This window comes from Escherichia whittamii, assembly GCF_014836715.1.
Lineage (GTDB): Bacteria > Pseudomonadota > Gammaproteobacteria > Enterobacterales > Enterobacteriaceae > Escherichia > Escherichia whittamii.
Genome location: NZ_JACSQI010000006.1, coordinates 115,344 through 173,014, shown reverse-complemented (window position 1 = coordinate 173,014; position 57,671 = coordinate 115,344). Strand labels below are relative to the sequence as shown.

The 57,671-nt window shown below is 48.8% G+C and carries 51 protein-coding genes, 1 tRNA gene and 1 pseudogene (2 of these 53 cut by a window edge); 29 read left to right on the top strand and 24 right to left on the bottom strand.

The window, feature by feature from the left end; all coding sequences use genetic code 11:
• Together uhpC and uhpT are read left to right on the top strand one after the other, a co-directional pair.
• A protein-coding gene (uhpC, locus tag H9644_RS11760) for an MFS transporter family glucose-6-phosphate receptor UhpC (protein WP_191774704.1) crosses the window boundary here: on the top strand, positions 1-1,187 show its 3' portion. 133 nt of this gene lie to the left of the window's left edge; only the last 1,187 of its 1,320 coding nucleotides appear in the window; its start codon lies beyond the left edge, outside the window; the stop codon is at positions 1,185-1,187.
• Between the two features lie 202 nt (positions 1,188-1,389).
• On the top strand, positions 1,390-2,781 hold the full coding sequence (gene uhpT / locus H9644_RS11755; RefSeq protein WP_064526015.1) for a hexose-6-phosphate:phosphate antiporter: 1,392 nt from the start codon (positions 1,390-1,392) through the stop codon (positions 2,779-2,781).
• Between the two features lie 46 nt (positions 2,782-2,827).
• On the opposite strand, the gene adeD is transcribed toward uhpT, so the two are convergent.
• A complete protein-coding gene (gene adeD / locus H9644_RS11750) occupies positions 2,828-4,594 on the bottom strand; it encodes an adenine deaminase (RefSeq protein ID WP_191774672.1) in 1,767 nt (588 codons plus the stop codon).
• Between the two features lie 175 nt (positions 4,595-4,769).
• Here adeD and adeQ point away from each other — a divergent pair, with 175 nt between their 5' ends.
• The 3 genes from adeQ to nepI all read left to right on the top strand — a co-directional run bounded on the left by adeQ (position 4,770) and on the right by nepI (position 8,022).
• A complete protein-coding gene (gene adeQ, locus H9644_RS11745) occupies positions 4,770-6,104 on the top strand; it encodes an adenine permease AdeQ (RefSeq protein ID WP_191774670.1) in 1,335 nt (444 codons plus the stop codon).
• A 52-nt stretch (positions 6,105-6,156) separates the two neighbouring features.
• The gene (locus H9644_RS11740) at positions 6,157-6,609 is read left to right on the top strand and encodes a DUF1198 domain-containing protein (RefSeq protein ID WP_064526019.1); all 453 of its coding nucleotides are present in this window, start codon (positions 6,157-6,159) and stop codon (positions 6,607-6,609) included.
• A gap of 222 nt (positions 6,610-6,831) precedes the next feature.
• Positions 6,832-8,022: a purine ribonucleoside efflux pump NepI gene (gene nepI / locus H9644_RS11735; protein ID WP_064526108.1), complete on the top strand. Its 1,191-nt coding sequence runs from the start codon at positions 6,832-6,834 to the stop codon at positions 8,020-8,022.
• Positions 8,023-8,062: 40 nt separating this feature from the next.
• On the opposite strand, the gene yicS is transcribed toward nepI, so the two are convergent.
• Positions 8,063-8,356 carry a protein YicS gene (yicS, locus tag H9644_RS11730; RefSeq protein ID WP_064526021.1) on the bottom strand — a complete coding sequence of 98 codons (294 nt, stop codon included), beginning with the start codon at positions 8,354-8,356 and terminating at the stop codon, positions 8,063-8,065.
• 221 nt (positions 8,357-8,577) lie between these two features.
• Between yicS and nlpA the strand changes: the two genes are divergently transcribed.
• The gene (gene nlpA / locus H9644_RS11725; RefSeq protein WP_191774669.1) at positions 8,578-9,396 is read left to right on the top strand and encodes a lipoprotein NlpA; all 819 of its coding nucleotides are present in this window, start codon (positions 8,578-8,580) and stop codon (positions 9,394-9,396) included.
• Positions 9,397-9,399: 3 nt separating this feature from the next.
• Here nlpA and H9644_RS11720 read toward each other — a convergent pair.
• Positions 9,400-10,324: pseudogene (locus tag H9644_RS11720) on the bottom strand (carboxylate/amino acid/amine transporter).
• A 204-nt stretch (positions 10,325-10,528) separates the two neighbouring features.
• Between H9644_RS11720 and fliB the strand changes: the two are divergent.
• Positions 10,529-11,746, top strand: coding sequence for a flagellin lysine-N-methylase (gene fliB, locus H9644_RS11715; protein ID WP_105289495.1), 1,218 nt, complete (start codon positions 10,529-10,531; stop codon positions 11,744-11,746).
• Between the two features lie 162 nt (positions 11,747-11,908).
• On the opposite strand, the gene H9644_RS11710 is transcribed toward fliB, so the two are convergent.
• Positions 11,909-12,003, bottom strand: a tRNA-Sec gene (locus tag H9644_RS11710).
• A gap of 319 nt (positions 12,004-12,322) precedes the next feature.
• Here H9644_RS11710 and yicI point away from each other — a divergent pair.
• A complete protein-coding gene (gene yicI, locus H9644_RS11705) occupies positions 12,323-14,641 on the top strand; it encodes an alpha-xylosidase (RefSeq protein ID WP_064526032.1) in 2,319 nt (772 codons plus the stop codon).
• Positions 14,642-14,693: 52 nt separating this feature from the next.
• Here yicI and H9644_RS11700 read toward each other — a convergent pair whose 3' ends face one another.
• Both H9644_RS11700 and xanP read right to left on the bottom strand, forming a co-directional pair.
• A complete protein-coding gene (locus H9644_RS11700) occupies positions 14,694-16,403 on the bottom strand; it encodes an AsmA family protein (RefSeq protein ID WP_191774667.1) in 1,710 nt (569 codons plus the stop codon).
• 121 nt (positions 16,404-16,524) lie between these two features.
• Positions 16,525-17,916, bottom strand: coding sequence for a xanthine/proton symporter XanP (gene xanP / locus H9644_RS11695; RefSeq protein ID WP_064526036.1), 1,392 nt, complete (start codon positions 17,914-17,916; stop codon positions 16,525-16,527).
• Positions 17,917-18,195: 279 nt separating this feature from the next.
• Between xanP and gltS the strand changes: the two genes are divergently transcribed.
• Positions 18,196-19,401, top strand: a complete 1,206-nt coding sequence (gene gltS, locus H9644_RS11690; protein WP_064526038.1) for a sodium/glutamate symporter — start codon at positions 18,196-18,198, stop codon at positions 19,399-19,401.
• Between the two features lie 200 nt (positions 19,402-19,601).
• Here the strand turns inward: gltS and recG are convergent, their stop codons facing one another.
• From recG to gmk, 5 genes are read right to left on the bottom strand one after another with little or no spacing between them, the layout of a single operon-like run.
• A complete protein-coding gene (gene recG, locus H9644_RS11685) occupies positions 19,602-21,683 on the bottom strand; it encodes an ATP-dependent DNA helicase RecG (RefSeq protein WP_191774665.1) in 2,082 nt (693 codons plus the stop codon).
• A 5-nt stretch (positions 21,684-21,688) separates the two neighbouring features.
• Positions 21,689-22,378: a tRNA (guanosine(18)-2'-O)-methyltransferase TrmH gene (trmH, locus tag H9644_RS11680; protein WP_064526042.1), complete on the bottom strand. Its 690-nt coding sequence runs from the start codon at positions 22,376-22,378 to the stop codon at positions 21,689-21,691.
• A gap of 6 nt (positions 22,379-22,384) precedes the next feature.
• Positions 22,385-24,493, bottom strand: coding sequence for a bifunctional GTP diphosphokinase/guanosine-3',5'-bis pyrophosphate 3'-pyrophosphohydrolase (gene spoT / locus H9644_RS11675; RefSeq protein ID WP_064526044.1), 2,109 nt, complete (start codon positions 24,491-24,493; stop codon positions 22,385-22,387).
• 18 nt (positions 24,494-24,511) lie between these two features.
• Entirely contained in the window at positions 24,512-24,787 is a 276-nt protein-coding gene (gene rpoZ, locus H9644_RS11670) for a DNA-directed RNA polymerase subunit omega (protein ID WP_000135058.1), read from the bottom strand.
• A gap of 54 nt (positions 24,788-24,841) precedes the next feature.
• On the bottom strand, positions 24,842-25,465 hold the full coding sequence (gmk, locus tag H9644_RS11665; protein WP_010344504.1) for a guanylate kinase: 624 nt from the start codon (positions 25,463-25,465) through the stop codon (positions 24,842-24,844).
• Between the two features lie 258 nt (positions 25,466-25,723).
• Here gmk and ligB point away from each other — a divergent pair, with 258 nt between their 5' ends.
• Positions 25,724-27,409, top strand: coding sequence for an NAD-dependent DNA ligase LigB (ligB, locus tag H9644_RS11660; protein ID WP_191774662.1), 1,686 nt, complete (start codon positions 25,724-25,726; stop codon positions 27,407-27,409).
• Here the strand turns inward: ligB and H9644_RS11655 are convergent.
• Together H9644_RS11655 and H9644_RS11650 are read right to left on the bottom strand one after the other, a co-directional pair.
• Positions 27,406-28,023: a trimeric intracellular cation channel family protein gene (locus H9644_RS11655; protein WP_064526048.1), complete on the bottom strand. Its 618-nt coding sequence runs from the start codon at positions 28,021-28,023 to the stop codon at positions 27,406-27,408. The genes ligB and H9644_RS11655 overlap by 4 nt on opposite strands.
• Before the next feature lie 249 nt (positions 28,024-28,272).
• On the bottom strand, positions 28,273-29,136 hold the full coding sequence (locus H9644_RS11650) for a YicC/YloC family endoribonuclease (protein ID WP_000621336.1): 864 nt from the start codon (positions 29,134-29,136) through the stop codon (positions 28,273-28,275).
• A 126-nt stretch (positions 29,137-29,262) separates the two neighbouring features.
• On the opposite strand from H9644_RS11650, the gene rph reads away from it, so the two are divergent.
• Positions 29,263-29,979: a ribonuclease PH gene (gene rph, locus H9644_RS11645; protein WP_001247086.1), complete on the top strand. Its 717-nt coding sequence runs from the start codon at positions 29,263-29,265 to the stop codon at positions 29,977-29,979.
• A 65-nt stretch (positions 29,980-30,044) separates the two neighbouring features.
• Complete coding sequence (gene pyrE, locus H9644_RS11640; protein WP_000806155.1) at positions 30,045-30,686, top strand: orotate phosphoribosyltransferase; 642 nt, start codon at positions 30,045-30,047, stop codon at positions 30,684-30,686.
• A gap of 36 nt (positions 30,687-30,722) precedes the next feature.
• Here pyrE and slmA read toward each other — a convergent pair whose 3' ends face one another.
• From slmA to coaBC, 3 genes are all read right to left on the bottom strand, one after another.
• Complete coding sequence (gene slmA, locus H9644_RS11635; protein WP_000818603.1) at positions 30,723-31,319, bottom strand: nucleoid occlusion factor SlmA; 597 nt, start codon at positions 31,317-31,319, stop codon at positions 30,723-30,725.
• Positions 31,320-31,425: 106 nt separating this feature from the next.
• Entirely contained in the window at positions 31,426-31,884 is a 459-nt protein-coding gene (gene dut, locus H9644_RS11630) for a dUTP diphosphatase (protein ID WP_000976070.1), read from the bottom strand.
• A complete protein-coding gene (gene coaBC, locus H9644_RS11625) occupies positions 31,862-33,082 on the bottom strand; it encodes a bifunctional phosphopantothenoylcysteine decarboxylase/phosphopantothenate--cysteine ligase CoaBC (RefSeq protein WP_191774659.1) in 1,221 nt (406 codons plus the stop codon). The genes dut and coaBC overlap by 23 nt, the downstream gene beginning before the upstream one ends.
• 171 nt (positions 33,083-33,253) lie before the next feature.
• Between coaBC and radC the strand changes: the two genes are divergently transcribed.
• From radC to mutM, 4 genes are all read left to right on the top strand, one after another.
• Positions 33,254-33,922: a RadC family protein gene (radC, locus tag H9644_RS11620; protein WP_191774657.1), complete on the top strand. Its 669-nt coding sequence runs from the start codon at positions 33,254-33,256 to the stop codon at positions 33,920-33,922.
• A 216-nt stretch (positions 33,923-34,138) separates the two neighbouring features.
• A complete protein-coding gene (gene rpmB, locus H9644_RS11615) occupies positions 34,139-34,375 on the top strand; it encodes a 50S ribosomal protein L28 (protein WP_000091955.1) in 237 nt (78 codons plus the stop codon).
• 20 nt (positions 34,376-34,395) lie between these two features.
• A complete protein-coding gene (gene rpmG, locus H9644_RS11610; protein ID WP_001051798.1) occupies positions 34,396-34,563 on the top strand; it encodes a 50S ribosomal protein L33 in 168 nt (55 codons plus the stop codon).
• Between the two features lie 97 nt (positions 34,564-34,660).
• Complete coding sequence (gene mutM, locus H9644_RS11605) at positions 34,661-35,470, top strand: bifunctional DNA-formamidopyrimidine glycosylase/DNA-(apurinic or apyrimidinic site) lyase (RefSeq protein WP_130235732.1); 810 nt, start codon at positions 34,661-34,663, stop codon at positions 35,468-35,470.
• A 38-nt stretch (positions 35,471-35,508) separates the two neighbouring features.
• Here the strand turns inward: mutM and coaD are convergent, their stop codons facing one another.
• Both coaD and waaA read right to left on the bottom strand, forming a co-directional pair.
• Positions 35,509-35,988, bottom strand: a complete 480-nt coding sequence (gene coaD, locus H9644_RS11600) for a pantetheine-phosphate adenylyltransferase (protein WP_001171866.1) — start codon at positions 35,986-35,988, stop codon at positions 35,509-35,511.
• A 7-nt stretch (positions 35,989-35,995) separates the two neighbouring features.
• The gene (gene waaA, locus H9644_RS11595; protein ID WP_191774655.1) at positions 35,996-37,273 is read right to left on the bottom strand and encodes a lipid IV(A) 3-deoxy-D-manno-octulosonic acid transferase; all 1,278 of its coding nucleotides are present in this window, start codon (positions 37,271-37,273) and stop codon (positions 35,996-35,998) included.
• Between the two features lie 405 nt (positions 37,274-37,678).
• On the opposite strand from waaA, the gene rfaQ reads away from it, so the two are divergent.
• The 10 genes from rfaQ to H9644_RS11545 all read left to right on the top strand — a co-directional run bounded on the left by rfaQ (position 37,679) and on the right by H9644_RS11545 (position 47,617).
• Positions 37,679-38,749 carry a lipopolysaccharide core heptosyltransferase RfaQ gene (rfaQ, locus tag H9644_RS11590; protein WP_191774653.1) on the top strand — a complete coding sequence of 357 codons (1,071 nt, stop codon included), beginning with the start codon at positions 37,679-37,681 and terminating at the stop codon, positions 38,747-38,749.
• Positions 38,746-39,870, top strand: a complete 1,125-nt coding sequence (gene rfaG, locus H9644_RS11585) for a lipopolysaccharide glucosyltransferase I (protein WP_191774651.1) — start codon at positions 38,746-38,748, stop codon at positions 39,868-39,870. The genes rfaQ and rfaG overlap by 4 nt, the downstream gene beginning before the upstream one ends.
• Positions 39,863-40,660, top strand: coding sequence for a lipopolysaccharide core heptose(I) kinase RfaP (gene rfaP, locus H9644_RS11580; protein ID WP_064526063.1), 798 nt, complete (start codon positions 39,863-39,865; stop codon positions 40,658-40,660). Before rfaG ends, rfaP begins: the two co-directional genes overlap by 8 nt.
• 36 nt (positions 40,661-40,696) lie before the next feature.
• Positions 40,697-41,632 carry an LPS core biosynthesis protein RfaS gene (gene rfaS, locus H9644_RS11575; protein WP_191774649.1) on the top strand — a complete coding sequence of 312 codons (936 nt, stop codon included), beginning with the start codon at positions 40,697-40,699 and terminating at the stop codon, positions 41,630-41,632.
• Positions 41,633-41,674: 42 nt separating this feature from the next.
• On the top strand, positions 41,675-42,754 hold the full coding sequence (gene waaB / locus H9644_RS11570; protein WP_064526067.1) for a lipopolysaccharide 1,6-galactosyltransferase: 1,080 nt from the start codon (positions 41,675-41,677) through the stop codon (positions 42,752-42,754).
• On the top strand, positions 42,754-43,773 hold the full coding sequence (gene waaO, locus H9644_RS11565; RefSeq protein ID WP_064526070.1) for a lipopolysaccharide 3-alpha-galactosyltransferase: 1,020 nt from the start codon (positions 42,754-42,756) through the stop codon (positions 43,771-43,773). The genes waaB and waaO overlap by 1 nt, the downstream gene beginning before the upstream one ends.
• A gap of 39 nt (positions 43,774-43,812) precedes the next feature.
• Positions 43,813-44,829: a lipopolysaccharide 1,2-glucosyltransferase RfaJ gene (gene rfaJ, locus H9644_RS11560; protein ID WP_064526072.1), complete on the top strand. Its 1,017-nt coding sequence runs from the start codon at positions 43,813-43,815 to the stop codon at positions 44,827-44,829.
• A gap of 17 nt (positions 44,830-44,846) precedes the next feature.
• Positions 44,847-45,545 (top strand): lipopolysaccharide core heptose(II) kinase RfaY, encoded by a 699-nt coding sequence (gene rfaY / locus H9644_RS11555; protein ID WP_064526074.1) that lies wholly within the window; start codon positions 44,847-44,849, stop codon positions 45,543-45,545.
• 69 nt (positions 45,546-45,614) lie between these two features.
• A complete protein-coding gene (gene waaZ / locus H9644_RS11550; RefSeq protein ID WP_191774647.1) occupies positions 45,615-46,418 on the top strand; it encodes a 3-deoxy-D-manno-oct-2-ulosonate III transferase WaaZ in 804 nt (267 codons plus the stop codon).
• A 56-nt stretch (positions 46,419-46,474) separates the two neighbouring features.
• Complete coding sequence (locus H9644_RS11545) at positions 46,475-47,617, top strand: lipopolysaccharide N-acetylglucosaminyltransferase (protein WP_191774645.1); 1,143 nt, start codon at positions 46,475-46,477, stop codon at positions 47,615-47,617.
• Between the two features lie 53 nt (positions 47,618-47,670).
• Here the strand turns inward: H9644_RS11545 and rfaL are convergent, their stop codons facing one another.
• The 4 genes from rfaL to rfaD form a co-directional block, all read right to left on the bottom strand.
• Positions 47,671-48,888, bottom strand: coding sequence for an O-antigen ligase RfaL (rfaL, locus tag H9644_RS11540; protein ID WP_191774643.1), 1,218 nt, complete (start codon positions 48,886-48,888; stop codon positions 47,671-47,673).
• Positions 48,889-48,926: 38 nt separating this feature from the next.
• A complete protein-coding gene (gene rfaC, locus H9644_RS11535) occupies positions 48,927-49,883 on the bottom strand; it encodes a lipopolysaccharide heptosyltransferase RfaC (RefSeq protein WP_064526082.1) in 957 nt (318 codons plus the stop codon).
• A gap of 3 nt (positions 49,884-49,886) precedes the next feature.
• On the bottom strand, positions 49,887-50,933 hold the full coding sequence (gene rfaF / locus H9644_RS11530) for an ADP-heptose--LPS heptosyltransferase RfaF (protein ID WP_105289413.1): 1,047 nt from the start codon (positions 50,931-50,933) through the stop codon (positions 49,887-49,889).
• Between the two features lie 148 nt (positions 50,934-51,081).
• Complete coding sequence (gene rfaD, locus H9644_RS11525; RefSeq protein ID WP_000587766.1) at positions 51,082-52,062, bottom strand: ADP-glyceromanno-heptose 6-epimerase; 981 nt, start codon at positions 52,060-52,062, stop codon at positions 51,082-51,084.
• A 213-nt stretch (positions 52,063-52,275) separates the two neighbouring features.
• Between rfaD and kbl the strand changes: the two genes are divergently transcribed.
• From kbl to waaH, 3 genes are all read left to right on the top strand, one after another.
• Complete coding sequence (gene kbl, locus H9644_RS11520; protein WP_064526086.1) at positions 52,276-53,472, top strand: glycine C-acetyltransferase; 1,197 nt, start codon at positions 52,276-52,278, stop codon at positions 53,470-53,472.
• 13 nt (positions 53,473-53,485) lie between these two features.
• The gene (gene tdh / locus H9644_RS11515; RefSeq protein ID WP_135490512.1) at positions 53,486-54,511 is read left to right on the top strand and encodes an L-threonine 3-dehydrogenase; all 1,026 of its coding nucleotides are present in this window, start codon (positions 53,486-53,488) and stop codon (positions 54,509-54,511) included.
• Between the two features lie 302 nt (positions 54,512-54,813).
• Positions 54,814-55,848, top strand: a complete 1,035-nt coding sequence (waaH, locus tag H9644_RS11510) for a UDP-glucuronate:LPS(HepIII) glycosyltransferase (protein ID WP_191774641.1) — start codon at positions 54,814-54,816, stop codon at positions 55,846-55,848.
• On the opposite strand, the gene H9644_RS11505 is transcribed toward waaH, so the two are convergent.
• Together H9644_RS11505 and envC are read right to left on the bottom strand one after the other, a co-directional pair.
• Positions 55,835-56,794 (bottom strand): divergent polysaccharide deacetylase family protein, encoded by a 960-nt coding sequence (locus H9644_RS11505; protein WP_191774639.1) that lies wholly within the window; start codon positions 56,792-56,794, stop codon positions 55,835-55,837. The genes waaH and H9644_RS11505 overlap by 14 nt on opposite strands.
• A 3-nt stretch (positions 56,795-56,797) precedes the next feature.
• Positions 56,798-57,671, bottom strand: the 3' portion of a protein-coding gene (gene envC, locus H9644_RS11500; protein ID WP_001626259.1) for a murein hydrolase activator EnvC. 386 nt of this gene lie beyond the right edge of the window; the window shows 874 of its 1,260 coding nt (coding positions 387-1,260); its start codon lies beyond the right edge, outside the window; its stop codon occupies positions 56,798-56,800.

The window sequence follows — 57,671 nt, the reverse complement described above, 5'->3', positions numbered from 1 at the left end:
CCCGTAAAAGTTTTAATGCCGCCGTGCCGGAAATCCTCGCCAACGGCGTACTCAGCCGTAGCGATATCGGCCTGTTAGCAACGCTGTTTTACATTACCTACGGCGTATCGAAATTTGTCTCCGGCATTGTCAGTGACCGCTCGAATGCCCGTTATTTTATGGGGATTGGGCTTATCGCCACGGGCATTATCAACATTCTGTTTGGTTTCTCGACGTCGCTATGGGCGTTTGCCGTGCTGTGGGTGCTGAACGCCTTTTTCCAGGGCTGGGGGTCGCCAGTTTGTGCGCGGCTGTTAACCGCCTGGTATTCACGTACCGAGCGCGGCGGTTGGTGGGCGCTATGGAACACGGCGCACAACGTTGGTGGCGCGTTGATTCCCATTGTGATGGCGGCAGTCGCGCTGCATTACAGCTGGCGTATCGGGATGATGATTGCCGGGAGTTTAGCCATTATGGCGGGGGGTTTTCTCTGCTGGCGGCTGCGCGATCGCCCACAGGCGTTAGGTTTACCGGCGGTCGGAGAATGGCGGCACGATGCGCTGGAAATCGCCCAGCAACAGGAAGGGGCAGGGCTGACGCGTAAAGAGATCCTCACCAAATATGTGTTGTTGAATCCGTATATCTGGCTGCTTTCGTTTTGTTATGTGCTGGTCTATGTGGTTCGCGCGGCGATTAATGACTGGGGCAACCTGTATATGTCCGAGACGCTGGGCGTCGATCTGGTCACGGCGAATACGGCGGTGACGATGTTTGAACTGGGCGGATTTATCGGCGCGCTGGTTGCAGGTTGGGGCTCGGACAAACTGTTTAACGGCAACCGTGGGCCGATGAATTTGATTTTTGCTGCGGGGATTTTGCTTTCCGTCGGTTCGCTGTGGTTGATGCCATTTGCCAGCTACGTAATGCAGGCGACCTGCTTTTTCACTATTGGTTTTTTTGTTTTTGGTCCGCAGATGTTAATTGGTATGGCAGCAGCAGAGTGTTCTCACAAAGAAGCGGCAGGTGCGGCGACGGGGTTTGTCGGCTTGTTTGCTTATCTGGGAGCGTCGCTTGCCGGTTGGCCGCTGGCGAAAGTGCTGGATACCTGGCACTGGAGTGGTTTTTTCGTGGTTATCGCCATTGCTGCCGGGGTTTCGGCACTGTTGTTACTGCCCTTTTTGAACGCCCAGGCACCGCGCGAAGCGTGATGCATCTCACTTTTCTACCTCATATCCGGCAAAACTAAGAAATTTTCCTGGTTTTGCCTGGACGCTATCTCAAGCCTGATTTGCTGCTGGTTTTTACAATGCCATCATTCGTTAATTCTTTCCCAAAATAACTCAAGTTGCAGGAATGCGTGCAGTTAAGGCACCTGCGGCCTGAAGTATGAAGGGAAATCAGGAGTAACCCATGCTGGCTTTCTTAAACCAGGTTCGCAAGCCGACCCTGGACCTTCCGCTCGAAGTGCGGCGCAAAATGTGGTTCAAACCGTTCATGCAATCGTACCTGGTGGTCTTTATTGGCTACCTGACGATGTACCTGATTCGCAAGAACTTTAATATTGCGCAGAACGACATGATCTCCACCTACGGGTTGAGCATGACGCAGCTGGGGATGATTGGCCTGGGCTTCTCCATTACTTACGGCGTGGGTAAAACGCTGGTTTCCTACTACGCCGACGGCAAAAACACCAAACAGTTCCTGCCGTTCATGCTGATCCTCTCCGCCATTTGTATGCTGGGCTTCAGCGCCAGTATGGGTAGCGGATCGGTTAGCCTGTTCCTGATGATTGCTTTTTACGCCTTAAGCGGCTTTTTCCAGAGCACTGGCGGTTCATGCAGTTACTCCACTATTACCAAATGGACGCCGCGTCGTAAGCGCGGGACGTTCCTCGGTTTCTGGAACATTTCCCACAACCTCGGCGGCGCGGGTGCGGCGGGTGTGGCACTGTTCGGCGCAAATTACCTGTTCGACGGTCACGTGATCGGCATGTTTATCTTCCCGTCGATTATCGCGCTGATTGTCGGTTTTATCGGTCTGCGTTACGGCAGCGACTCCCCTGAAGCGTATGGTCTTGGCAAAGCTGAAGAACTGTTCGGCGAAGAGATCAGCGAAGAGGACAAAGAGACGGAATCCACCGATATGAGCAAGTGGCAGATCTTTGTCGAATATGTTTTGAAAAACAAAGTGATCTGGCTGCTGTGCTTCGCCAACATCTTCCTGTACGTGGTGCGCATTGGTATCGACCAGTGGTCAACCGTGTACGCTTTTCAGGAGTTGAAACTCTCTAAAGCGGTGGCGATTCAGGGCTTTACGCTGTTTGAAGCAGGTGCTCTGGTCGGTACCCTGCTGTGGGGCTGGCTCTCTGACCTGGCGAATGGGCGCCGTGGCCTGGTGGCGTGTATTGCACTGGCGCTGATTATCGCCACGCTTGGTGTGTATCAACACGCCAGCAACCAATATATCTATTTGGCTTCTCTCTTTGCATTAGGTTTCCTGGTATTTGGTCCGCAACTGTTGATTGGCGTGGCGGCTGTTGGCTTCGTACCGAAAAAAGCGATCGGCGCTGCCGATGGGATTAAAGGCACTTTCGCCTACCTGATTGGTGACAGCTTTGCCAAATTAGGTCTGGGGATGATTGCCGATGGTACGCCAGTGTTCGGCCTCACCGGCTGGGCTGGAACCTTCGCCGCGCTGGATATTGCCGCTATTGGCTGTATCTGCCTGATGGCGATAGTCGCGGTGATGGAAGAACGAAAAATCCGCCGTGAGAAAAAAATTCAGCAGTTGACAGTGGCATAAACGTAACTGGTGACTTTTGCCCGGCATGACGCCGGGCTTTTTTTTATTATTCAGCAAGTTCCAGCGTGGTGAAGGCAAACTTATCGCCATCAAACAGCCCCTGACTGGTCAGTTTCAACGCGGGGATCACCGGCAGGGAAAGAAATGCCATCTGAATAAATGGTTCATCCGGTAACGGACCACATTCACGGGCGGCGACTTTCAACGCGTCAATTTGCTCTGCCAGCGACTGCGCCGTGTCGGTGCTCATTAACCCGGCAATGGGCAACGGCAGATGACTTTGAACTTGACCATTACGAACCACGCACAGTCCACCACCGTCCTGAATCACCTGATTCACCGCCAGTGCCATCTCTTCTGCGCTACGACCGATCACCACAATATTATGGCTGTCATGGCTGACTGTCGCCGCCAGCGCGCTTTCATTCAGGCCAAAGCCGCCGAGCAAACCACAGGCCGGAGCCAGTCGTTGTCCGTAACGCTCAAGTACGGCAATAAAACACACATCATCGCGATCAAAACCGTTTTCGCTGTAGACGCTGGAGCGGGAGTGCGTAATCAATTCGTTATGGATGACGTCAATGACGCGATAGCGTTTGCCGGGGGTAAGTTGCAGGGCAAAGTCGCTGGCGGAAACTGGCTGGCGATCAATGGTATTGCCATATGGCGGGGCGGATTGCGCCAGTCTCGCCGACTCTTCTGCTTGCAAGGTTTGTGCGTCAATCGGTTCGCCTTTCACCAGTACCTGTTGCACCGTGACCTTACGCGCGTCACTTAACAGAACAATGTCGGCCTGCTTGCCAGGAGCCAGTAAACCGAGATGATTCAGACCAAAATGGCGCGCCGTCGACCAGCTGGCTACGCGATATGCCACATGTAGCGGCACATGATGTTGTTCAATCAGGCGGCGGATTAAGGCGTCGATATGCCCTTCGTGAGCGATTTCCCACGGATTACGGTCATCAGTACAAAGCATGCATTGCGGGCTGTTAAATTCGGTTATCAACGGTGCCAGCGCGTTGAGATTGCGGGCAGCGGACCCTTCGCGGATCATCAACGACATGCCGAGTTGTAATTTCCGGCGTCCTTCTTCCAGCTGATAACTTTCGTGGCAGTTTTCAATGCCCGCGGCAATATAGGCGTTAAGTTCTTTACCGCCCAAACCGGGGCAGTGACCATCCAGTGTCAGATGGCGAAAGGCGTCCAGTTTATCGAGTAGCGCATTTTGTCCGCTAATTACGCCAGGGTAGTCCATCATTTCGGCAAGGCCGGTAACCTGCGGATGGTCGCGCCAGGCGAGCATCTGTTCGAGGGTAAAACTGGCACCGTTAACATCGCAGCCTTCCAGGGCGGGTACGCAAGAGCTGACCTGCAAATATTGGTTTTGCCTTGCCTGTTCGGCACAGCGGGCAAACCAGGCCAACCCGGCTTCGCCCATCACGTTGACGATTTCATGAGGGTCGCAAATAACAGTCGTCAGGCCGCGCGGCAGGGTGGCGGTTTCAAAGGTGACTGGGGTCATCATGCTGGATTCAATATGCAGGTGTGCATCAATAAATCCCGGTACTGCTGTTGCACCGTGGGCATCAATTCGGTGCGAAGCCGGAGCGTCGGCGTATTCTGCGCCGACACCAGCAATGTAACGTCCTTTAATCACGATTGGGCCGGGAATTTCTCCGCCATTGATCAGATCCAGAATAGAGACATTATCAATAATATAATCGGCCGTGGCTTCGCCACGGGAAACGGCTAACAATTCCTGGTATTCTACCCGACTAATGTGATGAAATTTATGGCTAATAGAATCGTTCATATTCTTTCTCATTTTGATTTTATCAATTTGATTATTATTTATCATAAAGAAACGTCGCGAGATTATTAAAGAATATCCATTAATGTGCAATTGAAATGTGATAATTATCACTGAACCGTTGTTGTCATTTGTTTTACAAAAGCAAGGGATTAAATCTCCTCCAATGGACAAAAAAATGAATAATGACAATACCGATTACGTGAGTAATGAATCAGGGACGCTTTCGCGATTATTTAAACTACCGCAACACGGGACAACCGTTCGCACAGAATTGATTGCGGGGATGACCACTTTTTTAACCATGGTGTACATCGTTTTTGTTAACCCACAAATTCTTGGTGCAGCGCAAATGGACCCGAAGGTGGTGTTTGTTACTACCTGTTTGATTGCGGGCATTGGCAGTATAGCGATGGGCGTTTTTGCTAATCTTCCCGTCGCGCTGGCGCCTGCGATGGGGCTTAATGCGTTTTTCGCCTTCGTGGTGGTAGGGGCGATGGGTATCACCTGGCAGACGGGAATGGGCGCTATTTTCTGGGGCGCAATTGGGCTATTTTTGCTGACTCTTTTTCGTATCCGTTACTGGATGATCTCCAACATTCCGCTAAGTTTACGTATTGGTATCACCAGTGGTATCGGGCTATTTATTGCCTTAATGGGATTAAAAAATACCGGTGTTATTGTCGCCAATAAAGACACGCTGGTGATGATTGGTGATTTAAGTTCTCACGGCGTGTTGTTAGGTATTTTGGGCTTTTTTATTATAACCGTGTTGTCATCACGTAATTTTCATGCGGCGGTATTGGTTTCCATCATCGTCACTTCCTGCTGTGGATTATTTTTCGGAGATGTTCATTTCAGCGGAATCTATTCTATTCCACCTGATATTAGCGGTGTTATTGGCGAAGTTGATTTGAGCGGGGCGTTATCGCTTGATCTTGCCGGTATCATTTTCTCCTTTATGCTGATCAACCTATTTGATTCATCAGGGACATTAATTGGTGTAACTGATAAAGCTGGCTTAATAGATAGTAACGGTAAATTCCCTAACATGAATAAGGCGCTATATGTTGATAGCGTGAGTTCGGTAGCTGGCGCGTTTATCGGAACTTCCTCTGTTACCGCCTATATTGAAAGTACTTCTGGCGTGGCGGTCGGTGGTCGCACGGGGCTGACTGCGGTTGTTGTTGGCGTTATGTTCCTGCTGGTTATGTTCTTCTCACCGCTGGTGGCGATGGTTCCGCCTTACGCTACCGCCGGGGCCTTAATCTTCGTTGGTGTATTGATGACATCAAGCCTGGCGCGCGTTAACTGGGATGATTTTACCGAATCGGTACCCGCATTTATCACTACGGTGATGATGCCCTTTACTTTCTCGATCACCGAAGGGATTGCACTCGGCTTTATGTCGTACTGCATCATGAAAGTGTGTACTGGTCGCTGGCGCGATCTGAATCTGTGCGTGGTGGTTGTAGCGGCATTGTTTGCGCTGAAAATCATCCTGGTGGATTAGTATCTGATAAGCGTTTCCAGATATCATGAGTGCCGGTTACGCAGGAGAACTCATGATCTGGATAATGCTCGCTACGCTGGCGGTGGTATTTGTTATTGGTTTTCGGGTGCTGACATCCGGGGCCAGAAAAGCGATTCGCCGCCTCAGCGATCGGCTGAATATTGATGTTGTACCCGTTGAGTCGATGGTCGATCAAATGGGAAAGTCAGCCGGTGACGAATTTTTACGTTACCTGCATCGCCCTGATGAGTCGCACCTGCAAAACGCCGCGCAGGTGTTGCTTATCTGGCAGGTTGTCATTGTCGATGGCAGCGAACAGAACCTGCAACAGTGGCATCGGATCTTGCAAAAAGCCCGCCTCGCCGCCCCCATTACTGACGCACAGGTCAGGCTGGCGCTGGGTTTTCTGCGAGAAATAGAGCCTGAAATGCAGGAGATTAATGCATTCCAGATGCGCTACAACGCGTTCTTTCAGCCTGCTGAGGGCGTTTACTGGTTGCATTAAAACCGCTTTGCTTGATACAACGCTGGCGCGTCTTATCATGCCTACATACCCACGTCTAACCTGTAGGGCAAATAAGGCGTTCACGCCATATCCGGCAATCTTTGCTTCGATCTTACCCCCATGCCATGCAACATCGTAAAAGTTGCAAAAACGTTAAATGCATCACACATTTCAATGTTAAACTGGTCGGCTTTTCCCCTGAAACATGCCACGGGTAACACCATGAGTGAATATATCGAAGAAAACCGCGGCGCGGACGCCATTACCCGACCGAACTGGTCAGCCGTTTTCTCGGTGGCGTTTTGCGTCGCCTGCCTGATTATCGTTGAATTTTTGCCCGTCAGTTTGTTGACGCCGATGGCGCAGGATTTAGGCATTTCGGAAGGAGTTGCCGGGCAATCGGTGACCGTTACCGCTTTTGTGGCGATGTTTGCCAGTTTGTTTATTACCCAGACCATTCAGGCCACCGACCGTCGCTACGTTGTCATTCTGTTCGCCGTTTTGCTGACGCTCTCCTGCTTGCTGGTTTCCTTTGCCAACTCATTCAGTCTGTTGTTAATTGGTCGCGCCTGTCTGGGGCTGGCGCTGGGCGGGTTCTGGGCGATGTCGGCATCGCTCACCATGCGCCTGGTGCCGCCTCGTACGGTGCCGAAGGCGCTGTCGGTGATCTTCGGCGCGGTGTCCATTGCGCTGGTAATTGCCGCACCACTGGGCAGTTTTTTAGGCGAGCTTATCGGTTGGCGCAATGTCTTTAATGCGGCGGCGGTGATGGGCGTACTGTGTATTATCTGGATTATCAAATCATTGCCTTCGCTGCCTGGCGAACCGTCACATCAGAAACAAAATACCTTTCGCTTGTTGCAGCGTCCGGGGGTGATAGCCGGGATGATCGCCATCTTTATGTCCTTCGCCGGGCAGTTTGCTTTTTTCACTTATATTCGCCCGGTGTATATGAATCTGGCGGGATTCGGCGTTGATGGCTTAACGCTGGTGCTGTTGAGTTTTGGTATCGCCAGCTTTGTCGGTACGTCGCTTTCGTCGTTCATTCTCAAACGTTCGGTGAAACTGGCCTTAGCGGGCGCACCGTTTGTGCTCGCCCTGAGCGCGCTGGTACTGACGCTGTGGGGAAGCGATAAAATTGTTGCTACCGGTGTGGCGATTATCTGGGGGCTGACCTTTGCTTTAATTCCCGTTGGCTGGTCAACGTGGATCACTCGCTCATTAGCTGATCAGGCAGAAAAGGCTGGGTCTATTCAGGTGGCCGTTATTCAGCTTGCCAATACTTGCGGCGCGGCAATCGGCGGTTATGCATTGGATAACATTGGCCTGACTTCGCCGCTGATATTGTCCGGCACATTGATGTTGCTGACTGCATTGTTGGTTACTGCAAAGGTGAAAATGAAGAAATCCTGATATCAGGCAAAGAAGCGTTGGTCAGTGGTCGTTGCCGCTCTTACATATCCGGGCATTCTACCTTACCCAACGCTTCCCAATAATTGCTCTGATTATTACGCTCCATCGCCACGATGGCTTCGCGTATGTGTTGTTTATTGTTTTCATCCGACAACATTAGTTTTTCCCACGCTTCATCTGACAACGATGCCTTCGGGGTACAAATCTTTCGCAAATCCTCTAATACCGTATTTTTCTCTTTTGCGGACTGCAGTGAGCTAAAAGGCGACTCGGCGTATACGATGCCAGGCATAGCGAAAAAAGTGAAAATAAGCAGTAGTGTCGTTGGTTTCATGGATTCAACCTTTTACAAATGTGTATCGAATGAAGCATAAGTGTAGTTTGCTTTCATCGCTCTCATCATGCTGTACGAAACGCGCTTGCGCGGTCAGTAAGAAGTGCCAGACCTTATATTCCACTTTTATTCCTTTTTATTCTTATCGATAGCGTTTCGTTTTTTATACCGCAGCGACCTTACCGCTATATTCAGGTAATCATTAATAAAAGGATAAAAAAATGAAACTGACAACACATCATCTACGGACAGGGGCCGCATTATTTCTGGCAGGGATCCTGCTGGCAGGCTGCGACCAGCGAAACAGTGATGCAAAACACATTAAAGTTGGCGTCATTAACGGTGCCGAACAGGATGTGGCAGAAGTCGCTAAAAAAGTGGCCAAAGAGAAGTATGGCCTTGAAGTTGAATTGGTTGGATTTAGTGGTTCGTTGTTGCCGAACGATGCAACCAATCAGGGTGAACTGGATGCCAATGTCTTCCAGCATCGTCCTTTCCTTGAACAGGATAATCAGGCGCACGGTTACAAACTGGTGGCAGTGGGAAATACCTTTGTCTTTCCCATGGCTGGCTATTCGAAAAAAATTAAAACAGTCGATCAGCTAAAAGAAGGAGCGACAGTCGCGATTCCGAATGATCCGACCAATCTGGGTCGTGCGCTGTTACTGCTACAAAAAGAGAAACTTATTACCTTAAAAGAGGGGAAAGGTTTACTGCCAACGGCGTTGGATATTACTGAGAATCCACGCCATTTGCAGATAATGGAGCTGGAAGGGGCTCAGTTGCCACGTGTACTGGACGACCCGAAAGTGGATGTAGCGATTATCAGCACCACTTACATCCAGCAAACAGGACTTTCTCCGGTGCACGATAGCGTATTTATTGAAGATAAAAATTCACCGTATGTGAACATTCTGGTGGCGCGGGAAGATAATAAGGATGCAGAAAACGTGAAGGAGTTTCTGCAATCTTATCAGTCACCAGAAGTTGCTAAAGCGGCAGAAACCCTCTTTAACGGTGGCGCGGTGCCGGGCTGGTAATGATCAACCGTGCCGCGCCGGACGATTACATTTTTCTGGCGCGGCGGCGTGAATCCATTGAAATCAAAATCACCGATGACAGAATCAGCAGCGTTCCCAGCCAGTCAGGTAATGTGAAGGTGATCCCCAGCAGCAGCAAAGAGAGCAGCGCGCTACTTAATGGTTCTGCACAGCTCAAAATACTGGCTTTCGGCCCGCCAATTAACTGTGCACCTTTCAGATACAGACTAAAGGTTAGCGAAGTTCCAATTACCACCAGATAGAAAAACGCCAGAATCAGGCTGCCATTAACCACGAAATTTGTTCCTTGCCCGGCATAAAAGGGCAGCAGAACTAGCCCACCAATGAGCATACTCCAGCCGACGACTGGCAGCGTGCCGTAACGGGCAATGAGCGTTGACGGGTATGTCGTATAGAATGCGGCAGCAAAGGCTGAAGCAACTCCCCAGAACAGCGCAGCAGGAGAGATCGACAACGATGTTGGATTACCGTGGGTGACCAGCAAAAAGGTGCCTATAAGGGAGGTCAAAATCGCGGTAAATACCAGAATACCGGGGCGCGATTTTCGTACCAGTGAGAACCAGGCCACGATAATCGTTGGAGATAAAAATTGCAGCACCGTTGCTGTAGCTGCATTAGATTTTTCAATCGTCAGTAAGAAAGTCAGCTGGACGGTCAGAGCGCCGACAATGGAAAAAATAAGCAGGCCGATGGCATCTTTATGATTCTTAATGATCGAGAAGACTTTATCGCCATGGACAAAAGAGAGCGTCAGCAGAATAAATCCGGCAAATATCAGTCGCGTCATAGTCAGAAACTGCGATGACATCTGACTTTGTTCCATGATGTATTGCGCGCAAACGCCTGAACTTCCCCATAATACAGCGGCAATCAGAACGTTCATCATCCCCTTTCTGGTGGAACCCATTTTTCCCTCTGCATACTGTTTTGTCGTTTATGTATGCAGGCATGATAGCAAAAATGGTGAGAATGACCCCTTCCGGTTAACCAGTCATTTGATGGGGCGAGCATTTATGAAACGAGTGAAATACTTGTTAAATCGTCAGGTTATGACGTTATCATTTTGTTCTGACAGCGTGCTACTGTTCGCTTTTTAAACGCGAAGAATGTTATGCGAATCCATAAAGTAATAACCCCCGAGTTTGTGAAGAAGTTTGCCTGCGTCGGCCCTAACTGCCTGATTTCCTGCTGTCAGGGATGGAAAATAGACATCGATAAGAAAACTCATCATGATTACCTCAACGCACTCCATCCGGAAATCTCCAGGCTGGCGAAAGAGAATTTGATGCTGGTGCGAAAAGGTAAACAAAGATACTCGAGAATTAAGCTGGACGCGCAAGGGCAGTGTCCGTTTCTCGATGAAAATAAACTCTGCCTGGTCCATCGCGAGCTGGGAGACAAAGCGCTTTCAGCTACCTGTTCTACTTATCCACGTTGTAAAAAACACTACGCGGATACGACTCGTTATTCGATGACGCTTTCATGTCCAGAAGTAGCCCGGCTGGTATTGTTCGATGCCGACAGCATGTTAGTGCATGAACAAGATGAGCTGTTGGCGAAGGCGAAAAATAATCTCATCGCCCGGCAGCAGCCGGTTAATCAGAACCACCAGATTGTGCATCTCTTTGCCTGGCACCTCCTGCAGGCGCCATCGTTGAACGTAGAAGAGAACTTGATGGCGCTGGCTCAGTTTATGGTTTACCTGCAGCGCATTGAGTTCGATCTGCATCGCCATTTTGCGCAGGCTGAACAGTACCATCAGGAGCTATTAGGCGAGCTGGCAGCAGGTATAAGTTTGATTCATTGCTCAACGTCAACGGAGTCGGTTGGATTGAAGGTGCGCGCGCTGTCGGCATTGGGGGCACTTATCGCGAATGAAAGCAGCAGGGATAACATTATCGCAGGGGCGCATCGGAAGATGGCGGCATATTTAAACATTACAGCCAGCACGGATAAGCAAGCTCAGGTCGACAAGTTTGCAGTTCTGGACAAGCAATGGCAACAACTTTGCCAGGATTCTATCCTCAGCGCCCCGCATGTCTTGCGCAATTTACTGACCTACAAAATTTACCACAGCCATTTTCCGGAGGCTGATTTCTCAACGGCCATGCGCCAGGTTTACCGTTTAATCCTCGACTATTTCTACACAAAGCATTTGTTGAGTGTGATATCGCTGGAAGTCACTCCAGATGAGGCAATGGTGCTGAAGATAGTGGCGAGCCTTGCCGAGAAAACCTTGCATTCGCCAGTTATCAATCAGCGTATGGATAAAGCGATTGATATGATCAATGCCGGGGACGATCTCTCCTGCCTGCTGTTAATTTGTTAAATTCGCCTGTGGGGGACTGGGTTAAGCGTTTGTCTGACATGTCGCTTCCGTTGTAATAAATATTAAGAACAACTCCGGTAAAGCAGATTGAATCATGAACAGAAGAAAATGTCTGGCTTTAATCGTATAACAAGGGATTGGTGAACATCAGAAGAGGCATTTTGGCGGAAGATCACAGGAGTCGAACCTGCCCGGGACCGCTGGCGGCCCCAACTGGATTTGAAGTCCAGCCGCCTCACCGGAGACGACGATCTTCCGCGCCTCGATTGCTACATGGAGGCGGGGCGCATTATAGCTAGTTCCTCGCCTTATCACATCCCCCATCACACTTTTTTCCGCTTCGTTTCGTCTTGCCATGATCCCCTTCACAGAAACCTTCAGCAAATCCATAAGTTACATTTTGGTGTTACCACGATCACAGAAAACAAGAAACGTAAGTTGATAACAAAAAATAGCAATATCCCCACTCTTTCGGATGGTTTACAAAGCAAATCTGGGTATCGGGCTGCCTGACTGGTGTTTTCTTCTCTTGTCATGCCTGAAGTAACAAAACTTTCAGAGCGAAAGGAACGAATTATGAAAATCAGCGATGGAAACTGGCTCATTCAACCTGGTCTTAATTTGATTCACCCCATCCAGGTTTTTGATGTTGAGCAACTGGAAAATGAGATGGTGGTTTACGCCGCGCCGCGTGATGTGCGCGAACGTACCTGGCAGCTGGATACTCCACTGTTTACGCTGCGCTTTTTCTCGCCGCAGGAAGGCATAGTTGGTGTAAGAATTGAGCATTTTCAGGGAGCGCTGGATAACGGCCCGCATTACCCGCTTAATGTGTTGCATGACGTTCCGGTGGAGATGCAAAACACCAGTGAATATGCCGAGCTGAAGAGCGGAAATTTGAGCGTTCGTGTGACCAAAGGGGAATTCTGGTCGCTCGATTTTTTGCGCAACGGCGTGCGTATCACGGGTAGCCAGTTGAAAAACAGCGGCTATGTGCAGGATACCAACACCCATCGTAACTACATGTTTGAGCGACTGGATCTCGGTGTCGGTGAAACTGTTTACGGTCTGGGGGAACGTTTCACCGCGCTGGTGCGTAACGGGCAGACGGTAGAAACCTGGAACCGCGACGGCGGCACCAGCACCGAACAGGCATACAAAAACATCCCGTTCTATATCACTAATCGTGGTTACGGCGTGCTGGTCAATCATCCCCAATGCGTCTCTTTTGAAGTGGGATCGGAGAAAGTCTCCAAAGTGCAGTTCAGCGTTGAGAGTGAATATCTCGAATATTTTGTTATCGACGGTCCGACGCCGAAAGCGGTACTTGATCGCTATACCCATTTTACAGGGCGTCCGGCGCTGCCGCCCGCATGGTCCTTCGGTCTGTGGTTGACGACCTCATTTACCACCAACTACGACGAAGCCACGGTAAATAGCTTTATCGACGGTATGGCAGAGCGCAATTTGCCGCTGCATGTTTTCCACTTCGACTGTTTCTGGATGAAAGCCTTCCAGTGGTGCGATTTTGAGTGGGATCCGATGACCTTCCCGGACCCGGAAGGGATGATCCGCCGCCTGAAAGCGAAAGGGCTGAAAATCTGCGTCTGGATTAACCCCTATATCGGGCAAAAATCACCCGTCTTTAAAGAGTTACAAGAGAAAGGCTATTTACTCAAACGCCCGGACGGTTCGCTATGGCAGTGGGATAAATGGCAGCCAGGTCTGGCGATTTATGACTTTACCAATCCGGATGCCTGTAAATGGTACGCCGATAAACTGAAAGGTCTGGTCGCGATGGGCGTTGATTGCTTCAAGACTGACTTTGGCGAACGTATTCCGACTGATGTTCAGTGGTTCGATGGTTCCGATCCGCAGAAAATGCATAACCATTATGCTTACATCTACAACGAACTGGTATGGAACGTGTTGAAAGACACCGTCGGCGAGGAAGAGGCCGTACTGTTTGCCCGTTCCGCTTCTGTCGGCGGGCAGCAATTTCCGGTGCACTGGGGCGGCGACTGCTACGCCAATTATGAATCGATGGCGGAAAGTCTGCGCGGTGGTTTATCTATTGGCCTTTCCGGTTTTGGCTTCTGGAGTCATGATATAGGCGGCTTTGAAAATACTGCACCGGCACACGTTTACAAACGCTGGTGCGCATTTGGCTTGCTCTCCAGCCATAGTCGTCTGCATGGCAGCAAATCCTACCGAGTGCCTTGGGCCTATGATGATGAATCCTGCGATGTTGTGCGCCACTTTACGCAGCTGAAATGCCGTATGATGCCGTATCTGTATCGCGAAGCCGCTCGCGCTAACGCGCTGGGTACGCCGATGATGCGCGCAATGGTGATGGAGTTCCCGGACGATCCGGCTTGTGATTACCTTGACCGTCAGTATATGTTGGGCGACAGCGTGATGGTCGCGCCGGTGTTCTCTGAAGCGGGCGAGGTACAGTTTTATCTGCCGGAAGGTCGCTGGACGCACCTGTGGCACAACGATGAAATCGACGGTAATCGCTGGCATAAACAGCAGCACAATTTTATGAGTTTGCCGGTTTACGTGCGTGATAATACCTTACTGGCGCTGGGCAACAACGTTCAACGTCCCGACTACGCATGGCATGACGGCACGGCTTTCCAGCTCTTTAATCTGCAAGACGGGCGTGAAGCCGTCTGTGAAGTGCCGGCCGCTGATGGCTCTGTTCTTTTCACCCTGAAAGCGGCGCGTACTGGCAACATGATTACCGTGACAGGCGCGGGAGAAGCGAATAACTGGACGCTGTGCTTGCGCAATATTGCGAAAGTAAACGGGCTGCAAGGCGGTTCGCAGGCTGAAAGTGAGTCAGGTGTAGTGGTGACGCCAGCGGCTAACTTGCTGACAATTACGTTGTAATCTATTGAAGAAATGCCGGGTACGGCTATGTCGTACCCGGAGAGATTGATTTTTACTGCTCAGGTTCTGTTGATGTGACTTCACCGCTGGAAACGACGCCAGCATTCATGGTCTGGGTCACTTGCTGTTTTTCGGCGTTCACGGCATGGAGTTGCCCGTTAACCGTGGGTTTTAGCGGTGCATCGGCCTGAATATTGCCGTTGGCGGTGAGCTGAATATTGCCATCGCCAGTAATCGGTAGTTCTGGCCATCCCCACTGTTGCAGAATATTTACCGGCACACCGCGTCCGTTCAGGCTGATATGAGTCTGGCGCTGCGGCGTTTGTGAAACGCTGGCAGTGGCTTCCAGAATACCTTTCTCAGTAAACGCGCTAAGTTCGCTGATATTCACCGTGCTGCTGTTAGCGGCCAGCGCCAGCGACGGACGGCGAACATCAACACGATTGAACGTCGCGGCGGCGGCATTCAGATTCGCCGTGCCGCTCCAGACGCCCCACTTATGATCGGCTACCAGCGTCAGATTCGCGCCATAGCCATCGAGCGCGGTGAGTTGCCACGGGAAGTCAGGGTCGATATCAATGATCAGGTTGCGGCTGGCGCTAAATCTCTTCAGTTGCAGACTGTTTAACCAGCCTGGTGTCGTTTCCATCCATAACTGTTGCCAGTTTTTTGGCAGGGTATATTCCAGCCCGACAATTGCCGCATCATCGAGGATTAGCGTTTTCCCGTCGCGTTGCCAGTTTCCTGACGTTCTCACCATGCCACCTTCCCAACGGCTGGTAAACTGGCGCAGCGCCACGCCCTGCGGGGAAAATTCTGCGTTCATAATCGGGTCAAACAAATGCAGCGAACCATAAATAAACTCGCTGGCGTTCATCGACAGCTTGCCTTCCTGTGTCTGCCAGTCATCTTTACTGAAGGTCATGTTGCGCAAGCTGAGATCGAGATCGGTCACCGCCCAGTCCGGGCCTTGCAGGCGAGCATCTATCACTTCCAGGCGACCAATCTGTAACGAAGGCACAGAGCGCAATGGCGCAAAGAAATCAGTCAGCGATTTTTCGCTTTGCAGACGGATATCCGCCATGCGCAGGTTTTCCACCTGCCAGCTACCGTCGGCGTTACGCTGCGCATTTCCGGTTAATGTACCGCGCGCAATATCGGCGCCCAGATTGGTCAGCGTAACGCGATCGTTATCAATACTGCCTTCAACCAACACATTGGTGGCAGGAACATCATTGAGCGACAGGGAGCCAGCACTGAACTGAATCTGCGCTTTCGTTCCCAACACTTTACCAGCTTCTGGCGACCACGGAATGACGCCGCCATTTATCCTCTGTGCACTCAACTTCCACTCGCTATTTGGGCTATTAAATGCCATATCGCGCAGTTGCAGGCGATCGGCTTTGAACGGTAGCGGCGCGGTCTGGTCAGTGAGATTCAGCGTCCCGTTATCCAGCAAAATGGTATCGACATGGCGCGGTTCGGTCAGTTGCCGACTACTCAAGGCGATATCAACACTTTTTGCCACCAGGGTTGCAGGCTGTCCATCACGACCAAACGTGACGTCCTCCAGTATGATATGAGATGGCGCGGAAAAGCGGTGATCTATTGCCCTGAAGGCCAAATGGTAGTCGCTATTTTCGGAAATCCATGCGCTGATATGCTCCGCACCCCAACGGGTTTGCAGAAGAAAATAGAGGCCAGTTATCACTACGAGTAGCGCGACGAAAATGTAGAGAAGCAGCTTCCCAATAAATTTCATAGTCTTCCATCCCGCGAAATACACATAAGGGAGTTATGCACGATTTACGCGCATTCCTCAAGGCGGGAATGGTGAAAGAGGGTCGCTGCGGCGGTAAAGAAACTTACCGCCGCTAAGTGAATTACGGTTTTTCCGGCGGGAAAATCAGGTTCAGCACAATGGCAGTAATACCGCCAGCGGCAATGCCTGAAGAGAGCAGGTTTTTCAGCCAGTCAGGGGCAAATTGCAAAATCAGCGGCTGCTGAGAAACACCCAGACCGACGGCCAGCGACAGCGCAATAATCAGAATTGCCCGACGGTTCAGCGGCTCGCGGGAAACGATGCGCACACCAGATGCGGCGATGGTGCCAAACATCACCAGCGTAGCGCCACCCAGAACGGGCTCAGGGATGTGTTGCACAAAACCACTCACTGCCGGGAACAGACCCAGCACGATCAACATCAGTGCCACCACAAAACCGACATAACGGCTGGCAACACCGGTTAACTGGATCACACCATTGTTTTGTCCGAAACAGGAGTTCGGGAAGGTATTAAATACTGCCGAGACAAACGAGTTCAGGCCGTTTGCCAACACGCCGCCTTTCAGACGTTTCATGTACAGCGGGCCGGAAACCGGCTGTTCGGAAACGTCAGAGGTCGCGGTGATATCGCCAATGGTTTCCAGCGAGGTGATCATAAAGACCAGCATCAGTGGCAGCAGCAGGCTCCATTCAATACCAAGACCGTAATAGAGCGGCGTTGGTACCATAATCAGTTCTTGCGTCATCGGCTCGTTGCTTTCTGGCAACATGCCCATAAACCACGCCAGCGCATATCCGGCCGCCATCGCAATCACCAGCGAGGCCACGCGTAAGTAAGGGTTACGTTGACGGTTAAGCAGGATGATTAAGGCTAAGACTACGCCCGCCAGTAGCAGGTTTTTCGGGGCGCCAAATGTGTTGTCGCTCATGGCCGCATAGCCGCCACCAATGGACGTTAACCCAACCTGAATCAGCGACAGGCCGATAATCATCACCACAACGCCAGAGACCAGCGGCGTAATAATACGGCGCGCCAGATGCAGAACACGGGAGATCACCATCTCCGTGCAACTTGCCAACATCAGCGTACCGAACAGCGCCGCCATCATGGTGGGAACATCAGCACCGCCGGTCTTCAGCGCCGTGCCGCCCATAATCAGCGGGGCAACGAAGTTGAAACTGGTACCCTGAATCGACAACAACCCGGAACCTACCGGCCCCCAGGCTTTAATTTGAATAATCGATGCCACACCGGAGGCAAACAGCGACATACTAATAATGTGTTGCGTGTCCTGTGCCGGTAACCCCAGCGCCTGGCAGATGAGAAGCGCAGGGGTGATAACCGCGACAAACATCGCCAGCAGATGCTGACAGGCGGCAAACAGAGTTTGAGCAAGCGGCGGACGATCTTCAAGACGATAAATCAGTTCGCTGTTTTGAGTCTGCGCAACCGGTTGCGCATTTTCTGACTCGAAGGTGGAAACAGACATCGAAAACAATCCCGTGGTGACAAAGCGGGCATTTTAGCTGACCGAAAGGTAAAAGCAAACGTTTGCCATGCATTCTTCTAAATATTTAAATGCGATAAATGCACTTTTTTATATAACTTTTGGTTGTTTTCTGCTTAAAATCCATGCCATTTTTTTATTTTCAGCTGAGAATTCGAACCGGGATAGCATGACTCGATACTCGTCATATTTCGCCCTACTGCACATGTGCGATGAAGTATGACGAGTGTGAAAGAGTGGTGCGGACACAAAGGAGTAACTATGTTTCATCTCGATACTTTAGCAACGCTTGTTGCAGCAACGCTGACGTTGCTGCTTGGGCGCAAGTTGGTCCATTCCGTCTCCTTTCTGAAGAAATACACCATACCTGAACCGGTTGCCGGAGGGTTGCTGGTGGCGCTGGCGCTGCTGGTGCTGAAAAAAACCATGGGCTGGGAAGTCAACTTTGATATGTCCCTGCGCGATCCGTTGATGCTGGCATTCTTCGCAACCATTGGTCTGAATGCCAATATTGCCAGCCTGCGTGCCGGTGGGCGTGTGGTGGGGATTTTCCTCATTGTGGTTGTTGGCCTGTTGGTGATGCAAAATGCCATCGGCATCGGGATGGCTAGCCTGTTAGGGCTTGATCCGCTGATGGGTCTGCTGGCCGGTTCTATTACGCTTTCTGGTGGACACGGTACGGGAGCAGCATGGAGCAAATTGTTCATTGAACGTTATGGCTTCACCAACGCGACGGAAGTGGCGATGGCCTGTGCAACGTTCGGTTTGGTGCTGGGCGGCTTGATTGGCGGCCCGGTGGCGCGCTATCTGGTGAAACACTCCACCACGCCGAACGGTATTCCGGATGACCAGGAAGTCCCGACGGCATTCGAAAAGCCAGATGTGGGTCGCATGATCACCTCACTGGTACTGATTGAAACCATCGCGCTGATTGCTATCTGTCTGACGGTGGGGAAAATTGTTGCGCAACTTTTGGCTGGCACAGCTTTTGAATTGCCAACCTTCGTTTGCGTGCTGTTTGTGGGCGTGATTCTGAGCAACGGTTTGTCCATGATGGGCTTTTACCGCGTCTTTGAGCGTGCGGTATCGGTGCTGGGTAACGTGAGTCTGTCGTTGTTCCTGGCGATGGCGCTGATGGGCCTGAAGCTGTGGGAACTGGCTTCGCTGGCGCTGCCGATGCTGGCGATTCTTGTTGTACAGACCATCTTCATGGCGTTGTACGCCATCTTCGTCACCTGGCGCATGATGGGCAAAAACTACGATGCGGCGGTGCTTGCTGCGGGTCACTGTGGTTTTGGCCTTGGTGCAACGCCCACGGCAATCGCCAACATGCAGGCGATCACCGAACGCTTTGGCCCGTCGCACATGGCCTTCCTGGTGGTGCCGATGGTCGGTGCATTCTTTATCGATATCGTTAACGCCCTGGTGATCAAGCTGTATTTGATGTTGCCGATTTTCGCGGGGTAACCGATGAAGCGGCGGTGTAAGTGCCGCCGCAACAAAGACAAATGCCTGATGCGCTTCGCTTATCAGGCCTACCGGATGAGCCGCAATTTATTGAATTTGCATTGATCTCGTAGGCCGGATAAGGCGTTTGCGCCGCATCCGGCAAGAAAGTGGAGCACTTCGCCAGCAACCTGAAACGGCGGCCTTCTCACTACCGCCTTTTATGCGTTGGAGTAGCGTTCCGTCTCCGGCATCCAGCGTTCTATCAGGGCTTTTGCCTGCTGTGGATAACGTTCGTGAATATGCCGCGCCAGGCGCTGAACTTCTGGGATCATGGCCTGATCGCGCAGTAAATCCGCCACTTTAAATTCGGCATTACCCGTCTGACGCGTACCTAACAGTTCGCCAGGACCGCGAATCTCCAAATCTTTCTGTGCAATCACAAATCCGTCGCTGCTGTCGCGCAGCACTTGCAGGCGAATTTGTGCCGTTTTAGAGAGAGGCGTTTTGTAGAGCAGAACACAGTGAGAAGCCACCGCGCCACGACCTACGCGTCCGCGCAACTGGTGCAACTGCGCCAGACCCAGACGCTCCGGGTTTTCGATAATCATCAGACTGGCGTTGGGTACATCGACGCCGACTTCAATGACGGTAGTGGCAACCAGCAGGTGCAGCTCGCCTTGTTTAAACGATGCCATCACTGCCTGTTTCTCGGCAGGTTTCATCCGCCCATGTACCAGACCGACGTTGAGTTCCGGTAAAGCCAGTTTCAGCTCTTCCCAGGTGGCTTCTGCTGCCTGCGCTTCCAGTAACTCTGATTCTTCAATCAACGTACAAACCCAGTACGCTTGACGACCTTCAGTCATGCAGGCGTGGCGCACGCGGTCAATAATGTCGTTGCGGCGTGTATCCGGGATAGCAACGGTAGTCACTGGTGTACGGCCAGGCGGTAGCTCATCAATCATCGAGGTATCGAGATCGGCATACGCGGTCATCGCCAGAGTGCGGGGGATTGGCGTGGCGGTCATGATCAACTGATGAGGATGGAAACCTTGCTGCTGGCCTTTTTCCCACAATGCCAGGCGCTGATGCACACCGAAACGGTGCTGTTCGTCGATGATCACCAGCGCCAGACCGTTAAACTGTACCTGTTCCTGAAAGATGGCATGAGTGCCGACAATCATCTGCACCTGACCGTTGGCGATGGCTTCTTGCTGTGCCAGTCGCGCTTTACCTTTCTGCTTGCCAGCCAGCCAGCCCACTTCAATACCCAGTGGCTCAAACCAGTTGCGAAAGTTATTGGCATGCTGTTCGGCGAGCAACTCGGTTGGTGCCATCAGCGCCACCTGTTTCCCATGAGCAATCGCACGCAGCGCGGCGAGGGCAGCAACCAGCGTTTTACCGGAACCTACATCACCTTGCACCAGACGCATCATCGGCACATCCAGCGCCATATCGCGCTCGATCTCCGCCACTACGCGTGCCTGTGCGCCCGTTGGCTTGAACGGTAAGGCGGCGAGGAGTTTATTTTTCAGCGCGTCATTAGCGCTCAGTGGCTGGGCATGAAAACGTTGCGCTCCGGCGCGTAACGCTAACATGCTGAGGTTGTGCGCCAGCAGTTCTTCCAGAATCAGACGACGTTGCGCCGGATGCTGCCCGGTTTCCAGATCGCTAAGTTGCAGCGTCGGCGGCGGGCGATGCAGAGTGCGCAAAGCTTCCGGTAACGTCATCATTCCTTTTGATAACTCTGGCGGTAATAACTCTTCAATGGCACAGGTGTCGAGCAGATCCAGTGCCTGGTCGGTTAATTTACGCAGCGTTGCCTGTTTAACGCCTTCTGTCGTTGGGTAAACCGGCGTGAGCGTTTCCTGCAACTCTGGCGTACTGAGATCGCCCTGCACGCGGTATTCCGGGTGGATCATCTCCGCACCATATTTACCGCGCTTTGCTTCGCCGTAGGCCAGTACACGTCGTCCCGTCGCCAGGCTATTTTTCATCGCCGCGCTGAAGTTGAAAAAGCGCATAGTGAGAATGCCGGAACCGTCGCTAATCTGGCAGGTCATCATTCGCCGACCGCCGAAGGAGATATTGCAGTTCAGCACTTCGCCTTCTACCGTGGCATAAACGCCTGGCAGCAACTCACCGATGGGGTAAAGATGGGTACGATCTTCGTAGCGCAGGGGAAGGTGTAATAACAAGTCCTGCACGGTATGCAGGTTAATTTTCGCCAGTTTGTTACTTTGCGCTGCGCCCACGCCCGTTAGGGAACTGAGCGGGACAGCATCTAACAGGCGACCTTTCATGGCGCTTACCCTGCGGCCTGCATAGTGGCCCACCAGTCGGCATCAGCTTCAATCTCACCTTGCTGATTGACTTGGGGGTAGGGCAGACCTTTGCGCTTCGCGACTTTCGCCAGTACTGGATAGCCGCCTTCAAACAGCAGACGTTGTTGCTCTGCTTCCGGTAACATGCTGTTTTCACGCAGGTACATGCCTGCGTTTTGCCGCTGACGCTGGGCTTCGTAGAGAATGAGAGCGGAAGCAACAGAGACGTTCAGTGACTGTACCATGCCGATCATCGGAATGATGATGTCCCGATCCGCCAGGGCTAGCGCTTCCTGAGTGATACCCGTTTTCTCCTGACCCATCAAAATACAGGTCGGGCGGGTGTAATCAATTTCGCGGAAATCGACAGCGTTATCAGAAAGATGGGTTGCCAGAATCTGCATGCCCTGGCCTTTCAGATGGGCGACGGCATCGCCAATGGTACGGTGTGTCTTCACCTGTACCCAGCTGTTGCTACCTGCAGCTGCCGAAGCCATAGTACGCATCCGGCTGCCAGGCCAGACAGCATGAACTTCATGTACGCCAACGGCATCTGCAGTACGAATGATCGCAGAAACGTTATGGGGTTTGTGGACCTGCTCCATGCAGACGGTCAGATCAGGCTGCCGCCTGGCGAGCATTTCGCAGATGCGTGCATAACGTGTTGGATTCATAAAACATTAATTTCGGTTTCGGGTGACTTTAATCACGTCTGGCATCACGCGGATTTTGCGCATGATATTCGCCAGATGCACGCGGTCACGGGCAGTCAGACGAATAAAGGCGCTGTAGACGCGACCATCTTTCTCTTCTGTATTCAAACTTTGGATATTGGATGTCGCGGTGTTAATTGCCGCCGTCAGGTTTGCCAGTGCGCCCTGGTGGTTAAACATCTCCACCTTAATTTCGGTGATGAACTCCTGCGCCGTCTCTTTATCCCATTCCACAGCCATAAATTTCTCTGGCTCTTTCTGGTAGCCACGGATGTTACGGCAGGATTCATGGTGGATCACCAGGCCTTTGCCGGGGCTGACGTGGGCGATAATCGGATCGCCAGGAATGGGACGGCAGCATTTTGCAAAGGTGATCAGCACGCCATCGGCACCTTTAATCGGCAGATGTCCGTGACTTTGGGTCGCTGGTGGAATGGAGGCGTCACCATGCTGCAGATTTTTCGCTACCACTACGCTCATGGCGTTACCAAGGCCGATTTCCGCCAGCAGATCGTCAAGCGTCGCCAGCTTCATACGATCCAGTTCACGCTGAATACTTTCCTGTGGGATTTCATTGAGCTTACGGCTGCCACCTAATGCATGGTTGAGCAGGCGACGGCCCAGGCTTACAGAATCATCACGCTTAAGGTTTTTCAGTAACTGACGAATCTTGGCGCGAGCTTTCGAGCTGACAACAAAGTTCAGCCATGCAGCATTCGGGCGAGCGCCCGGCGCGGTAATGATTTCAACGGTCTGGCCGCTGGAGAGCGGCTGCGATAGCGGGTAAGGCTGACGGTCGACGCGTGCGCCTACGCAGGCATGACCGATATCGGTGTGTACCGCATAAGCGAAGTCGACAGGCGTTGCACCGGCGGGTAGTTCGACAATGCGCCCTTCCGGTGTGAAAACGTAAATCTCATCCGGGAAGAGATCGGATTTAACGCTCTCGATAAATTCGAACGAGCTACCGGCGCTCTGTTGCAGCTCCAGCAGGCTTTGCATCCAGCGCTGGGCGCGGATTTGCGCGGTAGTACTGGTTTCGCCGTGCTCTTTATAAGCCCAGTGTGCGGCAACACCCATCTCCGCCATTTGATCCATATCTTCAGTACGGATCTGGACTTCAACCGGCACGCCGTGTGGACCAATCATCGAGGTGTGCAAAGATTGATAGCCGTTCGCTTTGGGAATGGCGATGTAGTCTTTCACACGCCCCGGACGCGGTTTGTACAGGCTGTGCATCTGGCCGAGCACGCGATAACAGGTATCGGAATCATGGACGATCACACGGAAGGCGTAGATATCCATAATCGAGTGAAAACGCTGCTCTTTGAGCACCATTTTGCAGTAAATCGAATAAAGATGCTTCTCGCGACCACTGACGCGGCACGGTATTCCCGCTTCCTGCAAACGCCCTTCGATTTCTGAGAGGATTTTTTGGATCATCTCTTTACGGTTGCCGCGCGCGGCTTTCACCACTTCTTTAATCACGCGGTAACGGTTGGGATACAGCGCCTCAAAACCCAGCTCTTCGAGTTCGGTTTTAATGTGGTGGATACCTAAACGGTGTGCCAGCGGGCTGTAGATTTCGAGAGTTTCACGAGCGATGCGGCGACGCTTGTCCGGGCGAAGTGAGCCCAGCGTGCGCATGTTGTGGGTACGGTCGGCAAGTTTGATGAGAATGACGCGGATATCCTGCACCATCGCCATAATCATCTTGCGAAAGTTTTCGGCCTGCGCCTCTTTCTTATCGCGGAACTTGAGTTTATCAAGTTTCGACACCCCCTCTACCAGTTCGGCAACGCTTTTACCAAAAAGCTGTTCCATATCCTGGTAGGTGGCGGGAGTATCTTCAATCACGTCATGCAGTAGTGCTGCCATCAGCGTTTCATAGTCGAGTTTCATCTCGGCCAGAATGCAGGCAACCGCTACCGGGTGCGTGATATAGGGTTCACCGCTTGAACGTGTTTGCCCCTCGTGAGCATCACGTGCAACGAGATACGCCTGCCGCAGACGTTTGATTTGGTCTTCCGGCAGGTAGTTTTGAATCAGTTGATTCAGGCTTTCAAACAGATACAAGGGCGACCCGCTTTGTGATTAACGACGACCTTCAGCAATAGCGGTAACGGCTTGTAATTCAGCGGCTTCCTGCTCTTGCTGTTCCTGGCGTTCGCGTACGTCGAGGATCTGGTTGTTGATCAGACCTTCTTCGATTTCGCGCAGCGCGATTACTGTGGTTTTATCGTTTTCTTCCGGTACCAGCGGATCCTTTCCGCCTACCTGCATCTGACGAGCGCGACGCGCGGCGACCAGTACCAGGTCAAAACGGTTACCAATTTTCTCTACAGCGTCCTGAACAGTTACGCGTGCCATACTTAAAAAGCTCCACAGGTGAAGAAATGACTGGGCATGATACTGAAAGAAGGTTCAGTCTGCCAACAATTTGCTGATTAAAGCGTCATGACGTTGCTTTTGGCGACTCATGCGCAAGCGTTCGGCGCGAATGATAGTCTTTAGATCACCCAGAGCGGTGTCGAAATCATCATTCACTATTAAATAATCATATTCGGCGTAATGGCTCATTTCTGCAACTGCTTGAGCCATACGCTTTGCAATGACCTCTTCGCTGTCCTGACCTCGACCCCGTAAACGGCGGTCTAACTCAATTTTGGACGGCGGTAAAATAAAGATACTCCGCGCATGTGGCATTTTCTGGCGAATTTGCTGCGCGCCCTGCCAGTCAATATCCAGAAAAACATCCACGCCGCTCGCCAGTACTTGCTCAATGGCCTCGCGTGAAGTGCCATAGTAATTACCGAACACTTCCGCGTGCTCAAGGAATGCATCTCTGCTAATCATCTCTTTAAATTCATCATGATTAACAAAGAAGTAGTGTTCGCCATGTACTTCACCCGGACGCGGTGCGCGCGTGGTGTGTGAAACAGAAACCTGAGTGTCGTACAACGGTTGGGTTTTTAATAAAGCCTGAATCAGGCTGGATTTACCCGCGCCACTGGGGGCAGAAACAATATAAAGCGTGCCTTGAGCCATGAGTATCTTTCGTATGTGATTAAGCGAAATAAAGCCTACATACGTGCTTATTATACACGGCGCGGCCATGTGACGTAGCCCTTGCTCACACTTTTTGCGCAAAGTTGTTGCGTTTTGCGTACCTGTTTCCGCAATTCCCGGTCATTTACTGCAACAAAGACGATTCTCTGGAAGCGTCATCTCACACTTTATTTTTGCCCCTCGGTTTTGCATTCATCACGTTGTATATCTGCCCGCCTGACTACAGTGGAGGTGACGATGAAAGTATGGATTGCAGTGTTAATGAGTATTTTGTGCTGGCAATCATCAGCGAAGGCGGTCTGCCCGGCCTGGTCGCCAGCCAGAGCGCATGAAGAAATCTCCCACCTACAACAGCAAGTAAAACAGTGGGACGATGATTACTGGAAAAAAGGGAAAAGTGATGTGGAAGATGGGGTTTACGATCAGTTAAGCGCCCGCCTTGCACAGTGGCAACGCTGTTTTGGCGAAGAGACAAGTGGTGACGCTATGCCGCCGCCGTTGAGTGGCACGGTGATCCATCCGGTTGCGCATACGGGAGTACCTAAGTTAGCGGATAAAAATGCGTTACGTCTGTGGATGCATGAGCACAGCGATCTTTGGGTACAACCAAAAGTTGATGGGGTTGCGGTAACACTGGTCTACCGTGATGGAAAACTGATTAAAGCGATCAGTCGTGGCAATGGGCTTAAAGGTGAGGACTGGACGCAGAAAATACGCTTGATTCCTTCTGTACCGCAATCTGTTAGCGGAGTTTTGGCCAACAGCACCCTGCAGGGCGAGATATTTCTCCAGCGTGAGGGGCATATCCAACAACAAATGGGAGGAATGAATGCCCGTTCAAAGGTTGCCGGCATTTTGATGCGCCAGGATAATAGCGACACGCTGCATTCACTGGGCGTGTTTATCTGGGCGTGGCCGGATGGACCACAGTTAATGGCCGAGCGATTACAGCAGCTTGCTGCTGCGGGCTTTGCTTTGACGCAGAAGTATACCCTTGCGGTGAAAAGCGCAGACGAGGTTGAGCGAGCACGTAATGAGTGGTGGAAAACGAAATTGCCCTTCGTCACCGATGGCGTGGTTGTGCGAGCGGCTAAGGAACCAGAATCCCGTCATTGGCTACCGGGTCAGGCGGATTGGTTGATAGCGTGGAAATATCAACCTGTGGCCCAGGTTACTGAAGTGAACGCGATACAGTTTGCTGTCGGTAAGAGCGGAAAAATCTCGGTGGTGGCGTCACTCGCGCCTGTCATGCTGGATGATAAAAAAGTCCAGCGGGTGAACATTGGTTCCGTCAGACGTTGGCAGGAGTGGGACATCGCACCTGGCGATCAAATCCTCGTGAGTCTTGCCGGTCAGGGGATTCCACGCATTGATGAAGTGGTCTGGCGCGGTGCTGAACGCACAAAACCAACGCCGCCCGAAAACCGTTTTAACGCGTTGACCTGCTACTTTGCTTCTGATGTTTGTCAGGAGCAATTCATTTCACGGTTAGTCTGGCTGGGCTCAAAACAGGTTTTGGGGCTGGAGGGCATCGGTGAAGCTGGCTGGCGCTCGCTACATCAGACGCATCGCTTTGAACATATCTTTTCCTGGCTTTCATTAACGCCAGCTCAACTGCAGCACACGCCGGGGATCGCGAAAAGTAAAAGTGAGCAGTTATGGCATCAGTTTAACCTGGCACGTAAGCAACCTTTTACCCGCTGGGTGATGGCAATGGGAATACCGTTAACCAGAGTGGCGCTTAATGCCAACGACTTAAGCTCCTGGGAGCAACTTTTGCAGAGAAGCGAACAGTATTGGCAGCAACTACCGGGGACAGGGTTGCGTCGCGCAAGTCAGGTTATGGAATGGAAGAATAATGCGCAAATCAAGATGCTGGGCAACTGGCTGGCTGCCCAGCAGATCACTGGTTTTGTGCCTTAGTGGCCTTCATGGCTGTAATAAAAAACCGGTAATCCCAGTTTAAGACGCAGCGCCAGCAAGCGAGCGAAAAAGCCGAATACCAGGGTGGAGATAATCACCACATCATGGTTGGAAACATAGTGTTGCAGCGCGATGTACAGCACGGCGGAAGCAAAAGAAACCCCGGCGTACAACTCTTTCTGGAATACCAGAGGGATGCGTTTACAGAACATATCGCGCAAAACGCCGCCAAACACGCCAGTCGTCACAGCCGCGACAACGGCAATGATCGGGCCATGTCCCATATCCAGCGCGACCTGTGCGCCAATGATTGAAAAAACCACCAGTCCGAGTGCATCGAGCACCAGAAAGACTTTACGCAGGTAAGGCATCACGGGAGCAACGATGGTGGTGAATACGGCAGCGGTGGCGACGATAATCACATACTCCGGGTGTTTGACCCAGCCGAGCGGATAGTGGCCCAGCAGAATATCACGTACTGATCCTCCACCAATTGCGGTGGCGGTAGCAATGATAATTACGCCAAATGTATCCATGCGCCGCCGTCCGGCCGCCAGCGCCCCTGTCATGGCTTCGGCAGTAATGCCAACCAAATACAAAATGTGTAACAGCATGGTTTTCTCCCTAAAAATCTGCCTGGCAGGGTAGCGATTTGTGCGCATTGTCACGATTGAGATTTTTTAAGGAGAGTTGTAATTGATAACTTATAGTTATGTGAAATTGGTGTTTTCTGTAAATCCAATGCATTTTTCTGATGTTGTGTTAAGAAAAATGCATTAGAAAAAGTATGGGATTTTTGACATTTTTTGGGTAGGTGTACGTAGAGCCGCTGAAATTAACAACGGCCTACAATGCTATGTCGCTTACTCGATGTTCTGGATCTGCTCGCGCATCTGCTCGATCAACACTTTCAGCTCGATGGCGGAGTTTGTCACTTCGGCATTGATAGATTTCGACGCAAGTGTGTTCGACTCGCGGTTAAATTCCTGCATCATAAAGTCCAGACGACGGCCAACCGCTTCTTTTTTCTTCAGAATGTTGTACGTTTCTTTAACATGCGCTTCGAGGCGGTCCAGCTCTTCGGCAACGTCAATTCGTTGTGCCAGCAGAACCAACTCCTGCTCCAGACGGTTGTTTTCCAGTTGCACCTGGGCGTCTTCCAGCTTCGCTACCAGACGCTCACGCTGCCATTGCAGGATTTCCGGCATATGGGCGCGCACTTTGACCACTTCGGCGGTGACGCCTTCCAGACGCTGTTCAATCAACGCTTTCAGCGCCTGGCCTTCGGTTTCGCGCGCGACGATAAAGTCGTCCAGCGTACCATCGAGAGCAGCGAGAATTTCAGCAGCAATGGCGTCGAGGTCCTGCTCCTGGGCTGCCATCACGCCTGGCCAGCGCAGAATATCAACCGGGTTAATTTCCCCTTCGTCACTCTGCATTTTCACCCAGTTCGCGGCAGTTACCAGCTGTTTAGCCAGTTTTTCGTTGAGAATCAGCTCACCTTGTGCGCTAACATCTGGTTCATAGCGCAGGGTACATTCCACTTTACCGCGCGTCAGACGAGAGCGAATACGCTCGCGAACGACAGGTTCAAGGCTACGGAACTGCTCCGGCAGACGAAAGTAAGTTTCCAGATAACGCTGGTTTACCGAGCGCATTTCCCAGGTTGCGCTCCCCCATTCACCCTTGATTTCACGCCGGGCGTAGGCGGTCATACTGCGGATCATAGACGTTCCTGTTTATAAAAGGAGAGGTGGAAGGATTATAGCCATCGATGCCTTGTCAGGATAGGAATAACCGCCGGAAGTCCGTATAATGCGCAGCCACATTTGTTTCAAGCCGGAGATTTCAATATGCGTCCAGCAGGCCGTAGCAATAATCAGGTGCGTCCCGTTACCCTGACTCGTAACTATACAAAACATGCAGAAGGCTCGGTGCTGGTCGAATTTGGCGATACCAAGGTGTTGTGTACCGCCTCTATTGAAGAAGGCGTGCCGCGCTTCCTGAAAGGTCAGGGGCAGGGCTGGATCACCGCAGAATACGGTATGCTGCCGCGTTCTACTCATACCCGTAACGCCCGTGAAGCGGCGAAGGGTAAGCAGGGCGGTCGCACGATGGAGATTCAGCGTCTGATCGCTCGTGCATTGCGCGCCGCGGTAGATTTGAAAGCCCTCGGTGAGTTCACTATTACACTGGACTGCGACGTACTTCAGGCCGATGGCGGCACCCGCACAGCTTCGATCACCGGTGCTTGTGTGGCGCTGGCAGATGCGCTGAATAAGCTGGTTGAGAATGGCAAACTGAAAACCAACCCGATGAAAGGCATGGTAGCCGCGGTTTCTGTCGGTATCGTTAACGGCGAAGCGATTTGCGATCTGGAATACGTTGAAGACTCTGCTGCTGAAACGGATATGAACGTGGTGATGACCGAAGACGGGCGCATTATTGAAGTGCAGGGGACGGCAGAAGGCGAGCCGTTCACCCATGAAGAGCTACTCACCTTGTTGGCGCTGGCCCGAGGGGGAATCGAATCCATTGTAGCGACGCAGAAGGCGGCGCTGGCAAACTGATTTTTAAGGCGACTACTGAGTCGCCTTTTTTTTGTCTGTAGAAAAGTAAGATGAGGAGCGAAGGCATGAAACCATATCAGCGCCAGTTTATTGAATTTGCGCTTGGCAAACAGGTATTAAAGTTTGGCGAGTTTACGTTGAAGTCCGGGCGCAAAAGCCCTTATTTCTTCAACGCCGGGCTGTTTAATACCGGGCGCGACCTGGCACTGTTAGGCCGCTTTTACGCTGAAGCGTTAGTGGATTCTGGCATTGAGTTCGATCTCCTGTTTGGCCCAGCTTACAAAGGGATTCCGATTGCCACCACTACCGCCGTGGCGCTGGCGGAGCATCATGACCTTGACCTGCCATATTGCTTTAACCGCAAAGAAGCAAAAGATCACGGTGAAGGCGGCAATCTGGTCGGTAGTGCGTTACAAGGGCGTGTGATGCTGGTAGATGATGTGATCACCGCCGGGACGGCGATCCGCGAGTCGATGGAAATTATTCAGGCTAATGGCGCGACGCTTGCTGGTGTGCTGATTTCGCTCGATCGCCAGGAACGGGGGCGCGGCGAAATTTCGGCAATTCAGGAAGTTGAGCGTGATTACAACTGCAAAGTGATCTCTATCATCACCCTGAAAGACTTGATTGCTTACCTGGAAGAGAAGCCGGAAATGGCGGAACATCTGGCGGCGGTTAAGGCTTATCGCGAAGAGTACGGGGTTTGACAAAAAACGCCGGATGGTAAGTCATCCGGCGTCATCTTACTGCAACTGCGCGGCAATCAGTGGCCAGCGGGCGTCAAAGTCATCCGTCGGGCGGTATTTAAACTCGCTGCGGACAAAGCGTGACAGCATACCTTCACAAAATGCCAGCAACTGGCTTGCCAGCAGCGTTTCATCGGTGGTGTAACCTTCACCCTCACGCATTCTCTTTTCGCGCAATACCTGACGCAACTGCGCTTCAATACGCTCGAACAGTTGGTTGATGCGCCCTTGCAGGCGGTCTTGTTCAAACATCAGCGCATGCCCGGTAAGGATGCGGGTCAGGCCAGGATTACGCTCACCAAAACCGAGGAGCAGCAACACAATCAGACGCAGGCGCGCTGTGGTGTCCTTCTCATCTTTCAGAATCAGATTGATGCGAGTAATCAGGCTATCTTCGATAAACTCAATCAGGCTATCGAACATGCGGGTCTTACTGGGGAAGTGGCGATACAGAGCCGCTTCGGAAACGCCGACAGAGGCGGCCAGTTTCGCGGTCGTGATACGTTGGCTTCCATCGCTGGATTCCAACATCAGCGCCAGAGACTGAAGTATTTCTTCGCGACGGTTCCTTTTCGCAGTTTGTTTTTCTGCCATGTTACAAAATACCCCTGAAAATAAGCACTTGCCAGGCGGCACCCACGCTATGACCGCAAACGAAATGTTTGCGGCAATGTTATGACGTTATTCGGATGCGTATATGTTACTGACGACCAGAGTGACCAAAGCCGCCTTCACCGCGGTCGGTGGCGTCAAAATCTTCCACCAAATTAAATTCGGCCTGAACCACCGGAACAAAAATCATCTGTGCGATACGTTCGCCAGGTTGAATGGTGAAGCTGTCCTGACCACGGTTCCACACGGAGATCATCAACTGACCCTGATAATCAGAATCGATCAATCCCACCAGGTTGCCGAGAACGATGCCGTGCTTATGGCCCAGCCCGGAGCGCGGCAGCATCATCGCCGCCAGTGAAGGGTCGGCAATATGAATCGCCAACCCGGTCGGTACCAGCGTGGTGTCGCCCGGCGCCAGTTCTACGGCGTCGTCGAGACAGGCGCGCAGGTCAAGTCCGGCAGAACCAGAAGTGGCATAAGTCGGGAGCGGAAATTCCTTCCCAACGCGCGGGTCCAGAATCTTAACGTCGATTTTTTTCATCATAACGGGTCACGATCTCGTCGAGTAATAATTGGCCAAGGAGCTCTTTACGCTCAAGCGGTAAGACTTTATCTCCGTCTTGCCAGAAAAGGTGCAATGCATTGCTGTCGCTGTTAAATCCTTGAGTTGGTCGGGAAACATCGTTCGCGCAGATCAGATCAAGGTTTTTACGAATACGTTTTTGCCGGGCGTATTCTTCCACATTATTTGTTTCGGCCGCAAATCCAACAACATAAGGCCTTTGGTCTTTTAGTGCGGCAACTCCGGCGACAATATCAGGGTTTTTGACCATTTTTATTGTTAATTCATCCCCCTGAGTCGCCTGCTTTTTGATTTTTTCACTGGCGACAGCGGCTGCGCGATAATCGGCCACGGCGGCGCAACCGATAAAAATATTTTGCTGCTGTACAGAGGCCTTCACAGCGGCTTCCATCTCCAGTGCGGTCATCACATCAATACGTTTAACAAACGGCGGTGTCGGTAGTGAAACCGGTCCGGAAACCAGCGTAACGTTCGCTCCGCGACGGGCAGCGGCAGCGGCGATAGCAAAGCCCATCTTGCCGGAGCTGTGGTTGGAGATGTAACGCACCGGATCGAGCGGTTCGCGCGTCGGGCCGGCGGTAATCATAATATTCAGATGTTTCAGGTCGTTGACGGGCGAAAAATGTGCGACAGCCATATCAACAATGGTTAATGGATCGAGCATTCGCCCAGGGCCGATATCACCACAGGCCTGACTGCCGCTATCTGGCCCCCAGATCAGCAAACCACGTGAGGCAAGCACCCCTAAATTATGCTGGGTAGCCGCAGCACGATACATCTGCTGGTTCATGGCTGGCAGTACGGCAACAGGCGCAGGTGTAGCCAGGCAAATCGTTGACACCAGATCATTCGCCATCCCGGCAGCTACGCGGGCAATCAAATCAGCGGTAGCTGGGGCGAGAATCACTAAATCAGCCCATTTACCCAGCTCAATATGACCCATAGCTGCCTCGGCTGCTGGGTCCAGCAGACTATCGGCAACGGGATAACCAGAAACCGCCTGCAAGCTAAGTGGGGTGATAAAGGCTTTTGCCGCTTCGGTCATGGCTACGCGGACGTCTGCTCCGCGATCGCGCAAACGACGCACCAGCTCAGGGGTTTTATAGGCAGCAATACCGCCGCTGACGCCGAGAACGATTTTTTTACCGGCCAGGCTCATGATGATTTTTCCTGTAGGGGGACACCAGAAGTTGGCGATTTTATCACAATACTTTTGTTGTCGTGCTTTCACCTGAGAATCACTTTGCGAGGCGCTTTCCAGGATTGAAAACTGGCCGTCGATTTAACCAAACGGCTATGACAGGATGCGCCCACCACAAAGGAGGTGAAGGTGAAAAGCAATGTAGAATTGTTGATGCCACGCGAAAAAATGCTGAAGTTTGGCATTGGTGCGTTAACGGATGTTGAACTGCTGGCGCTATTTCTGCGTACAGGAACGCGCGGTAAAGATGTGTTAACTCTGGCGAAAGAGATGCTGGAGAATTTCGGCTCTCTTTACGGCTTGTTAACCTCTGAATATGAACAATTTAGTGGCGTTCATGGAATTGGCGTGGCGAAATTCGCCCAGTTAAAGGGGATTGCCGAACTGGCACGGCGTTACTACAACGTGCGGATGCGTGAAGAAAGCCCGTTACTCAGCCCGGAGATGACGAGGGAATTTTTACAAAGCCAGCTCACGGGCGAAGAGCGGGAGATCTTTATGGTGATCTTTCTCGATTCTCAACACCGGGTCCTTACCCACAGCCGACTCTTTTCCGGCACGTTAAATCATGTGGAAGTCCACCCACGGGAAATTATTCGTGAGGCGATAAAAATAAACGCCTCGGCACTGATCCTTGCCCATAATCACCCTTCGGGTTGTGCTGAACCCAGTAAAGCGGATAAACTCATTACCGAACGGATAATAAAAAGTTGTCAGTTCATGGATTTACGCGTGCTCGACCATATCGTGATTGGGCGTGGAGAATATGTTTCTTTTGCCGAACGCGGCTGGATTTAATCCGCTATGCGCGATCCTTCGGGATCTTTGTCTGTTCGGGACTTGAGCACATCGCCGAGTCAGCGTATACTACGCCACCTTTGAGAATCTCGGGTTTGGCATTTGGGCCTGGCAATCGAGAGTTCACATAGAACTGCGATGACCGGGCTGTAAAGCCTGACGAGGCGCCAATACCCCATACGAAGCTCGAGCTAATTTGATTTTTGGAGAATAGACATGTCCCGAGTCTGCCAAGTTACTGGCAAGCGTCCGGTGACCGGTAACAACCGTTCCCACGCACTGAACGCGACTAAACGCCGTTTCCTGCCGAACCTGCACTCTCACCGTTTCTGGGTTGAGAGCGAGAAGCGTTTTGTCACCCTGCGCGTATCTGCTAAAGGTATGCGTGTAATCGATAAAAAAGGCATCGATACAGTTCTGGCTGAACTGCGTGCCCGTGGCGAAAAGTACTAAGTACTTAGAGGAAATAAATCATGGCTAAAGGTATTCGTGAGAAAATCAAGCTGGTTTCTTCTGCTGGTACTGGTCACTTCTATACCACTACGAAGAACAAACGTACTAAGCCGGAAAAACTGGAACTGAAGAAATTCGATCCAGTTGTTCGCCAGCACGTGATCTACAAAGAAGCGAAAATCAAATAATTTTCGCTTTGATGTAACGAAAAACCTCGCTACGGCGGGGTTTTTTGTTATCTGTCTGCCCCCATATTGACTGCATCTGTTTATTTCCGGAGATGCTATGCCTGAATTACCCGAAGTTGAAACCAGCCGTCGCGGCATAGAACCGCATCTCGTTGGTGCAACTATTCTTCATGCGGTGGTGCGCAACGGACGTTTGCGCTGGCCGGTTTCGGAAGAAATCTACCGTTTAAGCGATCAACCAGTGCTTAGTGTACAGCGCCGCGCTAAATATCTGCTGCTGGAGCTGCCTGAGGGCTGGATTATCATTCATTTGGGTATGTCTGGCAGTCTGCGCATACTTACGGAAGACCTTCCCCCTGAAAAGCATGACCATGTTGATTTGGTGATGAGTAACGGCAAAGTGCTGCGCTACACCGATCCGCGCCGCTTTGGTGCCTGGCTGTGGGCCAAAGAGCTGGAAGGCCACAATGTGCTGGCACATCTTGGGCCGGAGCCGCTTAGTGATGATTTCAATGGCGAATATTTGCATCAGAAATGCGCGAAGAAAAAGACAGCGATTAAGCCCTGGCTGATGGATAACAAGCTAGTAGTAGGTGTAGGGAATATCTACGCCAGTGAATCACTGTTTGCAGCGGGGATCCATCCGGATCGGCTGGCGTCTTCTCTCTCGCTGGCAGAGTGTGAACTGTTGGCTCGAGTGATTAAAGCAGTATTGCTGCGTTCAATTGAGCAGGGCGGCACGACGCTGAAAGATTTTCTGCAAAGCGACGGTAAACCTGGCTATTTCGCACAGGAATTGCAGGTTTACGGGCGAAAAGGCGAGCCGTGTCGGGTGTGTGGTACGCCGATTGTGGCGTCTAAACATGCGCAACGGGCGACGTTTTATTGCAGGCACTGCCAGAAATAATTGATGCGAGCCGGATGGTAAACCATCCGGCATAAAAGCTACGCTAATTTCGCCATCAATGCCTGATGGACATTCTCCGGCAGGAAATGGGTGACATCGCCCTGATGGCGCGCTACTTCTTTAACCAGCGATGAAGAGATAAACGACCACTCTTTCGAAGGCATCAGGAACACACTTTCCAGTTCCGGCATTAAGTGGCGATTCATATGCGCCAGCTGCATTTCATATTCAAAATCCGCCACTGCACGCAGGCCGCGAATCAGCACTGTGGCGTGTTGATTGCGGGCGAAGTTCGCCATTAAATCGCTAAATCCGACCACTTCAACGTTTCCCAGATGCGCAGTTGCCTGTTGTGCCAGTGCCACACGTTCTTCCAGAGTAAACATCGGTTTTTTACTGGGGCTGGCGGCAATCGCCAGAATAACGTGATCGAACATCTGCGTGGCGCGCGTCACGATATCGATATGACCATTGGTAATGGGATCGAAAGTACCCGGATAAATCGCCCGTTTTTGCATAATAACCTCAATGCGTTTTCGGTGGCAGGTAAGGTTCCAGCAGTTGAAGCAGACGCTGCAGCGCGCCCTGGTTTTGATACAGCACTTCAACGGCATGACGGCCATAGAAACTACGGTAATCAGCGTCAGTGAGTAAAGAGGAAATCTCTTTTGCCAGCGACGCGGCATCAGTGATGGTTATCAGCCCGCTTGCCTGCTCCAGCCGCGCGCAAATGTCTTTAAAGTTAAAGGTATGCGGCCCCATCAACACCGGGATAGCGTGTGCGGCGGCCTCCAGCGGATTATGTCCACCACGTTCAACCAGTGAACCGCCAACAAACGCGAGATCGGCAATACCGTACAGCAACATCAGTTCGCCCATCGTATCGCCAACCACCACTTGTGTACTGGCAGAGGGGACCTCTCCGGAAGAGCGTGTGATATAGCTTAGTCCAGCCTGACGGACAAGGTTAATCGCGTCCGGAAAGCGTTCAGGATGACGAGGAACAAGAATGAGCAATAAATTCGGGAACTGTTGCAACAGCGCTTGATGGGCGGCAATCACTACGCTCTCTTCGCCATCATGAGTACTGGTGGCAATCCATACCGGACGATGCGGCGCCCACTGGCGGCGCAGCGTTACTGCTTTAGCAGCCAGTTGTGGTGTTACAGAGATATCGAATTTCAGGCTACCGGTAACGGTAACCTGATTATTTTTTGCGCCCAGCGCCACAAAACGCGCGCCATCTTCTTCATTTTGCGCAGCAATCAGCGTAATACGATGGAGCAAGCGACGAACAAATTTACCCAGTTTGGCGTAACCTGCGGCAGAGCGCTCAGAAAGACGCGCATTGGCGATAACCAGCGGAATTTTGCGCTTATGTAGTGCCGCGATCAGGTTAGGCCACAGCTCAGTTTCCATAATCAACACCAGCTTCGGGTCGACCTTATTAAGGAAACGGTTGAGTGCATCGGGCAGATCGTAAGGCAGATAGACGTGCTGAACATCTTTTCCAAACGCCGATTGTACGCGCTCCGAACCAGTCGGTGTCATAGTCGTGACAGTGATTGGTAAATCAGGATAGCGATGACGCAGCGCGCGCACCAACGGGATTGCCGCCAGAGTTTCACCGACGGATACGGAGTGCAGCATAATGCCGCCTGGTGTTAGCGGATGGCGGTAAAAACCGTAACGTTCACCCCAGCGTTTTCGATAGGCCGGAGCCTTACGTCCGCGCACCCAAAGCCGTATCCAGATTAGCGGCTGAATAAGGTAGAGAAGGGCGGTGTAAAGCAATTCGAGCATAATAAATAGCTGACTTATGGATGTGCTGGGGATTCTATGTATTTAGCGGTGGCTTTACCATTACTTTTCCCGTTTTTGACTTAAATAGCTTCAGTTTGGTCTGATCTGCCGCTACATCTTCATTTTTTTTGTATTTTTATGCGATTCATTGAAACCTGGCCCCATTTTCTACTCTACATAGGCCGTATCGACATTATCTATATGCTATTTTTTATCTATTTGATTTTTATAACCAAAACATATTTTGTGTATAAAAATCATTCGGGTCGGATTGCTGCGAAAGAAATGATACACTAGCACGTCAAAGTAAGTGCGTTATCAGTATTCAGGTAGCTGTTGAGCCTGGGGCGGTAGCGTGCTTTTTTCTGCTTAACTTAACCAGACAATCATACAAAAGAGTCGCTAGTGGAAAAGCCATTTCGAAAAATCCTGGTCATAAAGATGCGATATCATGGAGATATGTTATTAACTACTCCTGTCATCAGTACGCTCAAGCAGAATTATCCCGATGCAAAAATCGATATGCTGCTTTATCAGGACACCATCCCTATTTTGTCTGAAAATCCGGAAATTAATGCGCTCTACGGGATAAGCAATAAAGGTGCGGGAACATTCGATAAAATTAAAAATGTGCTTTCGCTGATAAAAACTCTGCGTGCGAATAATTACGATCTGGTCATTAATCTTACGGATCAGTGGATGGTAGCACTGCTGGTACGTTGTTTACCTGCACGGATGAAAATATCGCAACTTTATGGTCATCGGCAGCATGGCATTTGGAAAAAAAGCTTCACACACTTAGCGCCAATACACGGTACACATATTGTTGAGCGTAATTTATCGGTCCTTGAGCCATTAGGTATTACCGATTTCTACACCGATACAACAATGAGTTACGCCGAAGATTGCTGGAAGAAGATGCGCCAGGAATTGGATGCCCTGGGCGTGAAAGATCATTATGTTGTTATCCAACCGACAGCGCGTCAGATATTTAAGTGCTGGGATAACGATAAATTTTCTAAGGTTATCGATGCGCTGCAACAGCGAGGGTATCAGGTTGTGCTGACCTGTGGGCCTTCGGCAGATGATCTCGCTTGTGTCGATGAGATTGCTCGAGGTTGCGAAACGAAACCCATTACTGGCCTTGCAGGTAAAACACGTTTTCCTGAACTAGGTGCGTTAATTGATCATGCAGTGCTTTTTATTGGCGTGGATTCTGCGCCGGGACATATTGCAGCGGCAGTGAAAACGCCAGTCATTAGTCTATTTGGTGCAACGGATCACGTATTCTGGCGTCCCTGGACCGAGAATATTATTCAATTCTGGGCGGGGAATTATCAGAAAATGCCGACCCGGCATGAACTTGATCGCAACAAAAAATATCTTTCTGTTATCCCAGCGGAAGATGTGATCGCCGCTACGGAAAAGCTGTTGCCAGAAGATGCCCCTTCAGCTGACAGGAATGTACAATTATGATCGTGGCGTTTTGTTTATATAAATATTTTCCTTTTGGTGGGCTTCAACGTGACTTTATGCGTATTGCATCAACAGTTGCCGCACGGGGCCACCATGTTCGGGTCTATACGCAGTCGTGGGAAGGTGATTGCCCGAAAGCATTTGAGCTTATTCAGGTGCCAGTTAAGTCCCATACCAACCATGGACGCAATGCAGAATATTATGCCTGGGTACAAAATCATCTCAAAGCGCATCCCGCAGATCGTGTTGTTGGATTTAATAAGATGCCAGGGTTGGATGTTTATTTTGCCGCTGATGTTTGTTACGCCGAGAAAGTTGCGCAAGAAAAAGGTTTTTTATATCGTTTAACATCACGATATCGCCATTATGCCGCATTTGAGCGGGCGACTTTCGAGCAGGGAAAATCGACGAAACTTATGATGCTGACCGATAAGCAAATCGCCGATTTCCAGAAGCATTATCAAACTGAACCTGAACGTTTTCAAATTCTTCCTCCCGGTATTTATCCGGACAGAAAATACAGCGAGCAAATCCCAAATAGTCGCGAGATTTATCGTCAGAAAAATGGCATAAAAGAGCAACAAAACTTATTACTGCAGGTTGGATCAGATTTTGGCCGTAAAGGTGTAGATCGCTCAATTAAAGCTTTGGCATCATTGCCGGAATCATTACGTCACAATACGCTTTTATTTGTTGTTGGTCAGGATAAACCGCGAAAATTTGAAGCGTTGGCAGAAAAACTCGGCGTGCGGAGCAATGTGCATTTCTTCTCCGGTCGCAATGATGTGTCAGAATTAATGGCAGCCGCTGATTTATTACTGCATCCCGCTTATCAGGAAGCTGCGGGTATCGTTCTTCTTGAAGCGATCGCTGCTGGATTACCTGTTTTGACAACTGCGGTATGTGGGTACGCGCATTATATTGCGGATGCTAATTGTGGAACGGTCATCGCTGAACCTTTCTCCCAGGAACAATTAAATGAAGTTTTACGTAAAGCGTTAACTCAGTCTCCATTGCGAATGGCCTGGGCGGAGAACGCTCGCCATTATGCCGATACTCAGGATTTGTATAGCTTGCCAGAGAAAGCCGCGGATATCATTACAGGTGGTTTAGATGGTTGAATTAAAAGAGCCGCTTGCCACACTTTGGCGTGGTAAAGATGCTTTTGCAGAAGTCAAAAAACTGAACGGCGAGGTCTTTCGTGAACTGGAGACTCGTCGCACATTACGCTTTGAACTGTCCGGGAAAAGCTATTTTCTTAAATGGCACAAGGGGACGACATTAAAAGAGATTATAAAAAATCTACTCTCATTGCGGATGCCCGTTTTGGGCGCAGACAGAGAGTGGCACGCTATTCATCGCCTGAGTGATGTTGGCGTTGATACAATGAAGGGCATTGGGTTTGGTGAAAAAGGTTTAAATCCATTAACCCGCACATCATTTATTATTACCGAAGATCTCACTCCCACGATTAGCCTTGAAGATTATTGTGCCGATTGGGCAGTCAATCCTCCTGATATACGTGTTAAGCGTATGCTGATCGCGCGTGTGGCAACCATGGTGCGTAAAATGCACGCAGCAGGGATAAATCACCGCGACTGTTATATTTGCCACTTTTTACTTCATTTGCCATTTACTGGCCGGGAAGATGAATTAAAGATTTCGGTTATCGATCTGCATCGGGCACAGATCCGTGCAAAAGTACCGCGCCGCTGGCGCGATAAAGACCTGATTGGTTTATATTTCTCATCAATGAATATTGGCCTGACGCAAAGAGACATATGGCGATTTATGAAGGTTTATTTTGGGATGCCTTTACGCAAAATATTATCTCTTGAACAGAATTTATTGAACATGGCAAGCGTTAAGGCCGAGCGTATTAAAGAGCGAACACAACGCAAAGGATTATAAAAATATTTATCAGTATGTACTGGAACTAACTTTATTATGACTATTTATTTTATAAACTGGGTTGCAGATTATGAATTAAAAATGATCCAGTACCTGAAAAAAAAGTACAATATACAAAACATAACAACGCCAAAAAAGTACAACTGGGTTAATAAGAAAATCTCAAAAATAGGGATGGACAATGCATGGCTGGGACGATTATTCATCAAGCATTATCTCAATAATATTAAAAAAGATGACATAATTATCTTTAATGATAGTGTGATAAATAAAGGTATTAATAAGCAAATCTTAAAGAATGTCAATTGTCATAAAGTTTTGCTTCTAAGAAATACTGTTAGCGAAGATTTTATTTTTGATAGCGCTAACTATTTCGATATTATATATGATTTTGAACATAGATTTATAGGGAATGAAAAGACCAAAGCGATAGAACAATTTTTTCCTATAGGGATGGAGGAAATTACAAATTATAATTTGGCTAACAAAAATAACAGTCAGCCAATATGTTTCTTTCTTGGGCGAGATAAAGGGCGTCTTCAAATAATTAATGAGTTAGCTGATAGACTAACATCGCTAGGATGTAAGTTAGATTTTAATGTTGTCAAAGATAAGACATCATCTCTGACTTCAAAGTATTTGATTGAAAAACAAATGCCTTATGAAGAAAATATTCGCAGAACATTAAACGCTAATATAATTGTTGATATAACGAAAGAAAACCAATCTGGCTGGACTCTTCGTATACTTGAGGCATTATTTTTTAATAAAAAATTAATTACAAATAATATAAATATACTTGGTTCAGAAATCTATAATGAATCTCGCTTTTTTATAATAGGTCATGACGATTGGGATAAGTTAGAGTATTTTATAAACTCATCTGTTAAACCAATGGATTATGATAGTTTATATAAATTCAGTCCTGATAAAATGATGTCAATAATTGTTTCTGATTTTATAGACAAATAAATCGTTAAAACAGTGAGTTTTACTCAATTAATGAGAGTTTCTATGAAAATAGCATTTATAGGCGAAGCTGTTTCTGGATTTGGCGGCATGGAAACAGTCATCCGTGATGTCATTAACACCTTCATGCAAAAGCATATCCAAAGTGAAATGTTTTTCTTTTGTCGTAATGACAAAATGGATAAGGGATGGCTAGAAGGTATTAAATACTCATGTTCATTTTCCAATATTCGTTTAGGCTTTTTGCGTCGGGCAAAACATATTCATGCTTTAAGTAAATGGCTTCAGGATTACCAACCAGATATCGTTATTTGTATTGATGTGATTTCTTGCCTGTTTGCCGCAAAAGCACGTAAAAAATCAGGGATTGATGTGCCAGTATTTTCATGGCCGCATTTTTCTTTAGATCACAAAAAACATGCTGAATATATCACCTGTGCCGACTATCATTTAGCAATCAGCTCTGGCATTAAACAGCAAATGATTAATCGGGGTGTAGCAGAATCGACGATAAATGTTATTTTTAATCCCGTCGAAGCGAAAGACTCAGTCATTCCCGCGCCCGAAGAAGACGAAACGGCAACGTTCATTTATGTTGGGCGTATGAAATTCGAAGGCCAGAAACGGGTTAAAGACTTGCTTGATGGCTTATCACAGGCGCAAGGTAACTGGAAACTCCATGTATTGGGCGATGGTTCCGATTTCGAAAAATGCCAGGCTTATAGTAGAGAACTAAATATTGATGATCGAATTGTCTGGTATGGTTGGCAACGACACCCCTGGGAATTGGTCCAACAAGATATTAAAAAAGTGAGTGCGCTATTGCTCACCTCATCTTTTGAAGGTTTTCCAATGACTCTACTTGAAGCCTTGTCATGGGGGATTCCTTGTATCAGTACCGATTGTGTATCCGGGCCTGCTGACATTATTCAACCTGATGTTAATGGTCATCTGTATCAACCGGGAGATATTGCTGGTTTTGTAACTCTTCTAAATAAATATATATCCGGTGAAATTTATATCGAACATGAAAAAATTCCTGGGTCGATCGATAAATTTTACCAATCGAAGTATTACGATAGATTACATAAGATAATTATTTCTGCTATTTCCCGGAGGAAATAATGCAGCAGGTGTTTTTCCAGGAAACTGAGTTTCTTAATTCAGTTATTGATTATAATCATAAAGTAGAAACAGAAAATCTTTGTCTGGACATCGCTTATGGAACTGACAAAAATTTTCTATTTGGTTGCGGAATTTCGATTGCTTCAATATTAAAGCATAATGAAGGAAGTCGATTGTGTTTCCATATTTTTACTGATTATTTTGGCGATGATGATCGTAAGTATTTTGATGCTCTGGCGTTGCAGTATAAAACCAGAATTAAAATATATCTGATTAATGGTGATCGGCTCCGCTCATTACCTAGCACCAAGAACTGGACTCATGCAATATATTTTCGCTTTGTTATTGCTGATTACTTTATTAATAAGTCGTCTAAAGTCCTTTATCTGGATGCTGATATTATTTGTCAGGGGAGTATTGAGCCACTAATTAAATTCTCATTTCCTGACGATAAAGTCGCAATGGTTGTTACAGAAGGGCAAGCTGACTGGTGGGAAAAACGCGCACATTCGTTAGGTGTTGCGGGAATTGCTAAAGGTTACTTTAACTCCGGTTTTTTATTGATTAATACGGACCAATGGGCTGCTCAACAGGTTTCTGCTCGAGCCATTGCAATGCTAAATGATCCAGAAATAATCAAAAAAATAACACATCCTGATCAGGATGTGTTAAATATGTTGCTGGCAGACAAACTTATTTTTGCTGATATTAAATATAACACCCAGTTTAGCTTAAATTATCAGCTCAAAGAAAGTTTTACAAACCCAGTAACCAACGATACTATTTTTATCCATTATATCGGTCCAACCAAGCCCTGGCATGATTGGGCCTGGGATTATCCTGTATCACAAGCCTTTATGGAGGCAAAAAATGCTTCGCCATGGAAGAATACGGCGTTGCTGAAACCGAACAATAGCAATCAATTAAGATATAGCGCAAAACATATGCTTAAAAAGCATAGATATCTAAAAGGATTTAACAATTATCTTTTTTATTTTCTTGAAAAGATAAAACATTAAAACTGGGAAACTATAAAGTAATGATATAAGGGTAGCATTGTGGACTCATTTCCTGCCATAGAGATAGATAAAGTTAAAGCCTGGGATTTCCGGCTAGTTAATATAAATACTTCTGAATGTTTAAATGTTGCCTATGGTGTCGATGCTAATTATCTTGATGGTGTAGGTGTTTCCATCACATCAATTGTTCTAAACAATCGACATATTAATCTTGATTTTTATATTATTGCTGACGTTTATAATGATGACTTTTTTCAAAAAGTCGCAAAGCTTGCAGAGCAATACCAATTAAGAATCACGTTATATAGAATTAACACTAATAAGCTCCAGTGTTTGCCTTGTACACAGGTCTGGTCAAGAGCAATGTACTTCCGTTTATTTGCATTTCAATTATTGGGCTTAACGCTTGATCGTTTGCTTTATCTTGATGCAGATGTTGTTTGTAAAGGCGATATTAGCCAACTATTGTATCTGGATTTAAACGGAGCGATGGCTGCTGTTGTTAAAGATGTTGAGCCAATGCAGGAAAAGGCGGTATCCAGGTTGTCTGATCCTGAATTACTTGGGCAGTACTTTAATTCAGGTGTCGTGTATTTAGACTTAAAAAAATGGACTGCCGCAAAACTAACAGAAAAAGCATTATCTATTCTTATGAGTAAAGATAATGTTTATAAATACCCTGATCAGGATGTTATGAATGTCTTACTGAAAGGGATGACAATATTTTTGCCTCGTGAGTACAATACAATTTATACAATTAAAAGTGAATTAAAAGACAAAACACATCAAAACTATAAAAAACTGATTACAGAAAGTACTCTTCTTATTCATTATACAGGTGCAACTAAACCGTGGCACAAATGGGCAATTTATCCATCGGTAAAATACTATAAAATAGCTTTAGAGAATTCCCCCTGGAAAGATGACTCTCCACGAGATGCAAAATCACTTATTGAATTTAAAAAAAGATATAAACATCTTTTAGTGCAACATCATTATATCTCAGGAATTATAGCAGGAGTCTGTTATCTTTGCCGAAAATATTACCGTAAATAACATTTAACTGGCTTATCATGATTCAGAAGAGCAAGATCAAAGACTTGGTTGTTTTTACCGATGAAAACAACTCAAAATATCTCAATGTATTAAATGACTTCTTGTCTTATAATATAAATATCATCAAGGTTTTTCGTTCTATTGATGATACAAAAGTTATGCTTATTGATACCGATTACGGTAAATTGATTCTTAAGGTATTTTCTCCGAAAGTTAAGCGTAACGAGCGTTTTTTTAAGTCTCTGTTAAAAGGTGATTATTATGAACGCCTTTTTGAGCAAACTCAAAAAGTACGAAATGAAGGGTTAAATACGCTCAATGATTTTTATTTATTAGCTGAACGGAAAACCTTACGATTTGTCCATACTTATATCATGATCATCGAGTATATTGATGGTATAGAGTTGTGTGATATGCCCGATATTGATGACGCGCTAAAAAATAAAATTCAGCAATCAATTAATGCATTGCATCAACATGGCATGGTTTCTGGCGACCCCCATCGTGGTAACTTCATTATACAAAATGGTGAAGTCCGAATTATTGATCTCTCCGGAAAACGTGCTTCGGCGCAGCGTAAAGCGAAAGATCGTATTGACTTAGAGCGTCATTACGGTATTAAAAATGAGATTAAAGATCCAGGTTATTATCTTTTAGTTTATCGTAAAAAAATGCGCAATTTGATGCGGCGTTTGAAAGGGAAACCAGCACGCTAAAAATATCCCACAATTACATGTCTTCACCAGGACAGTTTTAAGCGGAGTTATTTATTTCACAGGTTTATCATGAAGAATATTAGATACATTGACAAAAAAGATGTTGAAAACCTGATTGAAAATAAAACATCTGATGATGTTATTATTTTTCTTTCTGGCCCTACATCGCAAAAAACACCTTTGTCAGTATTACGAACAAAGGATATTATTGCTGTCAATGGTTCTGCGCAATATTTGTTAAGTCATAATATCGTTCCTTTTATATATGTGCTTACAGATGTCCGCTTTTTACATCAGCGTCGTGATGATTTTTATAAATTTAGCCAGAGAAGTCGTTATACCATAGTAAACGTTGACGTTTATGAACACTCTTCCAAAGAAGATAAACTTTATCTCCTCCAGAACTGCCTCGTATTACGGTCCTTTTACCGTCGAGAAAAAGGCGGATTGATAAAGAAGATTAAATTTAATATATTGCGTCAGATTCACAAGGAACTGCTGATCTCTGTACCATTGTCTAAAAAAGGTCGTCTGGTCGGATTTTGCAAGGACATTAGTCTTGGTTATTGCTCATGCCATACTATTGCCTTTGCTGCAATTCAAATAGCTTATTCACTTAAGTATGCACGGATTATTTGTTCCGGTCTGGATTTAACGGGTAGCTGTTCGCGTTTCTATGATGAAAATAAGAATCCAATGCCCTCGGAATTGAGTAAGGATTTATTCAAAATTTTGCCATTTTTCCGTTTTATGCGTGAAAATGTAGAAGATATTAATATTTATAATTTGTCGGATGATACAGCAATTCAATATGATATCATTCCATTTATGGAACTGCCAGAAATTTTACAATCCAGGGTTTGCAATAAATAATCTAGTATTTTCTATGTCTTTATCTCGTATTATCAAAATATTGGAGTTGGCTAATAATGATTAAAAAAATAATATTTACCGTCACACCAATATTTTCTATACCGCCAAAAGGAGCTGCAGCGGTTGAAACATGGATTTACCAGGTTGCAAAAAGACTTTCGATTCCAGCAACTATCGCCTGTATTCGAAACGACGGTTACCCGACTTACACAAAAGTAAATGATAATTGTGATATTCACTACATTGGTTTTAGTCGAGTCTATAAGCGACTTTTCCAAAAGTGGACTCGACTTGATCCTGTGCCGTATTCTCAGCGCATTTTAAATACTCAACCTAAAAACGCTGATTCGAAAGACTCAGTTATTGTTATCCACAATAGCATGAAGCTGTATAAACAGATTCGCGGCAGAAGTCCTCAAGCGCAGCTAGTGATGCATCTTCATAATGCTTTCGAGCTAGGGCAGTTAGACAAAAATGCAAAAATAATTGTTCCTAGCCAGTTTCTGTTCGATTTCTATTCGGAAAAAATGCCTGCTGCAGATATTGCTATTGTGCCTAATGGTTTTTGCGCTGAATCGTATCTACATGATAATACTGTAGATTTAAGGAAGAAATTCAATATCGATGCGAATGATACGGTGTTATTATTTGCAGGAAGGATATCGCCAGATAAAGGCTGTCTGATGCTTATGGATGCTTTCAATAAGCTGTGTAAGGATAGAGACAACCTTAAACTGGTTATCGTTGGTGATCCTTTTGCCAGTAAAAAAGGTGAAAAAGCTGAATATCAGAAAAAGGTTCTGGATGAAGCGAAAGCTATTGGCGCGCAATGTATCATGGCGGGTGGGCAGCCGCCGGAGCAGATGCATAACTATTACCGTTTAGCAGATTTAGTTGTTGTTCCTTCCCAGGTAGAAGAAGCTTTTTGTATGGTAGCTGTTGAAGCTATGGCGGCTGGTAAACCTGTACTTGCGAGTCAAAAAGGTGGAATCAGTGAGTTTGTTCTGGAAGGAATTACAGGTTATCACCTTGCAGAGCCTATGACATCTGAAAGTATTCTCGCGGATATTAAGCGAGTTTTAGCTGATGCTGACAGAGAACAAATTGCTGAAAATGCCCGAAATTTTGTTTTCTCAAAATATAGCTGGGAACATGTTACTCAGAGTTTTGAAGCACAAATACGAGACTGGTTTGGTTAAAAATTCTTTGATTTGAAGAGCCTGCCTGAACCAAATGTCAGGCAGGCTTTTTTTTATTTATTCCGCATAGCTAACAGCAAACCAACAATCAAGCCAATTGGTTTGAGATCAACTTCCTCGAAATTACCTCGAATAATATAAAAACCTACAAGAGATAAAAATAGTAATAATTGACCATTATAAGGAGTGACTACTACTTTTTTAAATATTGCGTTAGCTGTTTCTTTGATAATAGAGCCATACAGATAAAGTAAAGCGAGTAATCCAGCTAAACCTGCTGCAAACCAAATTGACAAAATAACGTTGTGTGGTCCAATGGATTGCCTGAACGTCCATGATGGAAAATCGACGACACGCTTATTATATATTGCATGGTAAATATCATCGCCGTAGCCATATCCCTTAAGTGGATTTTCCATAATTAATGTCCACGCCGTACCTTGAGTACCATTGGTATAGCGATAAGAACTGTCGGTCTGTTGAAGTTTATAAATAAGCCTGTCTTTATTGGCATGATCACCTTTATAGGTAAATATACACGCTGCTGCAACAGAAATAACGATGGAGATCAGCATCAACAATTTCCACTGACGATTTAAGATTAACCATAGTAGAGTTACTATGAATACTGCCAGCCATGCACCACGCGAGAGCGTTCCTAATAACAGAAATAAGAAAACTGCACTAAAAATTACGAATGCTATTTTATAAGAGGTTTTCTTGATAAGCCAAAGATTTAATAATGCTGGAAATAGAAACACCATTGAATCGGAAATACTACGGTGTTCGTAGGTGGAAAATGGCATTATTCCTTTATTATAATCCTGAATATAAAGAATAATTTCAACAAGGCAACGTAACCCAAGTCCGGTAACTAATGAGTATAGTACAATTTTACCGATGCTTTCATTATCTTCATCTTTTAACAATGCAGGTATTAGTAAACTATATGCCAAAAATCCTTTAAGTACCGTGTTACTGAATTCTTTAAAACTTATTTTCAGATCAGGTGATATGAAAGTAGCATATAAAAGAATGAGTGACAGTGCCAGGATGCTATAAAAAAGATTATTTTTATAGAGTGCTTTAAATGTTCCTGGAGCACGAGAAACTTGATAGATTACCGTAATAATCATTAGTACAGATATGATATGCTTATAACGGGTAATACCATCAAGGAAAAAGGTTGCAATAAAGAGGAATACCAACACTTTATTCCAGTATGGTTTCCAGCTCTCTTTATTACGCAGCACCAGCGAGGCTGTTAACATTGCTTCTCCACCGTTTTAAATAATATAGAATGTGTTAATCAGGAATTGATTTTCTTTAATACTGTTTCTGCAGCCAGATGAGCAAGATCTTTATCCGGTGCCATGCAAACTACCTGATTCTTCCCATAACCGCCAATTAATCCTGGGTCTGTAGGCCCATAAACTGTGATATTGGGTTTATCGAGTGCCGCAGTTAAATGGCTTAACCCTGTATCGACCGACACAACAAATTTAGCTCCAGCCAGCACACGGGCAACGCCTTCCAGACTCATCTTCGGTAGTACGTCGACATAATCAAAGCCTTCCGCCAGCCTTTTTGCCCGCTCTTCTTCATGCGGTGCACCCCACGGTAGTTTAATTCGAATCCCTGAACCTGCCAGTAAACCAATTAATTCTCGCCAGTGATCTTCCGGCCAGTGTTTATCATCGCGGGTAGTCGCATGGAGGAATACAGCATACTCTCCAGCATCTGGTAGTGGATTTGTCAGGAAATGCTGCGCAATAGCATAATCGCCCTGGGTCTGCGGTTTGCTATAGCCAAGGCTTTTTGCGAACAGTTCACGGGTACGTTCGACAGCGTGCTGCTGTTTCGCAATATGATGTTTACGATTGTAAAACAGGCTGGCTAAAGGCTCGCGAGCGGTTTGCCAGTCCATTCCGTGCTTAACGCCATGTGCCAGACGTGTCACCAGAGCAGCGCTTTTTACCAGCCCTTGGGCGTCGATAATTGCGTCATAGTTTTCTGCCTGAAGGGCTTTACGAAACGCTTTCCGTTCCGCTTTTATGGGGGCCGAGAGCCAGGCTTTGCGCCAGCGACGTATCGCCACAGGAATCACCCTCTCAACAGCGGCATGCCAGGACGGAATCTGTGCGAAGCCTTCTTCTACCACCCAATCAAACGTAATTCCAGGGATTGCCTGCTGGGCATCGGTGAGTGCGGGCAGCGTATGGAGAACATCGCCCATCGACGATGTTTTAACGATCAGAACCCGCATCTGTCAGGCTTCCTCTTGTAACAATAGCGCGTTGAGTTCTTCCAATACGCGCTGTGGCGTAATGTCGATCAAGCTCTGGTGATAACCCTCCGCAGCGTCACCTTTACGCACTTTGTGATAGCCGGTAATCAGCCGGATCACGCGTGCTTTATGGGAAAGCGGCGGTGTGAAGTCCGGGCTACTCGGACCATACAGGGCAACCAGCGGACGATTGAGCGCCGCCGCAACGTGCATCAGACCAGAATCGTTAGTGACAATGGCATTACAGGCTGCAATCAGGATAACGGCCTGCTCAAGCTGCGTTTCTCCCGCCAGATTCCGACACCACGCCTGCTGCTCGGTATTCAGAACGGCAAGAATCTCATTGCCCGCTTCATGATCTTTCGCCGAGCCGAACAGAACCACCTGATAACCTTCATCAATGAGCTGCTTTGCCAGTTCGGCGTAGTGGTAGTGTGGCCAGCGTTTCGCCGGGCCAAACTCTGCGCCCGGACAAAAGCCAATCATCGGACGTTCTGATGAGAGCGAAAATTGATTACAGGTATACGATTTTTCACCTTCGCTCACCTGCAATTGCGGCCATAACAACGGTTTTGGTAGATCTTGTGCGGTACGCATTACGCCTTTGTCATAGGCCAGCGCAACATAGCGTTCCACCATTAGCGGCCAGGCTTCTTTATCGAGCACGCGCACATCGTTGAGTAAACCGTAGCGCATTTCACCGCGCCAGCCGGTGCGATGCGGAATCCCCGCGAAGAAAGGCACTAATGCGGATTTAAAGGAGTTGGGTAAGACGTAGGCACGGTCGTAACGTTTTTCGCGCAGGCTATGTCCCAGCTTGCGGCGTTCGCTGATTTCCAGCGCCCCGTGACCGAGAGGCATAGGGATAGCGTCGTTAACTTCCGGCATCCGCGATAATAACGGACGGCACCATGCCGGTGCCATCACGTCGATTATCGCCTGGGGATAGCGCGCCTGGAGCGTGCGATAGAGACTTTGCGACATCATCATGTCGCCCACCCATGACGGGCCGATCACCAATATTTTCATTCACTTCATCCTTCAAGCTGTCTCTGCGGCGGCTGCCTGCGTTCACTCCGGTCACTTACTATTGTAAGCTCCCGGTATGAATGAGGAACGTCCCTGTCCCTCACCGAAGGCAGCCTTCGGCAGTTCAAATTCGTTCCAGACGAATTTGTCACTTAGTTGCCGCCTTGATACCGCTCGAATGATTTTGTGAATTTACGTTGATGTCGCGATTCAGCCAGGCCATATATTCCGTTACGCCTTCGGCAACGGTTTTGAATGGTTTGTCGTAACCCGCAGCGCGCAGATTCGTCAGATCCGCCTGAGTGAACGCCTGATAACGTCCTTTCAGTTTATCCGGGAACGGAATGTACTCAATCTGGCCTTTTTTATGATAAGCCAGCGTTGCATCCGCCACTGCCTGGAAAGATTCCGCACGACCCGTACCGAGGTTGAAGATGCCAGAAACGCCATTTTCCAGGAACCACAGATTCACATCTGCCACGTCGCCCACGTAGACGAAGTCGCGTTTAAAGTTCTCGCTACCTTCGAACAGTTTCGGTGATTCACCGTTGTTAAGTTGCGTGTTGAGATGGAAAGCGACGCTCGCCATGCTGCCTTTATGGCCTTCACGCGGTCCATAAACGTTGAAATAGCGGAAGCCAACAATCTGCGAGTTCGCTTCAGGCAGGATTTGACGAACATATTCATCAAACAGGAACTTCGAATAACCGTATACGTTCAGTGGTTTTTCGTATTCGCGGGATTCAATAAAGTCGGAGGTGCGGCCACCGTAAGTGGCTGCGGAAGAGGCGTACAGGAACGGGATTTCACGTTCCAGGCAGTAGTGCAGCAGCTCTTTGGAGTATTGATAGTTGTTATCCATCATATACTTGCCGTCCCACTCGGTGGTGGAAGAGCACGCGCCTTCGTGGAAAATCGCTTCGACATCGCCGAACTCTTCGCCTGCCATAATCTGGATCAGGAAGTCTTCCTTATCCATATAGTCCGCGATATTCAGGTCCACCAGGTTCACAAACTTGGTGCCGTCTTTCAGGTTGTCCACCACCAGAATATCGGTGATGCCTTTATCATTCAGGGCCTTAACGATGTTGCTGCCGATAAAGCCCGCGCCGCCGGTAACGATGATCATAACTGTAACCTTCGAATTATGGAGTCAGAGACAATCTCAGACACGAATACTTCTATCATATCACTACACGGCGTTGGCTTCAGCCATTCGCCGAAAGTGAGGGGGATGGGCGTTATTTATCCCGAATTTTACAGAAGTGTTAACGCGTCATCTCGTCGCGAACTATAAGTTTGGGTAATATGTGCTGGAAATTGCCCTGTCTGGAGAATCGCAATGCGTGGAGAATTTTATCAGCAGTTAACTAACGATCTGGAAACCGCAAGGGCGGAAGGGTTGTTTAAAGAAGAACGCATTATTACGTCTGCGCAGCAAGCAGACATCACTGTGGCTGATGGAAGTCACGTCATAAACTTTTGCGCCAATAACTATCTCGGGCTGGCGAATCATCCGGAGCTGATTGCGGCGGCAAAAGCGGGAATGGATTCTCACGGTTTCGGGATGGCTTCAGTACGTTTTATCTGCGGCACTCAGGATAGCCATAAAGAGCTTGAGCAGAAGCTGGCAGCATTTCTCGGGATGGAAGATGCGATTCTCTACTCTTCCTGCTTTGACGCTAACGGTGGTCTGTTTGAAACGCTGTTGGGCGCGGAAGACGCCATTATCTCCGATGCTCTGAACCATGCCTCGATCATTGACGGCGTGCGACTGTGCAAAGCCAAACGCTATCGCTATGCCAACAACAATATGCAAGAGCTGGAAGCATGCCTGAAAGAAGCGCGTGAATCCGGGGCGCGCCATGTATTAATCGCCACCGATGGTGTGTTCTCTATGGATGGCGTAATTGCCAACCTGAAAGGGGTTTGCGATCTCGCGGATAAATACGACGCTTTGGTGATGGTTGATGACTCTCACGCGGTTGGTTTTGTCGGTGAAAACGGTCGTGGTTCCCATGAATACTGCGATGTAATGGGCCGTGTTGACATCATCACCGGCACGCTCGGTAAAGCATTAGGCGGCGCTTCTGGTGGTTACACCGCGGCGCGTAAAGAAGTGGTTGAGTGGCTGCGTCAGCGTTCTCGTCCTTACCTGTTCTCCAACTCGCTGGCACCTGCCATTGTAGCTGCTTCCATTAAAGTGCTGGAGATGGTCGAAGCGGGCAGCGAACTGCGTGACCGTCTGTGGGCGAACGCACGCCAGTTCCGTGAGCAGATGTCGGCTGCGGGCTTTACTCTGGCAGGTGCCGATCACGCCATTATTCCGGTCATGCTTGGCGATGCGGTAGTGGCGCAAAAATTTGCCCGCGAGCTGCAAAAAGAGGGCATTTACGTCACCGGTTTCTTCTATCCGGTCGTTCCGAAAGGTCAGGCGCGTATTCGAACCCAGATGTCTGCGGCGCATACCCCTGAGCAAATTACGCGTGCGGTAGAAGCGTTCACGCGTATTGGTAAACAACTGGGCGTAATCGCCTGAGTGAGGATGTGAGATGAAAGCGTTATCCAAACTGAAAGCGGAAGAGGGCATCTGGATGACCGACGTTCCTGAACCGGAACTCGGACATAACGATCTGCTGATTAAAATCCGTAAAACAGCCATCTGCGGGACTGACGTTCACATCTATAACTGGGATGAGTGGTCGCAAAAAACCATCCCAGTACCGATGGTTGTAGGCCATGAATATGTTGGTGAAGTGGTTGGCATCGGTCAGGAAGTGAAAGGCTTCAAGATCGGCGATCGCGTTTCTGGCGAAGGCCATATCACCTGTGGTCATTGCCGCAACTGTCGTGGTGGGCGTACCCATTTGTGCCGCAACACGATAGGCGTTGGTGTTAATCGCCCGGGCTGCTTCGCCGAATATCTGGTGATCCCGGCATTCAACGCCTTCAAAATCCCTGACAATATCTCCGATGACTTAGCCGCAATTTTTGACCCGTTCGGAAATGCGGTGCATACGGCGCTATCGTTTGACCTGGTCGGCGAAGATGTTCTGGTTTCTGGTGCAGGCCCAATTGGTATTATGGCCGCGGCAGTGGCGAAACACGTCGGCGCGCGTAATGTGGTTATCACCGACGTTAATGAGTATCGTCTGGAACTGGCGCGCAAAATGGGCATCACTCGTGCGGTTAACGTCGCGAAAGAGAATCTCAACGACGTAATGGCAGAACTGGGCATGACTGAAGGCTTTGATGTTGGCCTGGAGATGTCTGGTGCGCCGTCAGCGTTTCGCACGATGCTGGACACCATGAATCACGGTGGTCGTATTGCGATGCTGGGTATCCCGCCGTCTGATATGTCTATCGACTGGACAAAAGTGATCTTTAAAGGCTTGTTCATTAAAGGCATTTACGGTCGTGAGATGTTTGAAACCTGGTACAAGATGGCGGCGCTGATTCAGTCTGGTCTGGATCTCTCGCCGATCATTACCCATCGTTTCTCCATCGATGATTTCCAGAAAGGTTTCGACGCTATGCGTTCAGGTCAGTCCGGGAAAGTTATTCTGAGCTGGGATTAATATGAATAAGGGCTGGTATTCCAGCCCTTGCAGCTGATGGCATAAACAAAGCGCACTTTGTCTACAATCTGAAAAGCCAAAATACCAGCTCTTTTCCCTGAGGATAATCTGTTAAATATGTAAAATCCTGTCAGTGTAATAAAGATATCGTAATTGCGCAGTTATCTTATATTGCTGCTCTCATTATCTCTCTAGCCTGAAGTGACTTTCTCACCCGTAAAAATAATATTTCACAGGCTTAATGGTTTCTTAATACAAAGCCTGTACAACATCAGGGTAACTTCAGAGGTCGTCGGTAATTTATGATGAACAGCACCAATAAACTTAGTGTTATTATCCCGTTATATAATGCGGGCGATGATTTCCGCACTTGTATGGAATCTTTAATCACGCAAACCTGGACTGCTCTGGAAATCATTATTATTAACGATGGGTCAACGGATAATTCTGTTGATATAGCAAAGCATTACGCAGAAAACTATCCTCACGTTCGCTTGCTGCATCAGGCGAATGCTGGCGCATCGGTGGCGCGTAATCGTGGGATCGAGGCGGCGACGGGCAAATATGTCGCTTTTGTCGATGCTGATGATGAAGTCTATCCCACCATGTACGAAACGCTGATGACCATGGCGTTAGAGGACGATCTCGACGTGGCGCAGTGTAACGCTGACTGGTGTACCCGTGAAACGGGGGAAACCTGGCAATCTATTCCCACCGTTCGCATACGCTCAACCGGCGTATTAACTGGCCCGGATTGGCTGCGGATGGGGCTTTCTTCCCGCCGTTGGACTCACGTTGTCTGGATGGGGGTTTATCGCCGCGATGTCATTGTTAAAAATAACATTAAATTTATTGCCGGATTACATCATCAGGATATTGTCTGGACAACAGAGTTTATGTTTAATGCGCTGCGTGCGCGATATACCGAGCAATCGTTATATAAATATTATCTGCATAATACGTCAGTAAGTCGCTTGAAAAGACAAGGGAACAAAAACCTTAATTATCAACGTCACTATATTAAGATAACGCGTCTGTTGGAAAATTTAAATCGTAATTACGCCGACAAAATTCCGATTTATCCGGAGTTTCATCAGCAAATAACTTACGAAGCATTACGCGTTTGCCATGCGGTGCGCAAAGAGCCGGATATTATTACCCGCCAGCGGATGATTGCCGAGATATTTACTTCCGGTATGTATAAGCGCCTGATTACCAATGTGCGCAGCGTGAAGGTGGGTTATCAGGCGTTGCTGTGGTCTTTCCGTTTATGGCAATGGCGCGACAAAACGCGGTCGCACCATCGTATTACGCGTAGCGCCTTTAATTTGCGCTAGCGTTAAACTTCGCCGCTTCAGGCTGCTTACCCCAGCCTTGCCACTGATGCTGGAAGTAAACGATCAGCGTGCTCTGGCTGATGCTTTCGCTTAATACTTCAAAGAAGCGATTAGCATAAACTGGTTCCAGCGGTTTCTTCGGTTTACAGAGCTTCACGCCACGGAACGGGTTACGCGGTGAGTCTGGCACAGCGTTTTTTGGCGGTGTAGAAGTATCAACCTGCGGTTCATTCAGCAAGCTGCTGGCTTTCACCAGCGTAATGTCTGGCGGCAGGTTATAAACCATCTGTTGCAATACGCGTACCGTTGAGGGATGCGGATGACCAATGGCGATAGTCGAACCGTTACGACGCGCCAGGTCAATTGCACGATTAAACTGCACACGAATATCCGCTTCATTTTGCGAATCGTCGAGGAACACCTTCCTTTTAATAACCTTCACACCAGTGCCTTGCGCAGCGCGCATCGCCTGGGTATTACCGATGGTTACACTGTCGAGAAAGTAAAGATTGTAACGCGCCAGCGCCTGCATCACTTTCTGCATACCAAACAGGTTAGAGGTCATCTTGCTGCCCATGTGGTTGTTGATCCCCACAGCATAGGGCACGTTATTGACTGCGCTGCGAATAATGCGCTCAATTTCGTCGCTGCTCATCTCCGGGCGCAGCGTGTTTTTCTCCAGCGGCTGTTTACTCAACGGCGCCATCGGCAGATGAATCAACACTTCGTGACCGCTGTTATGCGCCTTGGTCGCCATCTCTCTGGCGTGTGGTGAGTCGGGTAACACGGCAACGGAGATGGCGGATGGCATCGCCAGCACCTGGTTTTCGTTATGCGGGCGATAACCAAAATCATCAATGACGATGGCAAGTTTGCCAGCAAGTACGGGGGAGGAGAGCGCCAACAGAGCGGCAAATGCAAGAGCGTTACGACGAAATGGAAACAAAACTTATCTTCCCAACCACGGCTGTGGATTGACCGCCTGACCCTGGCGGCGAATTTCGAAATAGAGTGAAGGCCGACCCTGACCACCACTGCTGCCCACCAGCGCAATTGGCTGGCCCGCACGAACCTGCGAACCAACGCTCACCAGTGCGCTCTGATTATAGCCGTAAAGACTCATATCGCCTTTACCGTGCTCAACCACCACCACCAGACCGTAGCCTTGCAGCCAGTCAGCCAGAATCACCCGGCCATCGGCAATCGCTTTAACTTCAGTACCTTCAGAGGCACCAATCACCATCCCTTTCCAGCGCAGTTCGCCCTGTAGCTGTTCGCCATAGCGATGCAGCGTTGGCCCGCGAACAGGCCAGAATGCCTGACCGCGCGGTGCGCCCAGACCACCGGTACGGGACATCAGCGATTTTTCGCTTTCGGTCGGCTTGTAGGTGGTGCCTTTACGCGTCGCTTCTTTCTGCCTGTCGCGAACTGCCTGAGCCTCACGCGCTTCACGTTCAGCACGCGCTTTCGCCGCAGCTTCCGCGCGAGCAATACTATTGCGCAGACGAGATTCGTTAGCACGCAGCTCGCTCAACTGTTGCTGACCTTGCTGGATGGAAGATTCCAGCCCTGCCAGCGTCTTTTTACGCTCGTTCAGCGCCTGAGTCAGTTTCGCCTGTTGGGCGCGCTGCTCATATAACAGCGTTTGTTGCTCGCTTTGTTTCTCTTCCAGTTCAGCACGCTGCATGGCGACTTCTTCACGCGTTTGCTTCAACTGGGCGATGGTTTCTTGTCGCGCCTGGTTGAGATAGCCGAAATAAGCCTGTAAACGCTGACCGCGCTGGCTTTCTTCACCGCTGAGAATGAGCTGTATGCCCGTATGC

Excerpts from the sequence above, each read along its gene's own strand:
- uhpT (WP_064526015.1), top strand. The coding sequence starts at position 1,390 with ATGCTGGCTTTCTTAAACCAGGTTCGCAAGCCGACCCTGGACCTTCCG.
- adeD (WP_191774672.1), bottom strand. The coding sequence starts at position 4,594 with ATGAACGATTCTATTAGCCATAAATTTCATCACATTAGTCGGGTAGAA.
- adeQ (WP_191774670.1), top strand. The coding sequence starts at position 4,770 with ATGAATAATGACAATACCGATTACGTGAGTAATGAATCAGGGACGCTT.
- H9644_RS11740 (WP_064526019.1), top strand. The coding sequence starts at position 6,157 with ATGATCTGGATAATGCTCGCTACGCTGGCGGTGGTATTTGTTATTGGT.
- nepI (WP_064526108.1), top strand. The coding sequence starts at position 6,832 with ATGAGTGAATATATCGAAGAAAACCGCGGCGCGGACGCCATTACCCGA.
- yicS (WP_064526021.1), bottom strand. The coding sequence starts at position 8,356 with ATGAAACCAACGACACTACTGCTTATTTTCACTTTTTTCGCTATGCCT.
- nlpA (WP_191774669.1), top strand. The coding sequence starts at position 8,578 with ATGAAACTGACAACACATCATCTACGGACAGGGGCCGCATTATTTCTG.
- fliB (WP_105289495.1), top strand. The coding sequence starts at position 10,529 with ATGCGAATCCATAAAGTAATAACCCCCGAGTTTGTGAAGAAGTTTGCC.
- yicI (WP_064526032.1), top strand. The coding sequence starts at position 12,323 with ATGAAAATCAGCGATGGAAACTGGCTCATTCAACCTGGTCTTAATTTG.
- H9644_RS11700 (WP_191774667.1), bottom strand. The coding sequence starts at position 16,403 with ATGAAATTTATTGGGAAGCTGCTTCTCTACATTTTCGTCGCGCTACTC.
- xanP (WP_064526036.1), bottom strand. The coding sequence starts at position 17,916 with ATGTCTGTTTCCACCTTCGAGTCAGAAAATGCGCAACCGGTTGCGCAG.
- gltS (WP_064526038.1), top strand. The coding sequence starts at position 18,196 with ATGTTTCATCTCGATACTTTAGCAACGCTTGTTGCAGCAACGCTGACG.
- recG (WP_191774665.1), bottom strand. The coding sequence starts at position 21,683 with ATGAAAGGTCGCCTGTTAGATGCTGTCCCGCTCAGTTCCCTAACGGGC.
- trmH (WP_064526042.1), bottom strand. The coding sequence starts at position 22,378 with ATGAATCCAACACGTTATGCACGCATCTGCGAAATGCTCGCCAGGCGG.
- rpoZ (WP_000135058.1), bottom strand. The coding sequence starts at position 24,787 with ATGGCACGCGTAACTGTTCAGGACGCTGTAGAGAAAATTGGTAACCGT.
- gmk (WP_010344504.1), bottom strand. The coding sequence starts at position 25,465 with ATGGCTCAAGGCACGCTTTATATTGTTTCTGCCCCCAGTGGCGCGGGT.
- ligB (WP_191774662.1), top strand. The coding sequence starts at position 25,724 with ATGAAAGTATGGATTGCAGTGTTAATGAGTATTTTGTGCTGGCAATCA.
- H9644_RS11655 (WP_064526048.1), bottom strand. The coding sequence starts at position 28,023 with ATGCTGTTACACATTTTGTATTTGGTTGGCATTACTGCCGAAGCCATG.
- H9644_RS11650 (WP_000621336.1), bottom strand. The coding sequence starts at position 29,136 with ATGATCCGCAGTATGACCGCCTACGCCCGGCGTGAAATCAAGGGTGAA.
- rph (WP_001247086.1), top strand. The coding sequence starts at position 29,263 with ATGCGTCCAGCAGGCCGTAGCAATAATCAGGTGCGTCCCGTTACCCTG.
- pyrE (WP_000806155.1), top strand. The coding sequence starts at position 30,045 with ATGAAACCATATCAGCGCCAGTTTATTGAATTTGCGCTTGGCAAACAG.
- slmA (WP_000818603.1), bottom strand. The coding sequence starts at position 31,319 with ATGGCAGAAAAACAAACTGCGAAAAGGAACCGTCGCGAAGAAATACTT.
- dut (WP_000976070.1), bottom strand. The coding sequence starts at position 31,884 with ATGATGAAAAAAATCGACGTTAAGATTCTGGACCCGCGCGTTGGGAAG.
- coaBC (WP_191774659.1), bottom strand. The coding sequence starts at position 33,082 with ATGAGCCTGGCCGGTAAAAAAATCGTTCTCGGCGTCAGCGGCGGTATT.
- rpmB (WP_000091955.1), top strand. The coding sequence starts at position 34,139 with ATGTCCCGAGTCTGCCAAGTTACTGGCAAGCGTCCGGTGACCGGTAAC.
- rpmG (WP_001051798.1), top strand. The coding sequence starts at position 34,396 with ATGGCTAAAGGTATTCGTGAGAAAATCAAGCTGGTTTCTTCTGCTGGT.
- mutM (WP_130235732.1), top strand. The coding sequence starts at position 34,661 with ATGCCTGAATTACCCGAAGTTGAAACCAGCCGTCGCGGCATAGAACCG.
- coaD (WP_001171866.1), bottom strand. The coding sequence starts at position 35,988 with ATGCAAAAACGGGCGATTTATCCGGGTACTTTCGATCCCATTACCAAT.
- waaA (WP_191774655.1), bottom strand. The coding sequence starts at position 37,273 with ATGCTCGAATTGCTTTACACCGCCCTTCTCTACCTTATTCAGCCGCTA.
- rfaG (WP_191774651.1), top strand. The coding sequence starts at position 38,746 with ATGATCGTGGCGTTTTGTTTATATAAATATTTTCCTTTTGGTGGGCTT.
- rfaP (WP_064526063.1), top strand. The coding sequence starts at position 39,863 with ATGGTTGAATTAAAAGAGCCGCTTGCCACACTTTGGCGTGGTAAAGAT.
- rfaS (WP_191774649.1), top strand. The coding sequence starts at position 40,697 with ATGACTATTTATTTTATAAACTGGGTTGCAGATTATGAATTAAAAATG.
- waaB (WP_064526067.1), top strand. The coding sequence starts at position 41,675 with ATGAAAATAGCATTTATAGGCGAAGCTGTTTCTGGATTTGGCGGCATG.
- waaO (WP_064526070.1), top strand. The coding sequence starts at position 42,754 with ATGCAGCAGGTGTTTTTCCAGGAAACTGAGTTTCTTAATTCAGTTATT.
- rfaY (WP_064526074.1), top strand. The coding sequence starts at position 44,847 with ATGATTCAGAAGAGCAAGATCAAAGACTTGGTTGTTTTTACCGATGAA.
- waaZ (WP_191774647.1), top strand. The coding sequence starts at position 45,615 with ATGAAGAATATTAGATACATTGACAAAAAAGATGTTGAAAACCTGATT.
- H9644_RS11545 (WP_191774645.1), top strand. The coding sequence starts at position 46,475 with ATGATTAAAAAAATAATATTTACCGTCACACCAATATTTTCTATACCG.
- rfaL (WP_191774643.1), bottom strand. The coding sequence starts at position 48,888 with ATGTTAACAGCCTCGCTGGTGCTGCGTAATAAAGAGAGCTGGAAACCA.
- rfaC (WP_064526082.1), bottom strand. The coding sequence starts at position 49,883 with ATGCGGGTTCTGATCGTTAAAACATCGTCGATGGGCGATGTTCTCCAT.
- rfaF (WP_105289413.1), bottom strand. The coding sequence starts at position 50,933 with ATGAAAATATTGGTGATCGGCCCGTCATGGGTGGGCGACATGATGATG.
- rfaD (WP_000587766.1), bottom strand. The coding sequence starts at position 52,062 with ATGATCATCGTTACCGGCGGCGCGGGCTTTATCGGCAGCAACATCGTT.
- kbl (WP_064526086.1), top strand. The coding sequence starts at position 52,276 with ATGCGTGGAGAATTTTATCAGCAGTTAACTAACGATCTGGAAACCGCA.
- tdh (WP_135490512.1), top strand. The coding sequence starts at position 53,486 with ATGAAAGCGTTATCCAAACTGAAAGCGGAAGAGGGCATCTGGATGACC.
- waaH (WP_191774641.1), top strand. The coding sequence starts at position 54,814 with ATGATGAACAGCACCAATAAACTTAGTGTTATTATCCCGTTATATAAT.